The sequence below is a fragment of the Pseudooceanicola nanhaiensis genome, assembly GCF_020171315.1.
GTDB lineage: Bacteria > Pseudomonadota > Alphaproteobacteria > Rhodobacterales > Rhodobacteraceae > Pseudooceanicola > Pseudooceanicola nanhaiensis_A.
This window is the reverse complement of record NZ_JAIUZP010000004.1, coordinates 283,104-340,575: the sequence shown is the minus strand read 5'-3', so window position 1 is coordinate 340,575 and position 57,472 is coordinate 283,104. Positions and strand designations below refer to the sequence as shown.

The window sequence follows — 57,472 nt, the reverse complement described above, 5'->3', positions numbered from 1 at the left end:
GGCGGGGCTGTCGGCCGCGACAGCCGCGCCCGTGACCGCCCAGCAGGAGCCGCAGGCGCAGTGCCGCCAGGATGCGGTGCAGCTGCGCGGCGACTGGGGCACCGCGCGGTTCTCGGTCGAACTGGCGCAGTCGCCGGGGGAACGGGCCAAGGGCCTGATGAACCGGCCCTCCATGCGCATGAGCCACGGGATGCTCTTCGTCTACCCGATGCCCCAGCCGGACGTGGCCTTCTGGATGCGCAACACGCTGATCCCGCTGGATATCATCTACATGGATGCCACCGGCACGGTGCAGCGCATCGCGGCCGAGGCCAAGCCGCACGACGACACGCCGCTGCCCGGCGGCGCCGGGATCCAGTTCGTGCTGGAGATCAACGGCGGTCTGGCCGCCGCCATGGGGATCGTCCCGGGCAGCCAGCTGCGCCACCCGGCGATCCCGCAGGACAAGGCGGCCTGGCCCTGCTGACAGGGCCGGGGCGGCCCGTTCCCAACGGTCCATCCTGACAGACACCGATCCCCGGCCCAGAGGGGCGGGCGTTTGCTGCAATGCAGCTGCGCTATACTGCGCACTTGCAGCATGAGCGGCGCGGTTCTATCAAATTGTCATGTCTATCGAGCCCCGCATATACCTGACCGGCGCGGCCTGCTCCGGCGTGACGACACTCGGCCAGCACCTGGCGCGGGCCTGGACCGTGCCGCATCTCGATGTGGACGACTACTTCTGGCTCCCCACCGATCCCCCCTATACCCACCACCGCCCGGTTCTGGATCGCATCCGCATGATCGAGGCCGATCGCGGCGCGGCGGGCTGGGTGATGAGCGGCTCCTTCGACGGCTGGGGCGATCCCCTGATCGAGGAGGCCGACCTGATCGTGTTCCTCTGCACGGCCACCTCGGTCCGGCTGTCGCGCCTCGAGGCGCGCGAGCGGAGCCGCTTTGGCGACCGCATCGCGCCGGGCGGGGATATGCACGCGATCCACAGCGGCTTCCGGGACTGGGCGGCTCGATACGACGATCCCGGGTTCCACGGCCGCAGCCGACACCAGCACGAACTCTGGCTGATGCAGCAGGATTGCCCCGTCCTGCGCCTGAACGGCGGCCGCCCGCTGCCGCGGCTGGTTGCCCTCGTATCGCAGGCGCTCCGCCTGCGGGCGCCGGAAACCTTCGGGCAGGGCGCAGGGCAAATGTCGCTTTTCAAATCCTGACCGGCAGGATAGAGACCTCCCACGGTCCGGGGCGTAGCGCAGTCTGGTAGCGCACCTGTTTTGGGTACAGGGGGTCGTGAGTTCGAATCTCGCCGCCCCGACCACTTCTTCCTTCCACAAGATATGCACCAACGCCGCCGCCCCTGCGGGCGCGGATGAGTCGTCCACAGCCTGTGGGTAACCAGCCCTGCGGGCCGATCTGGTGCGGGCCCGCGGTTTATCCCCAGATATGGTGCCCGCAAAACGCCGCGATTTCGGGCAATTCAGCGCGGGGCAGCAGGCGCACAGGGCCGGGGCAGGGCGCGCGTCCACCCCTTGTCTTGCTACCGCATCGCGCCGGATTTTCCCGAAAAACATGGTTTCTCAAAGGCTTTCCCAGACCTCCCCGGAGGCGCAGAATCGCCTTTTGCAGGGCGTGGCTGGTCAAGAGCAAAGAATCTCAAAATTCGGTTGACCCTCTAGGTGTTATCACATCAAATTGTAGAGACCGGTCAGAAGAGCACCAGATTTAGTGTCGACCGGATGCGTTGGGACAGTCATCTCAGTTCAGTGTTTCCAGTACGAGGAAATGGCCCCGGGGCGTGCGCCGCGGCGGCATTCGTCCCCCCGTGTCCAAAGACCGGACAACCGGCCGTCAGAAAGCGGTTGAGGCAGACAACGGGATTCTAGGGGCACTTTTGCAATGCAGATCGAACGTAAGTTTACCAAGGCCGGGCAGGACGCTTACGCGGAGCTGGAGTTCATCACGACCGCTTCCGAAATCCGCAATCCGGACGGGACCATCGTCTTCCGTCTCGACGACGTCGAAATTCCCGCGGGCTGGAGCCAGGTCGCAAGCGACGTCATCGCCCAAAAATATTTCCGCAAGGCGGGCGTGCCCGCAGAGGTGAAGAAGGTCCGCGAGAAGGGCGTGCCCGAGTTCCTCTGGCGCTCTGTCCCTGCGAAGGCCGACACCGCGATCGGCGGCGAAACCTCGGCCAAACAGGTCTTTGACCGCCTCGCCGGCGCATGGACCTACTGGGGCTGGAAGGGCGGCTATTTCTCCACCGAGGAGGACGCCCGCGCCTATTACGACGAGATGCGCTTCATGCTGGCGACGCAGCGCGCGGCGCCCAACAGCCCGCAGTGGTTCAACACCGGCCTGCACTGGGCCTATGGCATCGACGGCCCCAGCCAGGGCCACTACTACGTCGATCACGTGTCGGGGAAACTGACCAAGTCGGCCTCGGCCTACGAACATCCCCAGCCCCACGCCTGTTTCATCCAGTCCGTTGCGGATGATCTCGTGGGCGATGGCGGCATCATGGATCTCTGGGTGCGCGAGGCGCGCCTGTTCAAATACGGCTCGGGAACGGGCACAAACTTCTCATCGCTCCGTGCGGAAGGTGAGAGACTGTCGGGTGGTGGCAAATCCTCCGGTCTGATGGGCTTCCTGAAGATCGGGGATCGTGCGGCGGGCGCAATCAAGTCGGGGGGGACAACCCGACGCGCCGCCAAGATGGTGATCGTCGATGCCGATCACCCGGATATTCAGGAATACATCAACTGGAAGGTGAAGGAGGAGCAGAAGGTTGCCTCCATCGTCGCCGGTTCCAAGATGCACGAGAAGCAGCTGAACCACATCTTCGCGGCGATCCGCGAGTGGGACGGCAGCGCCGAGGCCGCCTATGACCCGGCCGAGAACGCAGGGCTGAAGAAGGCGATCCGCGCGGCCAAGAGCTGCTCGATCCCCGAGACCTACATCAAGCGCGTGCTGGATTACGCCAAGCAGGGCTATGACAGCATCGAGTTCCCGACCTACGACACCGACTGGGACAGCGAGGCCTATGCCTCGGTCTCGGGGCAGAACTCCAACAACTCCGTCCGCGTCACCGATGCCTTCCTGAAGGCCGTCGAAGACGATGCCGACTGGGCGCTGATCAACCGCACCGACGGCAAGATCGCCAAGACCATCAAGGCGCGCGACCTCTGGGAAGACATCGGCCACGCGGCATGGGCCTGTGCCGATCCGGGCATCCAGTACCACGACACCGTCAACGCCTGGCACACCTGCCCGGAAGACGGGGAAATCCGCGGCTCCAACCCGTGCTCCGAGTACATGTTCCTCGACGACACGGCCTGCAACCTTGCCTCCATGAACCTGCTGACCTTCCTCAAGGACGGCGTGTTCCAGGTCGAGGACTACGAGCATGCCACCCGTCTGTGGACCGTGACGCTGGAAATCTCGGTGCTGATGGCGCAGTTCCCCTCCAAGGAAATCGCCCAGCTGTCCTATGACTTCCGCACCCTCGGGCTTGGCTATGCCAACATCGGCGGCCTGCTGATGAATATGGGCTTCGGCTATGACAGCGACGAGGGCCGGGCGCTCTGCGGCGCGCTGACCGCGATCATGACCGGCGTGGCCTATGCCACCTCGGCCGAGATGGCGGGCGAGCTGGGCACCTTCCCGGGCTACGAGCGCAACGCCTTCCACATGCTGCGGGTGATCCGCAACCACCGCACCGCCGCCCATGGCAAGTCCGAGGGCTACGAGAAGCTGGCGATCAAGCCGGTGGCGCTGGATCACGCCAACTGCCCAGATGCCCGCCTGATCGACCGCGCCACGGCGGCCTGGGACAACGCCCTGACGCTGGGCGAGAAGCATGGCTATCGCAATGCGCAGGTTTCGGTCATCGCGCCCACCGGCACGATCGGCCTCGTCATGGACTGCGACACCACCGGGATCGAGCCTGACTTCGCCCTGGTGAAGTTCAAGAAACTCGCCGGTGGCGGCTACTTCAAGATCATCAACCGCTCGGTCCCTGCCGCGCTGGAGAAGCTGGGCTATGGCTCGGCCCAGATCGAGGAGATCATCGGCTACGCGGTGGGGCACGGCACCCTGGGCAATGCGCCCCGGATCAACCACACCTCGCTCATCGGCCACGGCTTCGGCCCGGCAGAGCTGGAGAAGATCGAGGCCGCCCTCGGCACCGCCTTCGACATCCGCTTCGTCTTCAACCAGTGGACGCTGGGGGCGGAGTTCTGCACCGGCCCGCTGGGCATCCCGGCAGAGAAGCTGACCGATCCGACCTTCGACCTGCTGCGTCACCTCGGCTTCTCCAAGAAGGACATCGAGGCTGCGAACGACCACGTCTGCGGGACCATGACGCTGGAAGGCGCGCCCCACCTGCGCGAAGAGCATTACGCGATCTTCGATTGCGCCAATGCCTGCGGCAAGCGGGGCAAGCGCTTCCTCTCGGTCGACAGCCACATCACCATGATGGCGGCGGCACAGAGCTTCATCTCGGGCGCGATCTCCAAGACGATCAACATGCCCAACAACGCCACCATCGAGGACTGCCAGAAGGCTTACGAGCTGTCGTGGTCGCTGGGGATCAAGGCCAACGCGCTCTACCGCGACGGCTCGAAACTGTCCCAGCCGCTGGCCGCAGCCCTGGTGGAGGATGACGACGAGGCCGCCGAGATCCTCGAGACCGGCACCCCGCAGGAAAAGGCCGCCGTCCTCGCCGAGAAGATCGTCGAGAAGGTGGTCATCAAGGAAGTGGCCCGCGGCCGCGAGAAGATGCCCGACCGCCGCAAGGGCTATACCCAGAAGGCGATGGTGGGCGGTCACAAGGTCTACCTGCGCACCGGCGAATATTCCGACGGCTCCCTTGGCGAGATCTTCATCGACATGCACAAGGAAGGCGCGGGCTTCCGGGCGATGATGAACAACTTCGCCATCGCGGTCTCGGTCGGCCTGCAATACGGCGTGCCGCTGGAGGAATTCGTCGACGCCTTCACCTTCACCAAGTTCGAACCGGCGGGGATGGTGCAGGGCAACGACAGCATCAAGAACGCCACGTCGATCCTCGACTACATCTTCCGCGAACTGGCGGTCTCCTACCTCGACCGCACGGACCTCGCCCATGTGAAGCCGCAGGGCACCACCTTCGACGACCTGGGACAGGGCCATGCGAAAGAGGGTGTCTCCAACGTCAGCGAACTGCGCGAGGAAACCGCCAATGCCTCGCTGGAGATGCTGAAGCAGGTCAGCTCCACCGGCTATCTGCGCAAGCGTCTGCCGCAGGAACTGGTGGTGCTTCAGGGCGGCTATGCCGGGGCCACCGCCTTCTCGGGCGATGCGACGGCGGCGCTGCAGACCCTGGTACCCGAAACCCGTGCGGCCAGCACGGCGGCCACCGCCAGCGGCAGCACGGCGCTGGCCTCCGGCGCGGTCTCAATGGACGCGCGGGCCAAGGCCAAGATGCAGGGCTACGAGGGCGAGGCCTGCGGCGATTGCGGAAATTACACGCTGGTGCGCAACGGCACCTGCATGAAGTGCAACACCTGCGGCGCCACCTCGGGCTGCAGCTGAAGGCGCGCGCCCCCGGGACCCAAGACCCCGGGGGCGCGCAGAGATCAGGGGAGCGGTGCGCCGCGCCCCGCGCCGGCCAGGCTTACAGGCGAGCAACCGGGCGGTATTCAACTCTCTGGTCGGCAGGACTGACCCCCACCCGGACGGGTGGGGGTTTTTTCATGGCCGTAAAACACCCGCCCCGTCGTCTCTCCCGTCGCCCCCTTTTTTCGTTTCAAAAATATCCTCGGGGGGAGGGGCCGCAGGCCCCGTGGGGGGCAGACAGCCCCCTGCGCCACCTATGAAAAATCCCGCCCCGGAGACCGGGGCGGGATCGAATCTGTCACGGCCTCTTGGCCAATCTTCGCGGCTCAGCCGCGCGGCTTGGCGCCGGTCAGCTGGGTCACGTCGCGCACCGCGCCCTTGGCGGCGGAGGTGGTCAGCGCCGCGTAGGCCTGCAGCGCGGTCGACACCTTGCGCGTGCGTTTCTCGGCCGGCAGCCAGCCCTTGGCCTCCTGCGCGGCACGGCGTGCGGCCAGCGTGGCGTCGTCCACGGCGAGGTGGATGGTGCGGTTCGGGATGTCGATCTCGATCTTGTCGCCCTTTTCGACCAGCCCGATGGTGCCGCCCTCGGCCGCTTCCGGCGAGACATGCCCGATGGAGAGGCCCGAGGTCCCGCCCGAGAACCGCCCGTCGGTCAGCAGGGCACAGGCTTTGCCGAGGCCCTTCGACTTCAGGTAGCTCGTCGGATAGAGCATCTCCTGCATCCCCGGACCGCCGCGCGGGCCTTCGTAGCGGATCACCACCACGTCACCCTCTTTCACCTTGCCGGTGAGGATGTCGTTCACGGCGGTGTCCTGGCTTTCGCAGACATGGGCCGTGCCGGTGAACTTCAGGATCGAGGCATCCACGCCCGCGGTCTTCACGATGCAGCCGTCCTCGGCGATGTTGCCGAAGAGCACCGCAAGGCCGCCATCCTGGCTGAAGGCGTGCTCCCTGGAGCGGATCACGCCCTTCTCACGGTCGGTGTCGAGCTCCTTGAAGCGGTTCTCGGTCGAGAAGGCCTGCGTGGTGCGCACGCCGCCGGGGGCCGCGCGGAAGAGCTGCTCGGCCTCGGGGTTGTTGGCGACCTTGATGTCCCAATGGGCAATCGCCTCACCCATGGTGGTCGAATGGACCGTGGCGCAGTCGTTGTGCAGCAGCCCCGCGCGGGAGAGTTCGCCGAGGATCGAGAAGATGCCACCGGCGCGGTGGACGTCTTCCATGTGGACGTTCTCGATGTTGGGCGCGACCTTGCACAGGCAGGGCACCTTGCGCGACAGCTTGTCGATGTCGTCCATGGTGAAGTCCACGCCGCCCTCGTTGGCGATCGCCAGCAGGTGCAGCACGGTGTTGGTCGACCCGCCCATGGCGATGTCCAGCGACATGGCGTTCTGGAAGGCCTCGAAGGTCGCGATTTCGCGCGGCAGCAGCCCGTGCTCTTCCAGCTCGTAGTGGCGCCGCGTGATCTCGACGATCTTGCGGCCTGCCTCAAGGAAGAGGTGCTTGCGGTCGGCGTGGGTGGCCAGCGTCGAGCCGTTGCCCGGCAGGGCAAGGCCAAGCGCTTCGGCGAGGCAGTTCATCGAGTTGGCGGTGAACATGCCCGAGCAGGACCCGCAGGTCGGGCAGGCGTTTTCCTCGATGTGCTGCAGCTGCTCGTCCGTGTAGGCGTCCGAGGCGGCGGCGACCATGGCGTCGACAAGGTCGATCTTCTTCACGTCGAGCGAGGCGAGGTCGATCTTGCCCGCTTCCATCGGCCCGCCCGAGACGAAGATCGCGGGGATGTTGAGGCGCATGGCGGCCATCAGCATGCCGGGGGTGATCTTGTCGCAGTTGGAAATGCAGACCATGGCGTCGGCGCAGTGGGCGTTGACCATGTACTCGACGCTGTCGGCGATCACTTCGCGCGAGGGCAGGGAGTAGAGCATCCCGTCGTGGCCCATGGCGATGCCGTCATCCACCGCGATGGTGTTGAATTCCTTGGCGACGCCGCCGGCCTTCTCGACCTCGGCCGCGACCAGCTGGCCGAGGTCCTTGAGGTGGACGTGGCCCGGCACGAACTGGGTGAAGGAGTTCACGATGGCGATGATCGGCTTGCCGAAGTCGCCGTCCTTCATGCCGGTGGCGCGCCACAGGCCACGGGCGCCGGCCATGTTGCGGCCGTGGGTACTGGTTCTCGAACGATAGCGGGGCATCGAACCCTCCCTCTGAATCTGGTCGCGCGGACCCTACAGCCCTCGAAAGCGAGAGTGAAATATATTATTCTGCTCTGATTGGGTCGCTGTGGATATGAAAGGCGGATCATGGACCTGCGCCAGCTGCGCCATTTCCTCGCCGTGGCGGAGGAGCTGCACTTCGGCCGCGCCGCCGAGAAACTGGGCATGACCCAGCCGCCGCTCTCGCAGTCGATCCGCGCGCTGGAGACCGATCTGGGTGCGCCGCTCTTTGCCCGCACCCGGCGCTCTGTGGCGCTGACGCCTTTCGGTGCGGATTTCCTGCCCCATGTGCGCCGCGCGGTCGGTGGGGTCGATGCGCTGTCCGAAACGGCCGAGCAGCTGCGCGGGGGCGCGGCGGGGCGGTTGGAGCTCTCCTTCGTCTCGACCGCCGATTACTCCGTCCTGCCCGCACTGGTGCAGGGCTTCCGCGCGCGGTTTCCCGGGGTGGACCTGTCGCTGACCGAGATGACCAGCGACATGCAGATCGCGGCACTGGCGCAGGGGCGGGGGCAGGCGGGCATCCTGATCCCCCATGGCGACGATCCGCTGCCCGAGGTGCTGGCCTATCGCCGCCTGCTGGTGGAGCCGCTGGTGGCCGCCGTGCCAGAAAGCTGGTGCGCCTCGGGCCGGCTGCCGCCGGGCAGGGGCCCGCTGCCGCCGGAGGCGGTGGTGGACAAGCCGCTGATCGTCTTCCCGCGCCGGGCCGCGCCGCTTTTCCATGACCTCGTGACCGGGTTCTACACCGCGCAGGGCGTGCGCCCGCAGGTGGCGCAGCACGCGATCCAAATGCAGACGATCATCAGCCTCGTTTCTGCCGGGATGGGCATCGCGCTGGTGCCGCAGTCGCTGCGCAACCTCGCCCGCGCCGGGGTGGCCTATCGCGATCTGGCGGGGGAGGCGCCGCTTCTGGAAACCGGCATCGCCTGGCGGCGGGAGGATGCGGCGCCCACGCTGCGGAACTTCCTCGCGCTCGTGGCGGAGGGCGGGGCGGCGGTCTGATCCCGGGGCTCAGCCCCGGGCGAGGAAGGCGCGGGCCAACTGCAGGGTGCCCTCGGTATAGGCGGACAGCCCGGTCGCCTGCGCGGTCTCTGTCTCGCCATGGGAGGCGATCCAGGCGGTCAGCAGCAGGCGGCGGTAGAGGACCAGCACCGGCAGCATCTCGGCCGCCTCGGGGGGCAGGGGGGCGATGCTTTCGTAGCCCCGCAGCCAGGCTGCCTGCAGCGCGGGCACCAGCGGATGCGTCTCGTGGAAGGAGATCGCGGCCGCGAAATCGTAGAGGAACCACGAGAAGCCGCAGTCGTCGAAGTCGATGACGCCGATCCGGTCGCCCTCGACCAGCAGGTTGGCGAGGCGCAGGTCGGCATGGATCAGGCCAAAGCGATCCGGCGTCGTGCCATAGGCGGCGAGCCGCTCCCTCAGCGTGGTGCAAAGGTCTTCCAGCACGGCGCGGCCTTCGGCGGTGAGGCCCGGGGCCGCCCGCCAGTCGCCCCAGAGCGGACGCGGGCCAAAGGCGGCCTCGAAATCCCAGGTCTTGCGGGTGAGCCCTGCGGGCAGCGTCCAGCCCCGGACGTGGCGGTGCAACCGGGCGGAGAGCGCGCCCAGCTTCTCGAATCCCGGCACTAGGGCCGCGTCCGGATCAGGTTCGCGCCCCGAGAGGAAGCGGAAGCCGACCACCTGCCGCGTCTCTCCGGGCAGCGCCAGCTCGGCGATATGGCCGCCGTCGCGCAGCGGCAGGGGCGCGGGGGTGACGAGGATCTCCGCCGTGCGCAGGGCCTCGATCCAGGCCAGTTCGGCGGCGATCTCCTCCCGCCGGTGATAGTCCGGGCGATGGACGCGCAGCACGACCGGCGCCGTCCCGCCGGGCGGGCGGGCGAGGAAAGTCGCATTCTCGGAAAGGCTTAGCAGCGATACCTCGCTCTCCTCCGCGAGGCCCCATGCGGGCAGCAGCGCGGGCAGCCCCGCCGCAAGCGCCGCCACGTGATCGTCGTCGTAAAGTCCTGTCATGCGGTCCTCCCCCATGCCCCCTGCTAGAGCCGGCGGCGGCGGGGATCAAGCTGCGGGGGGAAGACGGCACCGGGGCCGCTCTCCGCCTGCCTTGCAACCATGCAAAGGCGGATAAGTGATAATGTTAGTCTTGAATGGATCATTTCGCCACAATCCTGCCCCAATTCGTTAACACACTTGCTCTCAAGGGCACGTCAAAAGTGTCCAGCGTGGTTGTCCGGCTCTTGTTGTTGTTTCCGGTCGGACGTGTTCGCCGCGTATGGTTATCGAGTGAGCAGGTTAAGCAATGCCCAGTGCAAACATCACTGTGGTCCCCTATGTCGGGACCCGTCTCCCCACGCATCTTCTGTCGCCTGACGCGACACTTGTCCTCAAGGACTTCGGCACCCCCATGGTGGGTGAAGTGGTCACCGTCGAGGACCGGTGGAGCAGCGCCGACGACGGGCTCTCGACCTTCTGCGGGCGGCCGGTGACCTATATCGGGACCGGCACGGCACGGGCCGGGATGGTGCAGGGGACGCGCATCACCGGCACCGGCGCCGAGGTCACGGTCGTCCTCTTCGCCGTCGGGGACCACATCTTTTTCTATTATCCGGATGGTGAACCAGCCAGCGAGGGGCAGATCGCGACGATCCTCAACGCTGAAGCGGTTCCCTACGACGGGATCACGCCTGTCTGCTTCACACTTGGCACGCTGATCTCGACGCCGGAGGGCGAGGTTCCGGTCGAAGACCTCGCCCCCGGCGACAGGGTTCTGGCCACGGATGGGACGGCCCATCCCCTGCGCTGCGTCTTTCGCCGCCACTTCGGGCTGACCAACCAGATGCCCCATGTCCGCCGCCGGTTGCTGCCGGTGCTTCTGCCGAAGGATGCGCTTGGCCGGGGCCTGCCGTATCGCGACCTGCGCCTGTCGCAGCAGCATCTCGTCTGCCTCGAACATGCGGCCGCGCAGCTCTACTTCTCCGAGCGCGAGGTCCTCGTGCCGGCGCGGGCGCTGGTGGGGGATCACATCCGGCTGGATCACGACATGGCCGCGGTGAGCTATTTCCAACTGCTCTGCGACAGCCATGTGGTCGTGCGGGCCAACGGGCTGCCGGCGGCCACGCTGCGCATCGGCGCCGCGGACCGGTCCCAGATGACTCCGGCGCAGCAGGCTGAACTGAACGAGGTTTTTCCAGGACTTGCGAAGACGGTGGCATGGATGCCCGCCGCGCTTCCCGTGTTGAGCACCGCCGAAGGCCGTGTGCTCCGTGCCGCTATGGTCTCCCGTCGAAGGCTCCACTGAGAGAGCCGCGCCGGAGATGGTTCGGGAGGGATCGTTTTTCGCCGGATGATCCCGGGCACGCGCCGGGCGGGAACTCCCCCCGCCCGGCGGCACGCATTTTATGAAGAGTGGCTCACCTCGCGGGCGTCATCAGCGCCGCGCGGATCCACAGCACCGCCAGCACCAGCGAGAAGAGCGCGTTCCAGCTGGCCATGGACAGCCCGAAGAGCGACCAGGCGACCTCGTCACAGCGGATGAGCGGGGCGTTCATGATCTGGTCGAAGAGATCGCCGGTGCTCTTGTCCGCGATGCTGCCGGAGGTGCAGCTGGTCGGGCCTTCCCACCAGCCGCGTTCGACGCCGGTGTGGAACACCCCGATGCCGGAGGTGGCCAATGCGGCAATCGCCCCAAACCACGCCAGAAGCTGGCCGAGCAGGCGTTCCCCCACCACGAGCGCGGCAAGGCCGATCACGATGGCAATGGCATGGGGATAGCGCTGCCAGTAGCACATCTTGCACGGCGGAATGCCCGCGATGTACTGGAAGCCGAGCGCGCCAAGCAGAAGCGCGGCAGAGCCGCCGGCGGCGAGAAGGACGGTCGTGCGATAATTCATAGGTACTTCACCAGCAGGAACCCTCCGACGAGGAGCACGAAAAACGCCGTGAAGACAAGACCGAGGCGCTTCTCGATGAAGTCACGAATAGGCGAGCCGAACCTCCACAGCAGCGCGGCGATCAGGAAGAAGCGGATGCCGCGCGCGATGATCGAGGTGACGATGAAGGTCGCCATCGGCATGCCGGTCCAGCCCGACATGATCGTGATCACCTTGTAGGGGAACGGCGTGATGCCCGCACCCAACACGGCCCAGAAGCCCATGTCGTTGAACTTCTCGTTGAAGGCGGCCATCTGGTCGCCCTTGCCGAGGGATTCGAGGATCGGCTGGCCGATGCTGTCGAAGGCAAAGGCCCCGATGGCATAGCCCAACAGACCGCCCAGCACCGAGGCCACCATGGCCACGAGGGCGATCAGCCACGCGCGCGAGGGCCGGGCAAGGATCATCGGGATCATCAGCAGGTCCGGCGGAATCGGGAAGACAGAGCTTTCGATGAAGGCCACGAGGGCAAGCGCCCAGAGGGCGCGCGGGTGATCCGAAAGGCGGATCGTCCAGTCGTAGAGAGGGCGCATCATCGGCGTCGGGGTCCTTCCTGCTGGCCTGCTGGCATGCGGGCGCGCCGGGCACCCGGCGGCGTTGGTTCATGGAACACGCCCGGCCCCGGGGGTCAATGCCGGGTGGGCGCAGGGGGGCTGTGCGGGCCCCGGTTTGGGCCCCGGTTTGGGCCGTGTGGCTTGGCATCTGCGGCCCCGCCGGGCGTCGGGCGGCCGCGCGGGGCCGGGGCCGGTGCCGGGGGTGGTTGGGCGCGGATCGGTGCTGCGATCCGGGGTAGGCGGGCAGGCTGCCGCGGCGACCTTGGGGGGCAAAGACGCCTTTGACTGGAAACCGCGGGCGCGGCTGGCTATCACGGGGGCGACCGAAGCGGTGCCGGGGGATGGTGCCGCAGCCGGCCTGACATCCCAAGGGCCAACGCGAAGGGGAGTTCGCATGTTCCGAAACGGCCCGATGACACGGCTGAAGCTGCGCCGCGCGGTGCCGCTCGCCATCGGACTGGCGCTTTTCGCTCTCGGCCTCTGGGCGCTCTACCACATGCTGGGAGAGGTGCGCCCCGGTGCCGTGCTGGCCGAGTTGCGTACGGTGCACCCGGCCCGCCTGGCAGGGGCCACGGCGGCGATGATCGTGGGCTACGTGGCGCTGATCGGCTACGACTGGTGCGCCCTGCGGCTGATCGACCGGCCCTTGCCGCCGCGGGCGGTGGCGCTCGGCTCCTTCCTTGGCTTTGCCATGGGCAATACCGTGGGCGTCAGCGTCGTCTCGGGGGGCGCGGTGCGCTACCGGATCTACGCGGCCCTCGGCCTCGATGCCTTCGAGGTCGCCTCGGTCTCCTCCTATATCGCCGCGGCCACCGGTGTGGGCCTGCTGCTCGCCGGGCTCGGCGCGCTCGCGATCCATCCCGGCGCCCTGACCGAGGTCGCGCTGCCCGAAACCACGATCCGGGTCGTCTCGGCGGCGATCCTCGTGACCACGCTGGTGCTGCTCTACGTCTTCTCGGCCCGCGGCGCGGTGGTGAAGGCCGGGCGGCTCAGCTTCCGCCTGCCGCGCCCCGGGGCGCTCTCCGGGCAGATCGTGATCTCGCTCATCGACATCGGGGCGGCGGCGCTCTGCCTCTGGCTGCTGCTGCCCGAGGGGCGGCCCGATTTCGTCACCTTCACCGCGATCTTTGCAGGTGCCATGGTGCTGGGGCTGATCAGCCACGTGCCCGGCGGCGTCGGCGTCTTCGAGACCGCCGTGCTGGCGGCCCTGCCGGGCGAGGCGCCGCTGGAACAGGCCGCCGCGGCGCTGGTGATGTTCCGGGTGATCTACTACCTGCTGCCCTTCGCCGTGGCCTTCCTCGTCGTCTCGCTGAACGAACTGCGCATGGCGGGCGGCTGGCTGTCGAAGGTGCTGGGCGAGATCCCGGCGACCCTGCGCCCCGGCTATGCCGCGCTTTCGGGCGTGGTGCCCGCGATGATGGCGGTGACGGCCTTCGGCATGGGCGTGCTCCTCGTCCTCGTGTCGCTGGTGCCCTCGCTGCAGGCCGATGCGCTGCAGGAGAACGAGATCCTCGCGGCCCTGCTGCTGGAGGGCGGCACGATGATGTCGGCGGTCAGCGGCGTGGCGCTGCTGATCCTGTCGCACGGGCTGCTGCGGCGGCTGGCGGCGGCCTACTGGCTGACGCTGGCGGCGATCGCCTTTGCCATCCTCGCGGCGCTGATGAACAACCTCGACCTCAAGAGCATGGCCGTCTTCGGCGCGGGCGGGCTGGCGATGCTGCCGTTCCGCCGGGTGTTCTACCGGCAGGCCAAGCTGACCGAGGGCGTCTTCTCGGCCCGCTGGTGGGCGCTCGTCTCGGCGGCGGTGCTGGCGGCGGTGGCCTTCTTCCTCTTCGCGCACCGGGCTACGCCCTTCTCCGCCGCGCTCTGGACCGAATTCGCGCCCGGCGCCAACACGCCGCGCTCGCTGCGGGCGGGGCTGGTGGCCTCCTCGGTGATGCTGTTTTTCCTGCTCGGGCTGGCGCTGCAACCCACGCGCCCGCGCCGCAAGGCCGAAACCGCGGCCGAGGCGCTGGACCATGCCGCCCGCATCCTCGAAACCGAGGAACGCCCGCAGGCCTGCCTTGCGCTGACCGGGGACAAGACGCTGATGTTCTCGGAAGGGGGCGATGCCTTCCTGATGTACAGCCGTCAACGCTCGGCCATGGTCGTGCTGGGCGATCCGGTGGGCCCGGAACACGCGGTGGAACAGCTGGCTTGGCGGCTCTGGGACGAGGCGCAGAAGGCCAACTGCCGCCCGGTCTTCTACGAGGTCAGCCACCGCACCCTGCCGGTCTGGATCGAGATGGGCCTCTCGCTGCACAAGGTGGGCGAGGAGGCGGTGGTGCACCTGCCTGCCTTCTCGCTGGCGGGCTCCAAGTTCAAGACCATGCGCGCCGCTTACAACAAGAAGAAGCGCGAGGGGCTGGAGCTGGAAATCCTGCAGGCCCCCCATGCGCCGGAGCTGCTGGACGAGATCGAGGTCGTCTCGCGCGCGTGGCTCGGCACCAAGGGGCGCGAGAAGGGCTTCTCCATCGGGCGTTTCGACCGCGGCTACCTGAACCGCTTCCCGCTGGCGGTGATCCGCCGCGAGGGGCGGGTGCTGGCCTTTGCCAACGTGCTGGCCCCGGGGGCGCAGCACCGCATCGCCATCGACCTGATGCGCTACCTGCCGGACGAGGCCTCGGGGATGATGGAGTTTCTCTTCGTCTCGCTGATGGAGCATTACCGCGATGCGGGTGCGCTGGAGTTCAGCCTTGGCGTGGCGCCGCTGGCGGGGCTCAGCGAGCGGCGCACGCCGCAGATGTGGAACCAGTTCGGACGGCTCATGTTCGAGCACGGCGGGGCGTTCTACAACTTTGAGGGGCTGCGCGGCTTCAAGCAGAAGTTCCAGCCGGAGTGGCGGCCGCGCTATATCGCGCTTGCGCCGGGCACCTCGCCGATGGTGGCCATGGCCGATATCGCCCTGCTGATCGCAGGCGGGGCGCGGGGTATTCTGAAACGCTGACGGGAAGCCGGGGCGCTGTGTCGCTCAAGTGCGGTGGGGCGGCCTCGGGTGACGGCTGTCCAATGCCGTGGCGGAGAGGCGCGCGGGCCCGGTCCGATCCCCGGGCGCGCGCTGTGTCAGGCCGTGGGCCGTGAGGGCCGGAGCAGGCTCAGCCGAAGATCGCGCCGGACTGTGCCTGCTGCACCGGGGTGCTGTCGGTATCCACTTCCACCTCGACCGAGAGGCCGGGGGCGAGGGCATCCGCCATGTCCTGATCCGGGTCGATGGAGATCCGCACCGGCAGGCGCTGCGCGATCTTGGTGAAGTTGCCGGTGGCGTTGGAGCTGGAGAGCAGGCTGAACTCCGATGCCGTGGCGGGCGAGAAGTTCTGCACATGGCCCCTGAACACCCGCCCGTCGAGCGCATCGACGCTGATCTTCACCTCCTGCCCGATCTGCACGCCGCGCAGGCCGGTCTCCTTGAAGTTGGCGATCACCCAGACATCGGTGCCCACGTGGGAGACCAGCGTGGTGCCCGCGCTGACATATTGCCCGACATGGGCCGAGACCTGCCCCAGACGCCCGTCGGCGGGCGCGCGCACCACGGTACGGTCCATGTCGATCTGGGCCAGTTCCACCGTGGCCTCGGCCCGGGTGATGGCGGTCTTCTTGGTGCTGATCGCCACCTCGGCACTGGCAATGGCCTGCTTGCGCACCTCGACGGTGGCCTCGGCCTCGGCCAGCGAGGCCTCTGCCTGATTGTAGGAGAGTTCCGCCTGATCGGCGGTGGATTGCGAGGAGATGCCCCGGTCACTCAGCGCGCGCACCCGGTCCCATTCCGACTTCGCCGTGGCGAGGGCGGATTGCGCCCCCTTGAGCGAGGCCTCGGAGGAGCGGCTGGCGGCCTTGGCGGAATTCAGGTCCTGCTTGGCCACTTCCAGCGCCGCCTTGGCGGAGGCAAGGTCCGCCTCGGCCTGGGCGAGGGCTTGGGTATAGGTGCGGTCGTCGATCCGGGCGATCACGTCCCCGGCGTGGACGGTCTGGAAATCGCTCACGTCGACCTCGGCGATATAGCCCGAGAGCTGCGGCGCAAGCGCGGTGACCTTGCCGCGGATATAGGCGTTCTCGGTTGTCGGCTGTGCAGGCGAGAAGGGCGGCAGGTGCCAGGCAAAGAGCACGAGCGCGAGGCCCGCCACGCCGATGGCAAGGGTTAGGAGGGTCGGGAGGAGATGGAACTTTTTCATGCGGGTACTTCGGTCTGAGGCTGGGACCGCGCCGCCATCCAGTCCCGCAGGACATGGAGGAGGAGCGCCGAGGCGGCGGCGGTCGCAATGAGGAAAATGGTGAAATAGGCGTCGTTGTAGGCCATCACATAGGCCTGCGAGGAGACGCTGGAGGAGAGCTGGTAGGCTGCCTGCGCCGCACGGGCGGCGGCGTCGGGCTGCTGGCTGAGCAGGGCGGCCACGTTGCGGGCGATCTCGGCCTGCGCCAGCGGATCGCTGGAGAGGATCTGGTCCTTCAGCTGCTGGAGGTGGGCGGCCTGCCGGTGGTTGATGATCGTGGTGAAGAGACCAGCCCCCGCGACCGAGCCGAGGCTCTGGGTCGAAAGGAAGACGATCACGAAGGACAGGATGTAGCTGGGCCCCTTGGCGAGCGCGGACATGAAGCCCGACATCATCGCCGGCGGCAGGCAGAGCATCCCGGCAAAGGCGATCAGCGCCTGGCTGATGTACATCTGTTCGGGCCGGGTCAGCATGGACGACTGGCTGTCCATCCACGCCCCCGCCGCGATCATCACGAGGCCCACGAACTGGAAGGCGGGCACCCGCTTGGGCGTCAGGTAGGCGACCGAGGCCAGCACGCTCACGAAGGTCGCCAGCACGATCACCGCGAAGAGCGGGGTCATCTGTTCGGGGGCCAGCCCCATGGTCTGGAACATCCGCGGCGCGCCGGAGGTCTGCTCCGACAGGACGAGGCGGAAGATCATCAGCGTGCCGGTCAGGTGCAGGATCGGCGGGCTGGCGATCCAGCGCAGGTCGAGCAGCGGGGTCTCGCGGTGCAGCTCGATCAGGGCCGCCGTGATCAGGCACACGACGCAGCCCGCCAGCAGCCAGCCGATCCAGACGGCATCGTCCCACCAGTGGATCGGGCCCATGACGAAGGCCACGGTCATGCCGCCGAAGCCCGTGGCGATCAGCCCGAAACTGACGAGGTCGAGCGGCTGGATCACCTTGGCATGGGGCACCGGGCGCAGCGGCAGCAGGTAGACCATGGCAAGCGAGAGCATCGCCAGCCCCAGCGTCACGAGGTGCACGTTCCAGATGAACCCGTCGCCGATCAGCGAGGGCGAGATCAGCCGCGCGATCGTCGTGCCCGAGAAGAGCAGCGCCAGCACCATGGGCAGGCCCAGCTTCAGTTTCCACTGCGGCGCCAGCGGTTCCAGCATGTAGAGGAAGGCCAGCGTCGCCAGCGGGGCGGCGGCCACGCCCGAGAGGAACTGCATGATGACGGCCGAGCGCAGATCGGTGATCCAGAGCGCGCCGAAGGCCACGATGACGTAGGCCGCGATCCCGATCTCGGCAAAGCGGCGCAGGCCGAACTGGGTGCGGATCTTGATCAGCATCAGCGGCAGCGAGGCGCGCGGGATCATGTAGGCCGCCAGCAGCCATGTGCCCTGCGTGGTGGTCACGCCGAGGTCGCCCGAGAACTGCGGGATGTTCACGGTGACGAACCCCTGTCCCAGCCCCTGGCTGATCGCCAGCAGGACGGAGGCGAACATGTAGGGCAGGGCCTGCAGCGGCGACATTGCCGGGGCGGGGGCCGGTTGAGAGGGCGCCGGTTGAGCGGGGGCGTCGGACTGCGGGGCAGCGTCCGGCTCCGCGCCGGCGCCCTGCGTGGCGGGGGCCTCCGCCCGGTCTTGCTCGGCCTGCGCGGCCTCGCCCCGGTCAGGGGATGTGTCGTCTGTGTCCGCTGCGGTGCGCGATGTGGGTGTCGCGGCTTCGCCTGCGGGGGTGGTCTGGTTTGACACCCGCTCCTCTCCGGGAGCTTCTGTCGGTCTGTCGGTCATTCGATTTTGTAGTCCGCGATATTCTCGGTGATCTGCTCCAGCACCCTGCGGGCCGTCGCCAGCTCGTCGGGGGAGATGCCTTCAAGAGCCTGCGCCCGGATCCGGGTGCTGAACTGGCTGATTTCCTGCTGCTTGGCCCGGTCCGTCAGGTAGAGCGCGCGCTTGCGTGCATCGCCGTCCAGCCCGCGCCTCTCAAGGAAGCCGTCCCGTTCGAGGGCGTCAATCTGGCGCTTGGCCGAGGGGGCTTCGATCCCCAGTTCCACGGCCAGTTCCGCCTGCGTCGCGCCTTCGATCTGGGTCAGCGTCCGGATCAGCCGGGCCCGCGACAGGGTCAGGCCGATCTCGCGCGCGTTCGTGTCGAACTGGCGCCGGAAGGCGCGGACGACGCTTTGCAGCGCGTCGAAGAACTGTGTCCCGTCGGCAGGCATCTGAGGCTCCGGTAAGTTGGTTAGCTAGGCAAGTTGTTAGGCAGTTAATTGCGCGCGCGGACTAGGTCAAGTCCACTGACCTGTGCGGGAGAGCAGGGGCGGTTGTGCAGGCGTTGATTGCGTCAGAAGGCTGCTTTTTGAGCGATGTCCGCCATGCGATCCCTCTGGACGTGCCTTGCGCACTAGGCTAGCAACGCCAGCAGGGCCCAAGTGGCGGAATGGTAGACGCAGGGGATTCAAAATCCCCCGCCGCGAGGCGTACCGGTTCGAGTCCGGTCTTGGGTACCAGCCCTGTTAAGAGCGCTTTCGGATCAATTCCAGAGCGCTCATTCCTTCAAGATAAATGGATTTTCCGGGTGCAGCTGGCCGCGTAAGTGGCCTTGCATGGAGGAGTTCGCCCTGCGCCATGTTCCTTAGGAGGACCAGGACACCGCTCTTCGGACACGCATCGCATGCCTTTTGCCCGTTCGCGTGGTTTGAACGTGACTTGGCGGGGCCGCCGCGTGACTGGCGTTTTGGGGAAGCGGAGTTGGGAAGCGCCCTCTGCGGGCCGCAGTGCGCGCCGCAGAGGCGAGCGGGGGGCCACTGGCGCGGAGCTTTCCCCGCGCCAGTGATATGATCGTCAGAGCAGCAGGTTCGGCAGAACGTGCACGATGCCCGGGAAGACTGCCAACATCATCACAAAGCCCACCATGATCAGCAGGTAGGGCAGCACCATGCGCGCGATCCGGCCGAGGGGTTCCTGCGTGATGTTCTGGATCACGAAGAGGTTGAAGCCCACCGGCGGCGTGATCTGCGCCAGCTCCACCGCGATCACCACGTAGATGCCGAACCACAGCTTGTCGAAGCCCGCGGCCTCCACCAGCGGCAGCACCATGGGCAGCGTCAGCACGATCAGCGAGAAGCCGTCGAGGAAGCAGCCCAGCAGCAGGTAGACCAGCGTCAGGATGAAGATCAGCATCAGCTGGGACATCTCGTAGCTGCTGACCGCCTCGGTGATGTAGCGCGGAATGCCCAGGAAGGCCGCCGCGTTGCCAAGGATCGAGGCGCCCAGCAGGATCATCGCCATCATGCCCGTGGTCTTGACCGTGCCGATCGCCACGAGCCGCAGGGTGGTGCGCGTCAGCTCGCCCTGCACGGCAGTCACGATGACCGCGCCCACGACGCCGACGGCCGCCGCCTCGGACGGGGTGGCGAGGCCGGAATACATCGAGCCGAGCACGCAGAGGATCAGGAACAGGGTCGGCCCCAGCTCCTTCAGCGCGGCGAGGCGCTGGCCCATCGTCATGTTCGCCTCGTCATCCGATTTCTCGGGCAGGAGGGACTTGTCGAGGGTGGTCTCGATCATGATCCAGGCCATAAACGAGCCCGCCAGCAGCAGGCCCGGCAGCAGGCCGGCCGTGAACAGCGACAGCACGGATTCCTCGGCCAGCACGCCGTAGATGATCATGATCGAGGAGGGCGGGATCAGGAAGCCCAGCGTGCCCGCACCGGCCAGCGATCCGATGGCGATACGGCGGGAATAGCCGCGCTTTTCCAGCTCGCTCAGCGAGATCCGCCCGACCACCTGCGTGGTGGCCGCGGAGGAGCCCGAGATGGCCGCAAACAGGGTACAGCCGGCGATGTTCACGTGCAGCAGGCGACCGGGCAGCAGCGCGGCCAGCGGCGACAGGCCGTTAAACAGCGACTGCGACAGGCGCGTGCGGAACAGGAATTCGCCCATCAGGATGAACAGTGGCAGTGCCAGCAGTTCCGGCGTGGTCAGGATCGTGATCGAATACTGCGCGATCAGCTTGTCCATGGGGATGTTGCGAAAGACCCAGAGCAGCACGATCGAGGTGACCACCAGCGTGATCCCGACCCAGGCCCCGAGAGAGAGCAGGCCGAAGAGGACCGCGATCATGGTTCCGACAACAGCAGTCATATGCGTGTCCTTTTCAGTGGTGTGCGACGGGCACGCCGTCACTGTCTTCGGGCGCGGGGTCTTCCATGAACATGCGGTCGTCACCCGGACGGCCGGTCAGCAGGCGCAGCAGGCGGGCGCAGAACTGCACCGCGACCATGAAGGCGCCGAAGGTGAGCATGGCATTGGGGATCCACAGCGGCGTCAGGGTGCCGGCGGATTTCTGGCCGCGCGAAATGGCGGTCATCGTGGCCCCGAGAAGCGCATCGAAGAGGAAGATGGCAAAGGCGACGGCCACCAGCGTGGCAAGGATCTCGCAGGCCAGCAGGGCGGGGCCCTTGAGGCGCCCGACGAGGATCGACACCCGCACGTGGCCTGCGGCGGGCACGGCGGCTGCGGCCGAGAGCAGGAAGCAGGCGCCCATCATGTAGGCCGACCATTCCCAGTTGGCGCTCAGGTCCACGCTGACATTCGGGAAGTAGCGCACGACCTGTCCCATCACGGTGCCATAGAGGATCAGCACGATCGGACCGAGGATGAAGAGGATGGCCAGTACGGCGCTGACCATCGCCAGCCCATCCGTCACCTGAAGGAGCCGGGCGACCAGCCCGGTCTCCTTCTTGGCGGAGGCGGCGCCGGATGCCCCGGCGCCGGTTTCCGAAGTTTCGGACATGCTCAAGACCGACCGGTCTCGGCCAGGAACTCCTTGATCAGGGGTTCGGACTCCGGCACGCGGGTTTCGAATTCCTTGATGAACTCGGCCGCACGCGAGCGCATCTCGGTCATCATCTCGGCCGGAACGTCCACGACCTGCATGCCGTTCTCTTCCAGAGTCGCGGTGCTCTTGGCGTCATCGGCGGCGGCGACTTCCCAGTATTCGGCCTGCTTTTCGGCGGCCAGCTTCAAGATCGCTTCCTGATCGGCCGCGTCGATGCCGTTCCACGCGTCGAGCGAGATGGCGATGGCCTCGACCGACAGGGTGTGCGCGGTGCGGTAGGAGATCTTCATGAACTCCCAGAAGCGCCCGTCGACGGCCGAGGAGGCCGAGGTCAGAACGCCTTCGAGACGGCCCGAGGCGAGGGCGGGGACGACTTCACCCCAGGGCATCACGACGCCCGAAGCCCCCAGCGAGTTGGCGAGGTCGGCCGCGCCCTTCTCGGCGGCGCGGATCCGCTGGCCTTTCAGGGCGTCGAGCGACTCGATCGGGTCCTTCAGGTGCATGTACTGGGTCGGCCACGGCACGAAGTAGAGGAACTTGACGCCATTGCGTTCCGCGATCTCGTCGTACTTCGGCATGGCGATCTTCTGCATGGTCGCCAGGTCATCGAAGGACGACAGCAGGAAGGGCACGGTGTTGATGCCCATCAGGGGCTCTTCGCCGATCTGCTGGAAGGTGGGGACGTCGGCCATCGGCACGAGGCCGTCACGCAGCGCGGCCAGCAGTTCCGGACCCTTGAAACCCATCGAACCACCCGAGTGGATGGTGATGTTCACGCGGCCTTCGGTGGCGGCGCTGACGGCCTCGGCGAAGTCGGTGACGGTGGTGGTGTGGAAGTTGCCATCGGGCCAGGGCGTGGACAGGTCCAGCGTGGTGGCGGCGCTGGCGGCGGTGCCGGTCAGGGCCAGGGCGGTCAGGGTCATGGCAGTCGAAGCCATGAAGGAACGGCGGGTAAGAGACATGATGTGGTCCTCTGTTGAGACTTTTATGTTTGTTCCGGCTCGTGCCGGTTCGGGTTGATGCCGACAAGGCTGTCGGCGGGAACGTGACCGGGGAGGGCCGGTCACGCTGTTCGCTTGGTCTGCAGCTACTCTGCAGCGATCCCCTTGGCGGTGATCAGCCCGGCAGAGATATCGGCATCGCGGGCGGCCTGCGGACGGTCCGCGGGATCGCCAAGGCCCGCGCCGCCCGGCGTGGACAGGATCAGGGTTTCCCCGGCGCGGATGACCTGCGTGCCCTTGGTGGCCAACGGCCGGCCCGAGGACAGGCCCACGACACCGGCGGCGCCATCCTTGCCGCCCAGCTGGCCGCGCGGTGCGAAAGCCACGCGGTCAAAGGCGGCCAACAGTTCGAAATCGCTGTCCTCGGTGTTGATCAGCTCCATGTCCTGGCCAAAGCCGCCGCGGCTGGCACCGTCACCCGCGCTGTCGGGGCGCAGTTCCTTGCGGCGGAACATGAGCGGCGAGAGGATTTCCGCCACCTCGACCGGGGTGCCATGCACACCCGAGGGGAAGGCCGTGGCCGACAGCCCGTCAAGGCCCGGACGCCCGCCAGTGCCCCCGTTGGTGGTGATGGCAAGCGCATAGTTGCGCCCCTTGTCCGGCCCGCTGGTGCGGCGGCCGCGCACGGTGATGTTCCAGATGCAGGACGTCCCTTCGGCGGGCACGAGGTCCGGCACCGCCTGACGCAGGCAGCCATAAACCACGTCGGGCAGCATCTGGCCGAGGATGTGGCGGCTGGCGACCGGCGCGGGCTTCAGCGCATTCAGGATGCAGTTCTCCGGCGCCGAGACGGTCAGCGGCGCCAGCGAGCCCGCGTTGTTCGGAATGTCCGAGGCGACCACGCAGCCAAGGCCGAAGACCGTATAGGCGGTGGTATAGGCCAGCGGCACGTTGATCCCGCGCCCCGAGAGGGGGGAGGTGCCGGTGTAATCCATGTGGATGCCGCTGTCGGAAATGGTCAGCGTGCCGGTCAGCTCGATCGGGCTTTCGAACCCGTCGGTCATCATGGAATAGCTCCAGCTGCCCTGCGGCAACTTGGCGACGTTCTCCATCACGGCGGTCTGCGAGCGTTCGATGATGTAATCGGACAGCGCCGTCAGGTCGTCGATGCCGAACTCTTCCATCATCTGGACAAGGGCCTTGGCCCCGACCTCGTTACAGGCGGCCAGCGAATAGGTGTCGCCCTCGGTGTCGATGGGCAGGCGCGTGTTGGCGCGGATCATCGCCATCAGCGTTTCGTTGACCTTGCCCTGATCGAAGAGCTTCAGCATCGGGATGTAGAGGCCTTCCATGAAGACATCCGTCGCCTCAGGGCCGCTGCCAAGGCCGCCGATGTCCATCAGGTGGCTGGTGCAGGAGAAGAGCGCCACAACCTTGCCCTTGTAGAAGGCGGGGGTGGTGATGACGAAATCGTTCAGGTGCCCGGTGCCCATCCAGGGATCGTTGGTGATGAAGGCATCGCCTTCCTTCATGTCCTCCAGCGGGAAGTGGCGCAGGAAATGCCCGACGGAGACCGCCATAGAGTTCACGTGCCCCGGCGTACCGGTGACGGCCTGTGCGATCATCCGCCCCTCAAGGTCGAAGATCCCGGCCGAGATATCCTCGCATTCGCGCACGATGGCGGAGAAGGCGGTGCGGATCAGGGTCTGGGCCTGTTCGCCGACCACGGCGACAAGGCGGTTCCACATGATCTGCATGTCGATGACATCAGGTTGGGTTGCCATGGGTCAGACCTCCTTCTTCTTCTCGAGCACGATACAGCCCGCACCGTCCACATGAGCGGTGAAGGCGGAGGAGACGAAGGTCGTCGTCTCGATCTCGGTGATGACGGCGGGGCCGCTGATGGTGCCGCCCGCCGAAAGCGCCGTGCGGTCATAGGCGGGCAGGTCGACGAAGGACTTGGACCGGCCATCGTAGAACTTGCGCGTTTCCACCGGTGCGGGGGCCGCGCCGGTGCCGGCAGGGCCGGCGGGGGCGGGGCGCTTGGGATAGGTCGAGACGAGGACGGACCATGTGATCGCCTCGATCCCCGCATTGGGCAGGGCGCGGGCGAACTGGCGCTCGTATTCCGTCTCGAAGGCGGCGCGCACCGCGCGCAGGACCTCGGCGTCCAGACCCTCGGCGGGCATTTCCACCGCGATTTCATGGCCCTGTCCCTGATACCGCATGTAGCCGACAAGACGCTCGAACAGCGGCGCACCCTGTGCGCCCGGCTCCACCAGCGCCCGGGCCTGCGCGCGCATTTCGCTGAACATCTCGGTCAGCGCGGGCGCGTCGAAGGTCTCGTCCAGCCGCATGGGGCGCGAGCGGGTGATCTCATAGGCGACGGGCGCGGTCAGGAAGCCCACGGCAGAGCCGACACCGGCATTGGCCGGGATCAGGATGCGCGTCACCTGCGTTTTCTCGGCAAGGCGGGCGGCATGCAGCGGTGCGGCGCCGCCAAAGGCGATCATCGTCGCGCCGTCCAGCGCCACGCCGCATTCCGCGGCGTGCATCCGCGCGGCGGAGGCCATGTTTTCGCAGACCATTTCATAGATCGCGTGCGCCGCGTGTTCCGGCGTCAGGCCGAGCGCATCGCCCACGTCGCGCGACAGCGCGGCGCGCGACAGGTCCGGGCGCAGGGTCATGGTGCCGTTGGCAAAGCCTTCGGGCGAAATCAGCCCCAGCACCACGTCGCTGTCCGTCACCGTCGGGCGGTCGCCGCCCCGGTCATAGGCCGCCGGGCCCGGCACGGAGGAGGCGCTTTCCGGCCCCACGGCGATCTGGCCCATCGAGTCCAGGTGCGCGATGGAACCACCCCCGGCGCCGATCTCGACCATCTCGATCACCGGGATGCGCAGCGGCAGGCCCGAGCCCTTCATGAAGCGCGCGGTGCGGTCGACCTCGAACACCCGCGAGGTGGCCGGTTCGCCGTTCTCGATCAGGCAGATCTTGGCGGTGGTGCCGCCCATGTCGAAGCTGACGACATTGCCGGCCTCGGCCTGCATGGCCACCTGCGCGGCAAAGATCGCGCCGCCTGCGGGGCCGGATTCCACCAGCCGCACCGGGTATTGCTGCGCCGTTTCCAGCGAAGTCAGACCGCCGCCCGAGGTGACGAGGTAGGTCGCGCCACGGAACTGGCGGCTGCGCAGCTGGTCGGCCATCCGGCCGAGATAGCCACTCATCAGCGGCTGGACGTAGGCGTTGGCCACGGCGGTCGAGGCGCGTTCGTATTCGCGCACCTCGGGGCAGACTTCGTGGCTGAGGGTGATGGAAACACCCGGCAGGGCGGCGCGCAGGATCTCCCCGGCGCGGATCTCATGCTCCGGGTTGCGATAGGCGTGGAGGAAGCAGATCGCCACCGCCTCGATCCCGTCATCGGCCAGCTTCTGTGCCAGCGCGTGCACGGCTGCCTCGTCCAGCGGCAGCTGCACCTTGCCGGTGGCGTCGATCCGTTCGGGCAGGGAATAGCGGCGTTCGCGCGGGGCCAGCGGCGAGGGTTTGACGATCATCAGGTCGTACTGGCTGAACCGGCTTTCGGTCCCGATGTCGAGGATGTCGCGGAAGCCTTCGGTGCCCACGAGGGCCGTCACCGCGCCGCGGCGTTCGATGATGGCATTGGTGGCCAGCGTCGTGCCGTGCACGATGGTCGCCACGTCCGAGAACATCAGCCCCGCGTCCTGCAGGGCCAGTTCCATGCCGTAGAGCATCCCGTCTTCGGGCGCGGCCGGGGTCGTCAGGACCTTGCGGGAGCTGCGCGTGCCATCCACGTCCAGCACCACGTCGGTGAAGGTCCCGCCGATGTCGGCGGCCAGTCGGATATGAGGGGCTGTGAGCATGGTGGTCCTTTATGTCGCGATGCGGGCGGTCGTCCTGTCAGGCCCGTTCGGGGCCGATGCAGGGTCTCTGGCCGGGCCAGACATCCCGCGGATCAGGGGAGCTTTGCATCCGGCGGTCGTGAAGAAAAACGAAATAAATTCATTTGCCCCATCGCTTTCCGGAAACTCTCATTCTGCCGCGATTTCATAGGTTTCCCCGATGGTTGGCAGGGAGAAGAGCTGCTTGGCGACGGTCGCGACCAGCATCAGGTCCTGCGAACGGCGGTCTTCCGGGCGGGTGGCGGCAACATAGGTGATCGGCAGCATCGGCCAGAGCGTCTCGATCCGCTGGAGGTAGCCATCGGCGATCTCGGAAGCGAGCATCGCCTCGGGGCCATAGACCACGAGGTCGATCTTGCGGGCCATGTAGAACATCGTGGAAAACGCGTTGCAGATCACCGCCGGATGCAGCGGCCCGTCCACCAGCGAATGGCGCAGGGCATGGAAGCCCGCGGTGGTTTCCGGGGGCGAGGCGATGGGCAGCGCGCCTAGCGCCTCGGGCCCCAGCGGGCGAGTTGCAGGCAGGTCGATCCCGGCGGTTGCGGCCCAGATGAACTCCCGCTGGCCGACGGCGCGGGTGTGGAGGCCCTGCGACACCACTGTCGAGGGCACGATGATCATGTCGAGCGCGCCCGCTTCAAGCTGCGCCTGCAGGTCCGAGGCGGGCAGGGTGATCTGCGGGATGATCCGCAGGTCGGGGCGCATCCGGCGCACCGCGTCGCCAAGGGCGGGGGTCAGTTCGAAGCCTGCGACCTCGCTCAGCCCGATGCGCAGGATGCGCTCGCGGCTCTTGCGGCCTTCGGCCTCCTGAAGCGAGGAACTGCGCAGTTTCACCTCGTCCTGAAGCGCCAGCATCTGGGCAAAGAGCGGCTCCAGCGTTTCGCCGCGCGGCGTCAGCGTGACCCGCGCGCCGGTCCGGCAGAGCAGGGGTCCGCCCAGTTCTTCCTCGATCTCGCGCACGCGTTTCGAGATGGTGGACTGGGTCGCGTTCAGCCGCCGCGACGCGGCGAGGAAGCTGCCGGTCTGGACGATCCAATGTACGGCTTCGATTTGCTTGAGAGTGGGCATGCCGTTCTTCCTTGCCCTCCCGTAACGACCTTCTTTCGTCGAGTTTGACGGCCCACGGGGGGCGGCTCAAGTTTTCATCACCAATGGAGGGGGGGCGGGTCGCTGACGGTGAAATCTTCAGCGAATGCCCCCCGGTGTCGTCCAATTTGCCCAAGTCGCGGGCGGTTCCTGCGCGCGATTTAGGCGGCTGCGCGATCAGGCCGGAATCGGCGTCTCCAGCGGGCGGCCTTCGAAATGGGCCCGCAGGTTGGCGATCAGCAGCCGGTTGGCGCTGAGGGTCGCCTCGGGGCTGAGCCCGCCGATATGGGGGGTGAGCACCACGTTGCGCATTGCCTTCAGGCGGGCGGGCAGATTGGGCTCGCTCTCGACCACGTCGAGACCCGCGCCGAGGATCGTGCCGCTGTCGAGCGCGTCCATCAGCGCCTCGGTATCGACGGTGACGCCGCGCCCGACGTTGACGAGGATGCCCTGCGGGCCAAGCGCGGCCAGCACCCCGGCGTTCACGATGTGTCGGGTGGCGGCGCCGCCCGGCAGCACGTCGATCAGCACGTCGACCTCTGCCGCCAGTTGCTCGACGCTGGGCACGTAACGATAGGGCGTGCCGGGCTTCTCGCGCCGGTTGTGATAGGCGATGTCCATGTCGAACCCGGCACAGCGTTTCGCGATCCGGCTGCCGATGTCGCCCATGCCGAGGATGCCTACCTTCTTGCCGGTCGCCATCGGGTGCAGCACGCGGAAATCGCGCCAGCGGCCCTCGCGGACAAGCGCATCGTTGTTGGGGATCTCTCGCAGCACCGCCAGCATCAGGGCAAGCGCGTGGTCCGCCACCGTGTCGGCATTGGTGCCCGGCCCGTGGCTCAGCGCGAGGTTGCGGGCCCGGGCGGCGGGCAGGTCGATGCCCTCGTATCCCACGCCCTGCGCCGAGATGATCGAGAGGTTGGGCAGCAGGTCGATCAGGCTGCTGGGGATCGCGATGTTGCCGTTCATCACGATGCCGTCGATCTCGGCCCCGCGGCTGCGGGCGATGGCGAAGCGCTCGTCCTCGGTCCGGGCCGAGAGGCAGGTGAAATGCTCCTCCAGCCGGGCGTAGTTGGCGGGCGTCATGTCGGCGGCGATGAGGAGAACGGGGCGGGTGTCAGCGAGGGGCATGGGCGTGGGGTCGTCCGTGGTTGGGGAGGTGGCGCGCGCGTCCTCCCCGCCGCGCGCGCCCTGTCGGGTCAGTGTCTTGGTGTGTCAGCAGAGCTCGGTGAAGGGCACGACTTCGCCGCCACCGCTCTCGATCGCGTCGCGCACGGCCTGCGCGATTTCCACCGCGCCGGTCGTGTCGGAATGCACGAGGATCGAGCGGGCGCCCTTGAAGGTGACCTTGCCGCCGGTGATCGTGGTGAAGCTCTCATCGTCGAGGAACTGGACGATGCGGCGCTGCACCTCGTCGAGATCGTGGATGACCGAGTTCGGGATCTTGCGGTTCACGAGGTTGCCCTCGTCGTCATAGGCGCGGTCGGCAAAGACCTTGCCGACGGTGGCGAGGCCATGCTTCTGGGCCATCTTCTCGGAGATGGAGCCGGCGACGACGCTGGTCTTCAGCTCGGGATTGTACTTGGCCATGAGCTCGAAGAAGAAATCGTCGTAGTCCGGGTTGCGGCGGCCCATCTCGCCCATGGCGCCATGGGTCGAGCAATGGCTGACCGGGTAGCCGCCAACCTTGGCGATCGCCTCCAGCGCGCCGTGCTGGTAGAGGAAATGCTTGGACAGGAGGCGCGGGTCGATGTCCATGGGCACGCGGCCGAAGCCCAGCAGGTCCGGCAGGCCGCAGTGCGAGCCGAGCGCCACGCCATGTTCCTTGGCCAGTTCGACGCAGCGGGTCATCGTCAGGGCGTCGCCGCCGTGGTAGCCGCAGGCCACGTTGGCCGACGAGATGACCTTCATCATCCCTTCGTCATCGCCCAGCGTCCAGCGACCGTAGCTTTCGCCGAGGTCCGAGTTGATATCGACTTTCATGGTGCTTTCTCCTGTCGTGCTGTCCGCTCAGGACATCGTGTTTGGGCCGGTCGGGCCAGATTTGGGGGCATCGTCGGGGACGAGGGTGAAGACCGGCGATCCGTATCCCAGCAGTGCGCCGTCCTCGGCCTGCGCGTCGCCCAGTGTCCCGGCGGCGGGCGCGGTGACGGGGCTGATCAGGCTTTCGACCGCCAGCCAGGCGACGATGTCGCCGGGGGCGACCCGGTCGCCGGGACGGGCGGCGGGTTGGGTACGGGCGGGATGGGTGAACATCAGGCGGCCCGGGCCCGGTGCGGGGATCGTCCGGGCAGCGTCAGGCCGGGCCGGAGGCGTCGCGCGCGCCGGGGCCGGGGCAGGGCGCGCCGGGGCGGCGGCCGCCAGGCGGATGCGCTCGCCGCCGGGCAGGCGCAGGTCCAGTTCTGTGACGCCATGGGCGCGCATCTGCGCGGCCAGGCCCGACAGCTGGGCGGGGGAGAGGGCGGATTTGGTCATGCCACCTCCGGCGTCATCAGGGAGAGGGCAGACAGGCGGCGCAGCCCGGCGAGGTAGCTGTCCTGCTCCAGCGCCGCGGCGCGCGCCTGCGCCAGATCGCAGCGCTGGAAGCGCAGCAGGCTGCGCGGCGGCAGCTGGGCGAGGCGCCAGAGGTCCGGGTCGATGACCACGCCCATCTTGGGATAGCCCCCGGCGGTGTTGCCGTCGTTCAGCTGGATGATCGGGTGGCCACCCGGTGGCACCTGCACCACGCCGCAGACGATGCCGTGGCTGCGCATTTCCTGCACCACTTCGCGTTTCAGGGGCGTTGTGCCCTCCAGCCGCATGCCCATCCGGTCGCTCTGGATCGTGACCCGCCAGGGGTCGGACCAGAACGCCTCGTGGGAGGCCTCGGTGAAATCGTCATAATCCGAGGCAGGGATGACGCGCACCGTCGTGGCCTGCGGATCCTCCCCCAGCGGCAGGGCCGTTGCGGGCGGCAGGGCGCCGAAACCGGCGGGATCGCGGAAGGCGGGCGCCTGTGCCGCGCCGGCTGCCAGCACGTCGCCCGGGCGCAGCGCGCGCCCCTCCAGCCCACCGAAGGCACAGCGCACATGGGTCGCGCGGGAGCCCAGAACCTCGGGCACGTCGATGCCGCCCGCGACGCTCAGACAGGCGCGCAGGGCAGGGGCTGCCAGATCGCGCCGGGTGGCCCCGGGGGGCGACAGCTCCAGCACCTGACCCGCGCGGACGGGCAGGGCCCACCACGGTGGCACCGGCCGCCCGTCGAGGCGGGCGTCGCAATCCGCCCCGGTCAGGGCAATGGCCCCGTCGCGCAGGACGCGGAGGCGGACCGGGAACAGCTGAAGCTCCAGCCCGGCGGCACCGGGCGCATTGCCCAGCAGGGCATTGCCCACCTGCAGGGCAAGGCCATCGACCATGCCGGTCGGCCCGATGCCCCAGCGGCGCTGGCCCGGGCGGCCAAGGTCCTGAACGGAATTCAGCGGCGGGGTCGCCAGCACTTCGAGAAAGGGCACGCTCATTCCAGCACCTCGTCGAGGATGAAGCGGATGCGGTCGCCCGGCTCCACCAGCCCCGGCGGGTCGCGGGTCAGGTCGAAGGGGGCGGGCGCGTCGATCAGCTGGCCCAGCGAGTACCAGCCCGTCGGGCCGGCCTGCGGGCCGCCCGGCACCGGCGGGCCCGAGACATTGCATTGCAGCCCGGCGATAAAGACGTTCAGCAGCAGCGGGCGGTTCACCGGCGCATCCCGGCGCGGCAGGAAGAGCGGTTCCGGCAGGCCGAAGAGATAGCCGAAGCCGGGGATCACGCCGGGGGCAAAAACGGTGTATTCCGCGCTGGAATGCATCTCGGCCACCTGCCGGGGTGTCATGGACTTGCGCTGCGCCACGTCCAGCAGGTCCTCGCCGCCGTCCCCGCCATAGCGCACGGCCAGTTCGATCAGCTTGCCCGGTGCGGGCGTGTCCGGCGTGGCGATCCAGAGCGCGAGCAGCTGCGCCTGCAGGGCCTCGGGCTCGGTCGCCAGCGGATCGTAGAGCACCAGAAGGTTGTTCATGCCCGGCTGGGTGTCGGTGACACCCTTGAGGTCGCCCGCCGCCTGGCCCACGGCCCAGATGCGCCGCTGGGTCGGCAGGCACATGGGGCCTTCGCTCTCCAGCAGGAAGGCCGCGCTGCCCATGGGTGTCACGCGCGGCGCAGCCAGTTCAAAGGCGTTGTGTGCGGCCATGGTCAGGCGGCCCCACCGTGCGTGGCATCGGGCTTGATCCAGACGAGAGCCTCGCCCGCGGCGATCTCCTCGCCGTTGCTCGGGCCGATCTCGACCACGGTGCCCGCCACGGGGGCGGGGATCGTGCTGAAGGTCTTCATGGCCTCCACAAGGCAGACCGCCTCGCCCTCGGCGACGCTCTGCCCGACGGTGACCAGAGGCGGCAGGCCCGGCTCTGCCGCGGCATAGAAGACGCCGTAGACCGGCGAGGTGACGGCGATCGGCGCCTCGCCAGAGGGGGCCGGTGCCGCGATGGCGGGGGCCGGAGCCGGTGCCTCGACTGAAGCGGGGGCGGAGGCGTCGACGGGCGCTGCGGTGGCGGGCACCGCAGCGGAGGGGGCCGTCGCCGTGCCGCGCTTCAGGGTCAGGCGATACTCGCCCATCCGCCACTCTGCCTCGCTCAGGTCGTTCTCGCCCATGGTGGCGATCAGCGTGCGGGTCAGCTCCAGCAGCTTCTTGGTGTCGCTCATGCCGGGTCCTTCAGGGAGGCGACGGCCGTGGCGATCCGGCCGCAGGCCTCTTCCAGCACCGGCATGGCCGAGGCGATCGAGATCCGGAAGTAGGGCGACAGCCCATAGGCCGCGCCGGTCACCGTGGCCACAAGCGCCTCTTCCTGCAGCCAGTCGACCACATCGCTGTCGGTTTCCAGAACCTTGCCCTTGGCGCTCACCTTGCCAAGGATCCCGCCGCAATCGACGTAGAGGTAGAAGGCGCCCTGCGGCTTCTGTGCGCTGATCCCCGGCACCGGCTCCAGCAGCTCCAGCACCCGGTCGCGGCGCGCCTGATAGGCGGCGGCGCGCTCGGCGATGTAGTCCTGCGGGCCCTCCAGCGCGGCGACGGTGGCCGCCTGACTGGTGGTGCAGGACGAGCCGACCATCTGCCCCATGACCTTGCCCATGGCCTTGATCAGCCCGCTGGGGCCACCGGCAAAGCCGATCCGCCAGCCGGTCATGGCGAAGCCCTTGGACGCGCCGTTCAGCGTCAGGGTGCGGTCCTTCATCCCGGGGCAGGCCTCGACGAAGGAGACGAATTTCACCCCGTCGAAGAGGAGGTATTCATAGATCTCGTCGGTCAGGACCATGACGTGCGGGTGCTTCTCCAGCACCTTGCCGAGCGCTTCGAGCTCTTCGCGCGAATAGACCGCGCCGGTGGGGTTGCCGGGGGAGTTCAGGAACAGCCAGCGGGTCTTGTCGGTGATCGCCTCTTCCAGCGTTTCCGGGTCCAGCTTGAGGCCGAACTGGCGCTTGGTCTCCACCACCACGGGCACGCCGTCGGCCAGCTTGGTCAGGTCCACGTAGGAGACCCATGCGGGCGCGGGGATGATCACCTCGTCGCCCGGGTTGACGCTGGCCGTCAGGGCGGTGGCGATCAGGTTCTTGGCACCGGGGCCGACGATGATGTCATCCGCCGAATAGTCGAGCCCGTTGTCGCGCTTGAACTTGGCGGCGGCAGCGGCGCGCAGCGCCTTGGTGCCGCGCACGTCGGTGTATTTCGTGTCGCCCGCGTGGATCGAGGCAATGGCCGCCGCGACCACGTGGGGCGGGGTCGGGAAGTCCGGCTCGCCGGCCGCCAGCGAGATCACGTCGAGGCCCTGCGCCTTGAGGTCCGTGGCTTTCTGGGCCGCCTCGACCGAGGCCGAGGGGGCAATACGTCCGAGCTTCTCGCTGCTGTAGATAAGGTCCATGTCTGATCCGGGCTTCACTGGTTTCATGCGGGGACCCGGTGGCGTGGACAGCCCCCGGGCAGGAAAGGGCTCTTCCCCGCCAGACCGCCCCGTCCCGGCCGGTGGCACGGGAGGGAGGCGTTAGGGGACAGGCGCGGGAAGACCCGCAGCCTTACGCGCAGACGGTGCCAAGGCTTTGCGGAAAGGGCCAGATCGCGCGCGCCCTGACGGCGTAAAATTCGCGTGGCTGCTGCTTCCTGAGGCGTTCGCCCGGAGTTATCCACAGCCCCTCCGCTCGCGGGTGCGGGGCGGGGCCTGTCCGCAGGGCCTTGCGCCCGCGCGCCAAGGGTTTCCGGTGCCCGGGCAGCCACATAGGCCAGCCCCTTGTCCGCATCGGGGCCTGCCGCATGCGGGCGCTTTGCCGCGCGCCCCTGCCGCATCCGGCGCCGTGATCCGCCCAGGCCGGGCACGGGGGCAGCGGCGTGGGCGGACCGGGTCATTCGACCGCTTCGGAGCGGCGCAGGGTGGTGATCATGGAGCTTTCCATGAGGTGCGCCTTGAGCCGGACGGGATCGGCCGCGATGGCCTGAAGGTCCTTCAGCAGGTCGAGCCGCTTGCTGGGGTCCTTCTCGCGCATCCGGGCGCGCGCCTTGTCCGCCTGCACGATGATCTCGTCCCGGGCGATGGGGCGGCGGCGGCGGTCATAGCGCGCCAGCAGCGGCCCGTGGTCGGCACCGTCCAGCGCAGGCGCAAGGGCGCGCATCAGCTCGCGGGCATCATGCAGCCCGCCGTTCAGGCCCATGCCGCCCACCGGGCTGTTCAGATGCGCGGAATCCCCGGCCAGCACGACGCGGCCCGCGACGTAGCTGTCGGCCATACGCATGTGGACGCGGTAGGGGCGCGGTTCCATTCCCAGCTCGAAATCGCCGGGAATGTCGAGGATGCGGTGCAGTGTCTTCTGCACCGCCTCGGGGCGCAGCTGCTCCTCGGGGGGGATGCCGTCGACCATGTAGATCGACACCCGCCATGTGTCGGCCATCCGCAGGAGCGAGAAGTTCCCGCCATCCTGCCACCAGCAATAGGCCACGCTGGAGAGGCCTTCGATATGGTCCTGGAACGGGAATTGCGTGGTGGTGAGATAGGTCGTCTCGGGATAGGTCTCACCCTCGAAACCGAAGCCGAGCGCATGGCGCACGGCGCTGCGGGCCCCGTCACAGCCGATCAGGAAGCGCCCGCGCAGCAGGCCCGGCCCCTCGGGGCCCTCGATGTGGACGGTCACGCCGTCGTCGTCCTGCTCGAACCCGGTGACGGAGGTGCCCATCACCTCGGTGCAGCGCCCGGTCAGCTTCTGGCGCAGGATGTCCTGCAGCTCCCATTGTTCGCATTGCAGGCGGTAGGGGTGGGCGGTTTCGCCCTCTATCGCGGCCATGTCGAAAAGCGCCCGGTCCCCGGTGGGATGCAGGCGCACCTCCCAGTCGCGGCAGATCCGGCCGCGCGCGATCAGCGGCGCGCCGACGCCCACTTCGTCCAGCATGTCGAGCGTGGGCGCATGGAAGGTCGAGGCGCGGAAGTCGATCACCGGCTCTGTCCCGGCCTCGACGAGGGTCACGTCATAGCCCGCCTCGACCAGTTGCAGCGCCATGTACTGGCCGACCGGGCCTGCGCCCGCGATGATCACGTCTGTCTGGGTCATGTCGCTGCCTCTCCGCGCAGGGTCCGTGTTGCGGCGTCGTCCACATCGCCCCCGGGGGTGAGGACGACGCGGTAGTCTCTCTGGGCGCTCTCGGCGCTGATCCGTCCGTCCGCCACGTCGCGGGCGACGGCGGCAGGCTCGCGGCTCTCGGGCGTGCCGAGGCCCGCGCCGCCGGGCAGGGACAGGCACAGGCGATCCCCGGCGGGCACCTCCTGCTGGCCGAGGCCCGCAAGGGGCTGGCCGGATTTCAGCCATGCCGCCCCGGCGGCCCCGTCCGTGCCGCCCTCGCGGCCCCGGGCGGCGTGGTCGATCCGGTCATAGAGCGCGAAGACGGTGAAGGGGGAGCCGTCCCGCGTGCCGACCTCGACCACCTGTCCCAGCCCGCCGCGCATCCGACCCGGGCCGCCGCTGTCCATGGCCAGATCCTTGCGCCAGATGACGATGGGGGCGATGGCCTCGACCACCTCGCTGGCGGTGGCACGGATGCCGCTGGGAAAGCCGGTGGCATCCAGCCCGTCGAGCGCATGGCGCGCGCCCATGCCGCCCGCGTTGAAGAAGACCGCATCGAAGGGCTGGCCCTCGACCTGTCCGCGCAGCTGCGCCGTCCAGACGCAGGAGGCGCCATCGGCGGGCACCACGCCGGGCATGGCCTTGGCCAGGCAGTTCATCACCAGCTCCGGCAGGAACTGCCCGATGATGTGCCGTGCGGCGACAGGCGCGGGGCGTTCGACGTTGAGGACCGAGCCGATGGGCGCGCTGACCCGGATCGGCGCAAGGGCACCCGCGTTGTTGGGCAGCTCCGGCGAGACGACGCACTTGATGCCATAGGCGGCATAGGCGGCGGTGTAGTTCAGTACGAGGTTCACACCGCGCGGCAGGGCCGGGGCGCTGCCCTCGAAATCGGCGTGGATGCTGTCGCCCGCGATGGTCAGGCGGCAGTTGAGCGTGATCGGCGCGCCGAACCCGTCCAGCGTCAGGCTGTCGGACCACGTGCCATCGGGGCATTTGGCGATCGCGGCGCGGGTCGCCGCCTCGGTCCGCGCGAGGATGCCGGCGGAGAGCGCGTCGATATCCGTCAGGCCGAATTCCGTCATCAGCGCGCAGAGCCCCGCCGCGGCGGTTTCCCCCGCCGTGATCATCGACAGCACGTCGCCTTCGACCTGATCGGGGTGGCGGACATTCTCGCGCAGGATCAGGCGGATATCCTCGTGCAGCTGGCCGTCGGTGCAGATCCGCATGATCGGCAGGGCAAAGCCTTCCTCGAAGACCGAGGTGCCGTCTGCCGTCTGTCCGCGCCCGCCGATATCGACCTGATGGCAGGTCGAGGCGATCAGCGCCACGGCGCGGCCCGCGTGGAACACCGGGCTGACCAGCGTCAGGTCATGCCGGTGACCCGAGGCGAGCCATGGGTCGTTGGTCATGAAGTGATCGCCGGGTTTCATCGTCTCCAGCGGGAACCGATCGAGGAAATGCACCACCGTCGCGGCCATGGCGTTCACGTGGCCGGGGGTGCCGGTGGCGGCCTGCGCCACCATGGCGCCCGCCCGGTCAAAGAGGCCGAAGGAGAGGTCCTCGGCCTCGCGCACGGTGGAGCAGAAGGCGGTGCGGACGAGGACGCGGGCCTGTTCCTCGACGAGGCTCAGCAGGCGGTCCCAGAGGATCTGGAAGGTGAGGGGATCATGGGTCATACCGGGGCCTCCGTAGGGATCTCTGTGGGGGTCGCCGTGGATGTCGCCATTTCGGAACGCGTCTGGGGCAGGCGGAGCAGGTGCAGCGTGCCGTCGCCCAGCACGCGCACCTCCCAGCCGGGGGGAACGGCCGTGCTGGTGGCCGCCTCGCGGACCAGGCAGGGGCCCGTCAGAACGTGGCCGGGGCGCAGCGCCGCCCGGGTATAGAGCGCATGGGGCAGGGCGGCGTGACGGGCGCCGCCGACCTCTGCATGGCCGTCAGCCGCTGGGGCCGTGGCCTCCTGCGGCGCGGGCACTGCCTGCGCCGGGCGGGGCGGCGGGGCGATCCGGCAGGTCCAGCTGATGATTTCCACGCCGATCCGCTCCAGCCTGCGCCCATAGAGACGGTGGTAGGCCGCCTCGAAGGCCGCGCGCAGCTCCTCGGGCGGGGCCAGCGGATCGGGCAGCGCCACCGCGACCTCGTGGCCTTGCCCGACATAGCGCATGGCGGCGGACCACTCGGCCCGCAGGCCCGGCGCGTCCCCGGTGATGGCGCGGCCCTCTGCCTCCATCGCCGTGGTCAGTTCCATGACGTCTGCCGTTTCCAGCGTCGTGAGGGCCATGGGCGCGCTGCGGGTGATCTCGAAGGCGGCATCCGCCGTCAGGAACCCGATGGCCGAGCCGACGCCCGCATCGGGGGGCACCATGACGGAGGCGATGCCGATGGCCTCGGCCAGCGAGGCCGCGTGCAGCGGGCCGCCGCCGCCGAAGGCCACCAGCGTGCGCGGGCCAAGGGCGGCGCCCATTTCGACCGCGTGGAGGCGTGCGGCAAGGGCCATCGCCTCGTCCACCGCGGCGAGGATCGCGGTGGCGGTCGCCGTGGGTGCGGCGGGGCCACCGCCCATGTCGAGCGTGTCGAGCGCGCGCTGGGCGCGCGCCGGGTCCAGCGTCACCGCGCCCCCGGCGAAGCTTTCGGGCGAGAGCCGCCCGAGCAGAAGGTTCGCATCGGTGACCGTGGGCAGGGTGCCGCCGCGGCCATAGCAGGCAGGCCCGGGGGTGGAGCCGGTGCCCTCGGGGCCCACGCGCAAGCGACCCAGCTGGTCGAGCCAGGCGACCGAGCCGCCCCCGGCGCCGATCTCCAGCAGATCGACGGAGGGCACCTTGAGGGGCAGCCCGCTGCCCTTGACGAATTTCTCCAGCCGGGCGGCTTCGAAATCATTGGTGCGATGCGGCCTGCCGTGGTCGATCAGCGTCAGCTTGGCGGTGGTCCCGCCAAGGTCGAAGGCCATGGCCTCGGCGACCTCGTGCCGGGCCGCGATCCGGGCCGCGAAGAGCGCGCCCCCGGCCGGGCCGCTTTCGATCAGCCGCACGGGGAAGCGGCGCCCGGTCTCGAAATCGCACAGCGAGCCGCTCGACAGCATGAGGTGGCGCGGACAGGTGAGCCCCGCCGCGGTGAGCCGCGCGTCGAGCCGCGAGAGGTAACGGTCGATCAGCGGCTGCACATAGGCATTGGCCGCCGCCGTGCTGAAGCGTTCGAATTCGCGCACCACGGGGGCCACCTCGGAGGAGATCGAGAGGCTGAGATGCGGGCAGAGCCGGGCCAGATGATCGCGCGCCGCTTCCTCGTGCGCCGGGTTCACGTAGCTGTTGAGGAAGCAGATCGCGGCGCTTTCCACCTCCTCCAGCTGCGGCACCAGCGCCTTCAGCGCGGCAAGGTCGAGCGGCAGCAGCACCGTGCCGTCGGCGGCGATGCGTTCCTCCACCACCAGCCTGCGGGACCGGGGCACCAGCGGCGCGGGCTTGCGCAGGTTCAGGTCATATTGCGCGTAGCGGTCCTCGCGCCCCATTTCCAGCACGTCGCGGAAGCCCTGCGTCGTGATCAGGGCGGCCCGTGCGCCGCGCCGTTCGATCACCGCGTTGGTGGCCAGCGTGGTGCCGTGGACGATGCCGCCGATCTGGTCGGGCGTCAGGCCCGCGCGGGCGATGAGGTCCGTCACGGCGCCGGCGATGGCCTCTTCCGGGGTGGCCAGAGTGGTCAGTCGCTTGTCCGAGAGGCCGTTCCCGTCGCCTAGGTCGAGGTATGTGTCGGTGAAGGTGCCCCCGACGTCGATGCCGATCCGTGCCTGTGCCATCGTCTTCCGTTCTTGATCTCTGACGCGCAGAAGACCCGGCGGACGGGCTGGGGTAAAGATCAATAAGGTGGAGGCAAAGTTCTATAAATTAGAATACATCAGGGGAGGGGCGTCGCCTGCACCAGATCGGGCAGGGCGTCGGCCAGTTGGTTGAAACAGGCCCGCACTGCCGGCGAGGGCACGCGCCGGGCATCCATGCAGAGCGCCAGCGTGCCCCGTTCGATCCGCGGATCGTGGATCGGGACGAAATGCAGCCCCGGGCGGCGCGGATCGCGGCCCGGCGCCGGGCGCACCTGTATCCCGTGCCCCAGACCCGCGGCGACCAGATCGGCCATCGTCTCGAAGGAATTCGACGTCATCACCCGGCGTGGATGGATGCCGTTGCGCTCCATCAGCTTGTCGAAGGTGCGGCGTAGGGCGAGCGTCGGCTCGGGCAGGATCAGCACCTGATCGGCCAGATCCGCCAGCGGGATCGCCGCGCGCCCGGCCCAGTCGTGGCCTGCGGGCACCATGAGGTGCAGCTCGGTCTCGAAGGTCGGGCCGCGCCGGATGTCAGGCCGGTCGGGGACGCTGTAGGCGATCAGGATGTCGATCTCGCCGGCCAGCAACTGCTCGGTCAGGCCGGGGGTGTTGCCAATCACCGTATTGACGGCGATCCCGGGATGCGCGGCCATGAAGCCCTGCACCAGCTGCACGCCGAAATCCCGCCCGATGGAATCGTTGAAGCCCAGCGTCACCTCGCCGCTCTCCAGCCCGCGCAGGGCCTGTATCTCGGCATGGGCCGTGGAGAGTTCCCGCATGGCCTGTTTCAGCCGGGCCTGCAGCACCTCTCCCGCCGCGGTCAGCGTCACCCCGTCGCGCCCCGGCCCCCGGTCGAAGAGCGCGACGCCAAGGTCGTCCTCCAGCAGGCGGATCTGTCGGCTGATGGCCGAGGTGGCGATGTGGACGGCGTCCGAAGCGGCCCGGAACGAGCCATGCTCGGCCACTTCGTAGAAGTAGCGCAGGGCGGCCGAGTTGCGGATTTCGGGGATGATGCCAAGGCTCATGGGCGGGGACTGTCGGTAATTCCTGTCGCGCCAACCTACGGGCTCCGGCGGAGGTTGGCCAGCGGCGGGAGGCGCTGAAGGGGCAGCTTTCATGCTGACACAAAACACGTCATTGTCCGCTTTGTGTGCGGCCTGTATACAGGGGGTGTAGCGGATACACCCGAACCGTTCCGCTGCCTCTCTGTCGGTTCTTGCCCCCAACACGCAGGTGCCGGCACTGTGTTCTGGCCCGCCCGTTTCTACGTGGCGGGCAATTTTTTTGCCGGGGCTCTCCACCGTCTCATCTTCGCGCGGTGCGAAACGCGCTGTGCGGGGCGGCCCCGGTAACCCCAGGCCGATGTCATAGAGACCTGCAAGGATCTGAACCGGGATCCGGGGCAGGCACGGGGATAAACGAAAGGGGCCGCATGTGCGGCCCCTTACCGTGTTCCGTCTTGCCTTCCGCGGGGATCAGAGCCCGAAGACAGGCCCCGCCAGCAGGTACATCGCGCCGTAGACCACGGCGATGGACAGGATGTTGAGCAGGAAGCCCGCCTTCACCATGTCCGCCAGGTGCAGCCCCTCGTAGGAGAAGACGATGGCGTTGGGCGGCGTCGCCACCGGCATCATGAAGGCCATCGACGCGCCAAGCGCCACGGGCACCATCAGGTATTCGACCGGCACGCCCAGACCCACGGCCACCGCGCCGAGGATCGGCAGGAAGGTGGCGGTGGAGGCGGTGTTCGACGTGATCTCGGTCAGGTAGACGATCGCCGTGGTCACCACGAGGATCAGCACCCAGAGGTTCACGCCCTGCAGCCCGCCGACCATGTCGCCGATCCACTGCGCGAGGCCCGTCGCCTCGAAGGCGCCGGCAAGCGCGAGGCCGCCCCCGAAGAGCATCAGCACGCCCCAGGGCAGGGTGCGGGTGACGGTCCAGTCCAGCACGTAGCCCTCCCGGCGCGACACCGGGATCGCGAAGAGCAGCAGGGCCGCCGCCATGGCGATGCCCGCGTCGTTCAGCGGCAGGCCGAGGAAGCTGCGGGTGATCCAGAAGAAGGCCGCCGCGCCAAAGACGATGGCCACGATGATCTCGCCCCGGTCCATCTTGCCGAGCTTCTGGTACTCCGCGTCGATGATCGCGCGGACCTCGCCCAGTTCCAGCCCCTTGGTGGGGAAGATGACCTTGGTCAGCAGGATATAGGTCGCGGGCAGCATCACCACCACCACGGGCACGCCGATGTACATCCACTGCAGGAAGCCGACCTGAATGCCGTAGCTGTCGGACAGCAGCCCCGCCAGCAGCGCGTTCGGCGGCGTGCCGATCAGCGTGCCGACCCCGCCGATGGAGGCCGAGAAGGCGATCGAGAGCAGCAGCGACACGGCGAAGTTGCGGGCCATCTTCTTGTCCGCGACCTTGCTGTCCACGAACTCGATGACCGAGATGCCCACGGCATACATCATAACCGCCGTGGCGGTGTTCGAGATCCACATGGACAGGAAGCCCGTCGCCAGCATGAAGCCCGCGATGATCCCGCCCGGCGAGGTGCCGATCTTCTGCACGATGAAGAGCGCGATGCGCCGGTGCAGGCCCCAGCGCTGCATCCCGGCGGCCAGGATGAAACCGCCGAGGAAGAGGAAGATCAGGTGGTTGCCATAGCGCACCGTGACCTCGGCCACCTGCTGGATGCCGAGGATCGGCAGCATCGGGATCGGCAGCAGGGCGGTGGCGGGCAGGGGGACGGCCTCGGCCAGCCACCAGATCACCATCCAGACCGTCAGGGCCACCAGCCGCCAGGCCTCGGGGTTGAGGCCCGCGGGCGCGGGCAGCATCAGCACGATGCCCGCCAGCACCGGACCGGCGATCAGCGCGGCAAGCCGCACCGGCTTGATCGGCTCGGCGGCCTCGTCATGGGGCGGGTGGTTCGGGTCGGCCTGGGCCTGAAGCTCCTGTTCGGTCGGATTTGTGCGCATACTGTCCTTCCTTCTGTTCGCGGTGGATAGAGAGGACAGGGTGGGGGGCCGACAAGGGCATTCCGGGCCGATCACGACGCGCTGACGGAAATTTTGGCTGCCGCGGGACGGCCTTTCCGCTGGCCCTCGCACGCTGTGCGGGGAGTCGCACAGATTCGGGCATTCGCGGCAGGGGAGCCATGCGTCCTGCGCAAACCGAGGCCCGCGCAGGGGCGGCGATGTGCGACTCGGGCGCCGCCGCTCACGGCAATGCTAGGCGACGTGATGGGGCAATCCCGCCGATCGGGTCCAGATTGGTGCTGAACGCTCTCGCGCCTTTGCCCCCGTCCGCCTTGCCCCTGTTCCCGGAGATGCCCGCGTTTGCTGATGGCCTTCGGGGAACTCTATCGGCGCGGCGGTCGAGGGGCTGCCTGAGGTCGTGACGGACTAGCGCCGTGGCAGGGCAGACTGGGCTGGGGCGCAAGCCGCGCAAGGGGGGCTAGGCGTGGCCAGAACGGCCCGAGCTGAAACGGTCGGGGGGGTTGCAGGAGGTCAGCCCCTGTCGGGCGCGACTGCCTTGCAGAAGGCCGCCACCGCAAGCGGCCGCCGCTTTTCCAGCTTGGCCACGCGTTCCTCGTGGGGGACATCGCAGCGCAACAGCACCTCGAGGACGTTGGGATAGGCCATGTCGCGCAGCATTTCCGCGGCAAGCTCGGTGTCGGGGATCTCTGCCTCGCCACGGTCCACGGCGCGGTCAAGTTCGGTCTTGATCTGCGCAGCAAGCGCCAGCAGGCCGGAGCGGAGCACCGATGCGGCCAGTTCCGGCTGGCTGGGGGCCTCTGCGATGACGGAGCGCAGCAGTTCCACCTTCCGCCCTGCGGCGGTGGCCTCGAGGTTCAACGTCAGCAGAAGGTCGAGCCGCTGCGCCAGCGGCAGATCCTGCGCCGCCGCCGACAGGGGGCGGACGATGGCCTCGTGCATCCGTTCGATACAGGCGCAGATCAGCTCCTCGCGGGTCGCGAAATGGGCATAGACCGTGCGCTTGGACATGCCGGCCTCGCGGGCGACGGCGGCCATGGTGATCCGGGCAACGCCCTCCTCGGCCAGCACGTTTTCGGCGGCATCGACAATCAGCCTCGCCCGCAGATCCGGGTCGATCTGCACAGGACGCCCACGCTTGCGTTCGCCGCAGCAGCACCCTGACAGGGCGCCGGGTTTCTTGTCTGGCGTGATGTCCAACTCTCCTCCAAGATGCAAAGGCAGGTTCATCCGGATCGGCGAACTTGCGCTTTACAAAACTACGTCGTTTCCTTAATCCCGGTCAAGAGCGCGTGCAGACGGGACCAGTGCGTCCTGCTCAGCAAGACCCCAGCAATTCAGGACGACCCACCAATGACAATTCGTTCTACGATTATTCGTTCCCTTTCCGTCGCCGCTTTTTCCGGTGTCGTCGCCTTTCCGGTCGCTGCGCAGCAGGGCGGGGGGCAGCAGGCCGTTCCGGTGACCGTGGTCACGCTGGAAGGCAAGGACGTGACCCTGACCTCGGTGCTGCCGGGCCGCGTGGCGGCCTCTGCCTCGGCCGAGGTGCGGCCGCAGGTCAACGGCATCGTGCTTGAACGCCTCTTCGAGGAAGGTGCCGACGTCTCGGTGGGCGATCCGCTCTACCGCATCGACGACGCCAGCTACGAGGCCAGCGTGGAGAGCGCCAATGCCTCCCTCGCGCAGGCACAGGCCACCCTGAAATCGACCGAGACCGAGCTGACCCGGCAGGAAGAGCTGCTGCGCCGCAACGTCTCGACCCAGCAGAACTTCGACGCGGCGCAGGCGGAACGCGATGTCGCCGCCGCCGCCGTGAAAGTGGCCGAGGCGCAGCTGATGTCGGCCCGTATCGACCTGGACCGCACCACGATCCGGGCGCAGCTCTCGGGCGTGATCGGCCTCAGCTCCACCACGCAGGGCTCGCTCGTGACCTCGGGCCAGTCCACCGCGCTGACCACGATCCGCGCCATCGACCCGGTGAACGTGGACGTGACCCAATCCGCCGCCGAACTGATCCAGTGGCGCCGCCAGAATGCCCGCGTCGAGGCCGGCGAGGCCGAAGAATCCTCGGCCATGGTCACGCTCAAGCTGGCCGATGGCACCGATTACGACCAGACCGGCAAGCTCTCGGCCGCCGAGCCCTACGTGAACGAGCAGACCGGCGTGGTCGTGCTGCGCCTCAGCTTCCCCAACCCCGACGGGCTGCTGCTGCCGGGCATGTACGTGCAGGTGGACATGCCCCTCGGCACCGCCCATGACGTCGTGCTGGTCCCGCAGGAAGGCGTTGCCCGCAACCGTCGCGGCCAGGCCGTGGCCATGGTCGTGACCGCCGACAACAAGGTCGAAGAGCGCACGCTGAACGTGCTGCGTGACCAGGGCGCCTTCTGGGTCGTGGATCAGGGCGTCTCTGCCGGTGACAAGGTGATCGTCGAGGGCCTGCAAAAGATCGGCGTGGGCGCGACCGTCGCCCCCCAGGAACGCGCGGCAGCCCCCGCCAACTGATCTGACCGGCACCAACAGAAAGCTCCCCAATGGCACGTTTCTTCATCGACAGGCCGGTCTTTGCCTGGGTGATCTCGATCATCATCATGGGCATCGGCTACCTGGCCGTCACGACGCTTCCCGTCGCGCAATATCCGCAGATCGCACCGCCCTCGGTGCGGATCACCGCCTCCTATCCCGGCGCCTCGGCGCAGACCGTGGCCAATACCGTCACCCAGCTCATCGAACAGCAGATGACCGGGCTCGACGGGTTGCGCTACATGAACTCCAGCTCGACCTCGGCGGGCTCTGCGACGATCACCCTGACCTTCGAAACCGGGACCGACCCGGACATCGCGCAGGTGCAGGTGCAGAACAAGCTCTCCACCGCCACGGCGCTGCTGCCCGACGCGGTGCAGCGCAACGGGGTCCGGGTGGCCAAGGCCTCGCAGGGCTTCCTGATGGTGATCGGCCTGATCTCGGACGATCCGACCTTCACCCAGGTTGACCTCTCCGACTACCTGAACTCCAACCTCGTCGATACGTTCAGCCGGATCGAAGGCGTGGGCGGCGTGCAGGTCTTTGGCGCGCAATACGCCATGCGGATCTGGCTCGACCCGTCCAAGCTGGCGGCCTACGAACTGACGCCCTCCGACGTGGTCAGCGCCGTTTCGGCACAGAACGCCCAGATCTCGGCCGGCGCCTTCGGGACGCTGCCCGCCATCGAAGGCCAGCAGCTGAACGCGACGATCACGGCGCAGTCGCTGCTGAACACCCCCGAGGAGTTCGAGCAGATCGTGCTGCGCGCGGAAACCGACGGCGGCCTCGTGCTGCTGAAGGACGTCTCGCGCATCGAGATCGGCGCACAGGACTATCAGGCGATCGCGACCTACAACGGCAGCCCGGCCTCGGGCATGGCGATCCAGCTGGCCTCGGGCGCGAACGCGCTGGAGACTTCCGAACGGGTCCGCCATCAGATCGAGGAAATGGCCGCCTACTTCCCCGACGGGGTGCACTACGTCATTCCCTATGACACCACGCCCTTCGTCGAGATCTCGATCCACGAGGTGCAGAAGACCCTCGTCGAGGCGATCATCCTCGTCTTCCTCGTGATGCTGCTCTTCCTGCAGAACATCCGGGCGACGCTGATCCCGACGCTGGCCGTGCCGGTCGTCATCCTCGGCACCTTCGGCATCCTCGCGGCCTTCGGCTTCACCATCAACACGCTGACCATGCTGGCCATGGTGCTGGCCATCGGCCTGCTGGTGGATGACGCCATCGTCGTGGTGGAAAACGTCGAGCGGATCATGGAAGAGGAGGGGCTGCCCCCGCGCGAGGCGACCCGGAAGTCCATGGGCCAGATCACCGGCGCCCTGATCGGGATCGCGCTGGTCCTCTCGGCGGTCTTCGTGCCGATGGCCTTCTTCGGTGGCTCCACCGGGGTGATCTACCAGCAGTTCTCGATCACCATCGTCTCGGCCATGGCGCTGTCGGTGCTGGTGGCGCTGACCCTGACGCCGGCACTCTGTGCCACGCTGCTGAAGGAAAAGGCCGTGCACCACACCCGCAAGGGGCCGGGCGCATGGTTCAACAAGGGCTTCAACGGGCTGACTGGCGGCTATGGCGGGACGGTCGGCTTCATGATCCGCCGTCCGCTGCGCATCCTCGTGATCTATCTGGCACTGGGTGCCGGGGCAGGTTGGATGTTCACCAACACCCCGACCGGCTTCCTCCCGGACGAGGATCAGGGCGTGCTGATGACCATCGTTCAGGCCCCCACCGGTGCCACCGCCGCGCGGACCCAGAAGGTCATCGACACGGTTGTGTCCCACTATCGCGAGAACGAGGCCGAGAACGTCGAGGCCGTCTTCGGCGTCGTGGGCTTCAGCTTCGGCGGGTCGGGCCAGAACATGGGCCTCTCCTTCGTGCGGCTGAAGGACTGGAGCGAGCGCCCGCGCCTCGACCAGTCGGTGCAGGCCATCGCAGGGCGGGCCTTCGGTCCCTTCTCGCAGATCAAGGACGCCATGGTCTTCCCGATCGTGCCGCCTGCCGTGACCGAACTGGGCAACGTCTCGGGCTTTGACTTCTACCTGCAGGCGCAGGCCGGTCAGACCCACGAACAGCTGCTTGCCGCGCGCAACCAGCTGCTCGGGATGGCCTCGCAGAGCCCGCTGATCGCCTCCGTCCGGCCCTCGGGGCTGGAGGACGCGGCGCAGTTCAACCTCGACATCGACTGGCAGGCCGCCGGCGCGATGGGGCTGACCCCGGCAGAGGTGGGCGATACGCTCTCCATCGCCTGGGCCGGGTCCTACGTGAACGACTTCATCGACCGGGGCCGGATCAAGCGGGTCTACGTGCAGGGGGAACCGGAAAGCCGGGCCACGCCCTCTGACCTGGCCAAGTGGCGGGTCCGCAATGCCTCAGGTGGGCTGGTGCCCTTTGCCAACTTCACCACCGCGGACTGGAAGTACGGTCCGCAGGGCCTGATCCGCTACAACGGGATCCCCTCGATGCAGATCCAGGGCTCTCCGGCGGCCGGTGTCGCCACCGGCGACGCCATGGCCGAGATCGAGCGCATCGCCTCCCAGCTCCCGCCGGGCTTCAACATCGCCTGGACCGGCCTCTCGCTGGAGGAACAGGAAAGCGGCGGCCAGGCGGGCCTGCTCTATGCGCTCTCGCTGGCGGCGGTCTTCCTCTGCCTTGCGGCGCTCTATGAGAGCTGGTCGATCCCCTTCGCGGTGATGCTGGCCATGCCGCTGGGTGTGCTGGGCGCGCTTGGCGGGGCCTGGGTCGGTGGCTTCGTCAACGGGGTCTTCTTCCAGGTGGGCCTGCTGACCGTCATCGGCCTGACCGGCAAGAACGCCATCCTGATCGTGGAATTCGCCCGCGAGAGGATGGAGGCCGGCGAGGAACTGCTGGAGGCCACCAAGCACGCGGCCAAGATGCGCTTCCGTCCGATCGTCATGACCTCCATGGCCTTCGGCCTGGGCGTGCTGCCGCTGGTGCTGTCCTCCGGGGCAGGGGCGGGGGGCCGTCAGGCGATTGGCTACGGTGTCCTTGGCGGGACCATCGCGGCCACCGTGCTGGGCGTGCTCTTCGTGCCGCTCTTCTACGTTGTGGTGATCAAGGTCACCGGCATGTTCCGGCGCAAGAAGGCCGCCTGAGCCGGACATGAGGCCCAAAAACCGAACGGGAAGGCCCGGTGGAGCGATCCGCCGGGCCTTCTGCCATTTGGGGCAGATCAAGGCAGCGGGGGTGCTCTGGGGCAATGATGCCGTGTTCTTGCCTCTTTTCGCCCTTCCGGGTTCCGATTCGGGGACGATTCGAAGGGCGAATTGTGGCAAGCCTCGGCTATTCGGAACCAATGCACTTTGCTCCGCTGGATTGGTTCTCAAGGTTGAACGGGCGCAACGTCAACTTCTTCCCAATTGTGGAAAAAAGTTGCCGATATCGGCCGTGAGGCACCGTTTCCACAGGGCTTACAATGGCACCGTCTGCGTTCGCGCATAGGCAGTGTATATGCTCAAGTATTAACGAAAATCCCTGATTTCCCCGCGTCGGTCGTTCGCTAAAACGGAAACAAGCACACCTATGAGTTGTGTTTTTTCGTCCAATTCTGCCCGCTGGACGCCGTCTCGCTGCCGCATTTCGGACGAATTTCGCTTTGTTTGAGGCAAATGCGTCGTTATCAAGGTCTTGCCCGACTGGGGGGCACAAGACTGCTGGCCATGGGGCGGCCACCGTTACACCACAGGCATCCGTAGGATGTGCTGCCAGTTCCGAAACTGGTCAACCGATACGGGGGTATCGGGACGATCGGTTGCTGCCTGCCCGAACCTGCTGCGGTTCGGCCCCGGATCGGATCACAAGCACTCCTCAAACGCCAGGTGAAGCGGGATTAACAGGTCCGGCAAGTTTGCGCCGGGGTCGCTGCAAACGGACCAACTGCCGGTCCGCATGGCCTTTGAGGGTGAAAAGAAATGACGATCTATACTTCCAATTGCGGCTGCATTACGCCGACTGACTCCGACACCACTGGCTCGAAAACCGGGGACGGCATCGTCTCGGGCAACAACGAAGCCAACCGTATCGACCTCGCCTATACCGGTGATCCCGAAGGCGACATGATCGACAACGATGACGCGATCCTCCCCGGTGAGGAAGGCGACGACGACATCGTCGTGGCCGGCGGCGGCAACGACACGATCTACACCGGCGAAGGCAACGACGAGGTGTACGGCGGCGGTGGCGATGATTTCATCAACGTCGGCTACGGCGACAACCTGGTCTACGCGGATTCGAACTACGATCCCGAGACCGGCGAGCCCGTCGATGCCCGCGAAGTCTTCCAGTGGAGCCTGACGCCGGACACCACCGGCGACGGCGAGCTGTCCCAGTACGAAGACACGCCCACGACCTTCACCCAGAACACCGGTTCGGTGAACGTCACCTTCACCATTTCCAGCTCCAACCTCACCCCGATCACCCAGTTCGACGGCAACGAACAGCTGACCGACGGCATCGAGGATGACGGTTCGGACGTGGACAGCCATTCCTCGCTGGCCTCCTGGGTCCAGGAGAACGGTGAATCCGCGACCTACGAGTGGGACTTCGACGAGGAAGTCACCGACGTGTCGTTCCGGATCAACGACATCGACTACGACTCGAACGTCGTGATCTGCGCCTACGACGCGGACGGCAACTTCATCGACGTGACCCTCGATGCGGGCGACTCGACCATCGTCAACGGCTCCTCGGTCTCGGCTGACGACTCGATCACCGATCCCACCGACGTCAGCACCTCCGTGCTGGTCTCGATCGAGGGCCCGGTTTCGAAGATCGTCATCTGCCACACGCAGGACGGCGATCACTCCTCCGAGGTCAACGTCACCGACATCTACTTCGACGTGCCCGATGGGAACGACACGCTGCTCGGCGGCACCGGCAATGACACGCTCTACGGCGAAGGCGGCGACGACGTCTTCTACTCGAGCGACGGCAACGACGAGATGTACGGCGGCGACAACGACCGCGACGTCTTCAAGGGCGCAACCGCGGGCGATTTCATCGACGGCGGTTCGGGCGACGAGGTCGACTACGACACGCTCGACCTGCGCGGCTCGGCCCCCGATGGCGGCAGCCTGAAGGTCATCTACTCGGACACCAACCCCGAGGACGGCACCGTCGAATTCTACGACGCTGACGATGAGCTGACCGGCACCGCGACCTTCGAGGACATCGAGAACGTCATCCCCTGCTTCACCCCCGGCACCCTGATCGCCACGCCCAAGGGCGAGCGTCTGGTCGAGGAACTGCGCGCAGGCGACCGGATCATCACCCGCGACAACGGCATCCAGGAAATTCGCTGGACCGGTGCCCGCCAGATGTCCGCACAGGAACTCGCCCGTGCATCGCACCTGCGTCCGGTCCTGATCCAGAAGGGCTCGCTCGGCTACGGCCTGCCCGAGCGTGACATGCTGGTCTCGCCGAACCACCGCGTTCTGGTGAACAACGACAAGACCGCGCTCTACTTCGAAGAGCGTGAGGTCCTCGTTGCCGCCAAGCACCTTGTGGGTCTCAAGGGCATCGACACCGTCGATACCATGGGCACCACCTACATCCACTTCATGTTCGACCGCCACGAAGTTGTGCTCTCGGACGGGTCGTGGACCGAAAGCTTCCAGCCCGGTCACCAGACCCTGGACGGCCTCGGCAACGCACAGCGCAACGAGATCTTCGAACTCTTCCCCGAACTGAAGGAAGAGGAAGGCGTCTCGAACTACGCGGCAGCCCGCCGCACGCTGAAGCGCCACGAAGCCGCCCTGCTGGCCAAGTAAGCCATTCCCAGACAAAGGCCCTCCGACGCGTCCCCCGGCGCGTCGGTGCGCCACGGAATATGCAGCTCATTCGCGGACGCTTCACCCTGTCTGCGGATGGTCAGGGAAAGGGAGGGCAACCTCCCTTTCCCAGGCTTACCCCCACGATGCGCCGCCCGACCGGGCCGGCGTTTTTTTCGTTTCAGGGGGGCGCGTCGGTTCAGGCGGCGTGGCTGACGCTGGCGGCGAAACAGCCCGCCCCGGCGAAATGCAGGTGGGCATAGCGCACCTCCGGCTCGGCCATGCCGCGGGTCAGCGCCCTTGCGAGGCGCGATCCCTCGACCACCTCGGCGCCGCACATCAGGTCATCCTCGTCGAAATACCGGACCGAGATCAGCCGCCGCAGCAGCACCTCCGGCACCTCGCCCGGTTCGGGATGGGCCTGTGTCGCGCCCTCGCGGACATAGATCGCGTGGCGGGACTGGTAGGGGCTGTCGACGGGCAGGTGGGTGTAGTTGAGCAGCAGCACGGTTTCACCGGGCGCGGCATCGGCCAGGCTCACACGGCAGGGGGCGCCGGGCTGGGCCGTCACGATGCGGCGCAGGGCGTTGCGCCCGGCCAGTTCGTCCTCCGACAGGGCAAAGAGCGGCGCGAAGGGTTCCGGGGACAGGGCATGGATGCGGAAGGTCATGGGAGGCTCCTCTGTTGGACCGCCCCCAGCATGGCCTGCGGGCCCGTGCCCTGCCGACCCGGTTCCTGCGCATTCGGTTCCGGCGGACGGCGCGCGTGTCAGTCGGACTCGAGGATGCGGATGATCCGGTCCCGGCGCAGCCGGAAGAGCGCGGAGCCCGCCCGGTCCCGCCCGCGGCCTGCGCCGCGCGGACCCGTGGCAGGTGCCATGGGGGCGGCGTCGGGAACTGTCGCGCGGCGCAGGCGCAGCGCGGTGGTGTCGCCGACGGTAATGGCCTGTGTCACGCACAACGGATGATGCGGGAAACCCGGTGCGGCCGCTCGGGCGAGGCTTTCGAACTCGTCCCGGTTCACCGCCTCGGCGGTGATCTCTCCGTCGCGGATGGCCTGGTAGAGCGCATCCTGCGCCAGCTGGGTCAGCATGCCGTCAACGTCTCCTGCGTTGTAGGCTTCTATGTAGGCCGCGACGGGGGCTGGAAGGCGGGGCATGGCGTCTCCTCTCGCGTCTGCTCTGCGGGAGCATAGGGGCGGGATGTGACGCTGATGTGAGACGGATCATGCGCCCCCGGCGGCGCGCCAGTCGGCCCAGGCCTCGGGCGTGTCGAGGTCGGTCAGCGCATGGGCGCCGGGCAGGGGGATCAGCCGGGGCGGATGGGCCTTGAGCACCGCGCGCCCGCCCTGATCGCCGGTAAGGCGCAGCAGGTCGGGGAAAAGGGCGCGGGGGAAGAGCACCGGATGCCCGGGCCTCTCGCCGGAAGCGCCGCGCGCCGTCTCGCCCGGGGCCGCGGCATGGGCCGCGAGGAGCGTGGCGAAATCCGCCTGCGTCAGCTCTGGCATGTCGCCGGGGGTGACAAGGACGGCGGGCGTCTCATCGGGCAGGGCGAGGAGACCGGCGCGGAGCGAGGCGGCCATGCCCTCGGCAGCATCGGGCACCGGGACAAGCGTCACGGGCGTGGTCGCAAGCGCCTGCGCGCGGGGATGCGCCAGCCCGGGCAGGGCGACGAAGACCGGCGCGCCGGTGGCCGCGGCCCGGGCCGCCAGCGTCGCGATCAGCGGTCCGCCCGCGACCTCCTGCATCAGCTTGTCCGCGCCCCGCATCCGGGACGAGGATCCGGCGGCGAGGATCAGGATGGCGGGCAGGGGCTGTGTCATGGGCGAAGATAACCACGGCCCCGCGACGCTGACCAGATGTCCCGCACGGCAGGACTTTCTATCAGGGCCAGCTTGAGGGGCTTTCACCCGCGGCCGGGGTCTCGCCGCCGGGCCGGGACGCGCTAGATATGGCGCAGACGAATGCGCCCGGTCCAACCGGGCCGGAAGACGGAACGGAGACGACCCCGCATGATCCCAACGCTGCTGCGCCGCCTGCGCGATACTTCGCGGCTCCTCTATGTGCGTGTCCTGCTGATCGCCCTGCTGGCCATCGTGGCGATCGGGCTGGCCAAGATATTCGGCCGGCTGATCCCGCCGGGGCTGGAGGGGCTGGTGGGGGCCGACACGGTGGACCAGCTGCTGCGCATCATCGCGGACAGCATGCTGGCGGTGACGACATTCTCCCTCGGCGTCATGGCGGCCACCCACCGGGCCGTCAGCAGCACATGGACCCCGCGCGCGCATCAGATCCTGTTGCAGGACACGACCACGCACACGGTGCTGGCCACCTTCGTCGGGGCCTATCTCTACGCGCTGCTCGCGATCATCCTGCGCGACACGGAAGTGTTCCGCGCGCAGGAACTCGTCGTGCTCTTCGGGGTGACCTGCTTCGTGCTGCTGCTGATCATCGTGGCGATCATCCGCTGGATTTCCCATCTTGAAGTCCTCGGCAGCCTGATCGAGACCGCCTCGCGGGTCGAGGACCAGACCGCCATCGCCTTCGACATGCGCTGCGAACATGCGGCGCTTGGCTGTCATCCCCTGCGGGAGGCCCCGCCCGAAGACACCCATGCGGTGCGCGCCCGCGACACCGGTTTCGTCCAGCAGATCTTTCAGGACGTGCTGCAGGACGCGGCCGAGACCGCCGATGCCAAGGTCTGGCTGCTGATCCCCGTGGGCCGCTTCGTGCACCGGGGCGAGGTGCTGGCCCGCATCTCGCGCGCGGACGAGACGCTGGAGGAGGCGGTGCATCGCAACATCTCCATCGGGAGCCTGCGCAACTTCACGCAGGATCCGCATTTCGGCCTGCTCTGCCTGTCCGAGATCGGGCAGCGCGCCCTGTCGCCCGGGGTGAATGACCCGGGCACCGCCATCGACATCACCGGGCGGATCGCCCGCATCCTGATGCGTCAGGACCGCCCGATGGACCCCGGCGAGGTGCTGCATGACCGGCTCTGGGTGCCGCCCCTGGACCGCGCCGCGCTGATCACCGACACGCTGGAGCCGCTGGCGCGCGACGGGGCGGGGCAGGTGGAGGTGGGCCTTGCCCTGCGCCGCAGCCTGACGGCGCTGCGATCCCATCCCGACCCGGTGATCGCCGAGACCGCGGCCGCCGTCGCCATCCGCGCGCTGGACCGCGCGAAGGCGGCCATGACCCATCCCCACGATCTGGAGCGTCTGACGGCGCTCTGACAGGGCCGCGGCGCTGCCCGTTTTCTGCGAAGAAAACGGGCCGGAAAATGCGCATGTTCCGGGGCAGCCACCGGGCCGGTCCGCAAGAGAAAACCGCGCCCCTTCCGGGACGCGGCAAGAGTGATGCGGCAAAATTCTTCGAAGAATTTTGACAAGAATTTTCGAAAATTCTTGCCCGCCCTGCTCGGGCGTTATTGGTAGTCGGAGAGGTCCTTGGCCACCGCCTGCAACATGTCGGTCATCAGGTCGGGATCGGCGGAATGGACGCGGTTCCACGTCGGGATGAAGGGTGTCTCCGCCGGGTTTTCGAGGAAGGTGTGACCGGCCTCGATGATGTTCTCTGCGAACATCTCGATCGCGGCCTCTTCCTGGTGCCGGTCGACGTAGAGCCCGTTGGTCTTGGCATCGTTGTAGTAGCTGTCGAGCAGGTCCAGCGCCGAGCGGTAGTAGGTCGCCTTGAGCGTGCGGAAGACCTCCTCGGTGAAGACCGTGCCATCGGCGGCCAGCTTGCGGAACACCGCCTTGCAGATGTCGATGGACATGCGGCTGAGGCCCTGGGTCTTGTCCTCCGGGCTCAGCTCCTGGTGCTTGTGGTCATAGGCGTCCGAGATCTCGACCTGGCAGACCGACTTGGGCGCGAGGTTGCGCCAGGCCTCCGACAGCACGCCGATCTCCAGCCCCCAGTCCGAGGGGATGCGCAGGTCCGGCAGCACCGTGGTGCGCATCGCCATCTCGCCGGAGAGCGGATAGCGGAAGGCGCGCAGGTAATCGAGGTAATCCCGGTCGCCCACCACGCGCTTGAGCGCGATGAGCAGGGGCGAGACCAGCATCCGGCTGACCCGGCCATTGATCTTGCCGCTGCCGATACGGGGATAATAGCCCTTGGCCAGCTGGTAGGGGAAATTCGGGTTCGCCACCGGGTAGACGAGACGCGCCAGCATCTCCTTGTCGTAGGTGACGATGTCGCAATCGTGGATCGCCACCACCGCGCTGTCGGCGCAGGCGATGAGGAAGCCGAGGCAGGACCAGACGTTCTTGCCCTTGCCGGGCTCTGCCGGCGCCAGGCCGAGGCCCTCCAGCCGGGCCTGGATTTCCAGCATCCGCGGGCTGTCGTTCCAGATCACCACGTGGTTCTGCGGCAGGACCGAGAAGAATTCCCGCGCGTGGCGGTATTGCGCCTCATCCGCCCGGTCGAGGCCGATGACGATCCGGTGGAGGTAGGGCACCTCGGCCAGTTCCTTGAGGATGTTGGGCAGCGCCTCGCCCTCAAGCTCGGAATAGAGCGAGGGCAGGATGAGGCTGATCTTGCGCGTGGCGGCGAAGGTTTCCAGCTCCCGCGTCATATCCGCGGTGGAGCGTGTCCGAAGGTTGTGAATCGTTGCGATATTGCCGTTCTGGTGAAAGTCCGCCACCCGAGTTCCCCTGTCATTCTGGCCGCGGTGCCGGCCGTGTTCTTGTTATCCCACCTCAGAAACTAGCTTCAGGATCATCTCGTTCCAACCCGCGGGGCCGATTTTTGTGCTGCGGCGGATCCGCCCCTCGGCCTCGCCCTCGAGGGCGGGCAGGGGTTTGGCGTGATCGTTCGCAATGACAATGCCGATATCAGCCGTCTGCAACATTTCCACGTCATTGGGCGCATCGCCAAGCGCCACGGTCCGGCATCCGGGCCAGGCGGCGGCGGCCTCGGCCATCCGGTCGGCCTTGGTGCCGCCAAGCGACAGCGTCAGGAACCGTCCGCCGCGCCGGGAGGCCACGCCGAGCGCCTCCAGCGCCGCGACGAAGGCCGCTTCCTCGGCCTCGGTCCCGTCAAAGACGCCGGGCTCGGAAAAGGCGCGGATACGGGCGAGGCGGGCGTTCTCGGCCGGAAGGCCGGTCACCTGGGCCACCTCGGCGTCGGTCCAATCCCCGAAACCGGTGAACCGGGCCCGCATCTCGGGCGCCAGCTGATCGAGCCGCGCGCGCAATTCGCGGTAGACCGGCCCCGGTTCCTGCGGATCGGCGCCCGGTGCCAGCAACCCCGCGCCGTTTTCCGCGATGGCAGGGCACCAGGCGCGCCCGAGTTCGGCCCGCAGCGGCGCGATTTCCGCGGCGGTCTTGGATGAGGCGAGGATCACCGGCACCCCGAGCGCTTCGAGGGCGTCGAGTGCAGGCCGGGCGGCCTCCCAGGAATAGCTCTCGTGGTCCAGAAGCGTGCCGTCGAGGTCGGTGAAGACGATGAAGGGGGGCAGGGTCATTTCGGCTCTTGCCTCTCCCACCCGGCGTTGCTACATCGGCGGTCCCGGGTGATTAGCTCAGTTGGTAGAGCGCTTCGTTTACACCGAAGATGTCGGGAGTTCGAGTCTCTCATCACCCACCATTCCCCCTGACAATCCACGTACCATCCTGCCATCGCTCGCGCTTGCAGGCGCGCGCGATTACGCCAGCGAGACGAGCGCCTCCGCGACCTTCACGGGATCGTACTTGGGCGCGGCCTCCTGGCGCAGGTCGATGCGGTGACAGGGCAGGCCGTGGCGCGCTTCGACCTCGGCGCAGCTGTCCTGCGCGACGGAGCTGTCGCAGAGCACATGGGTCAGGAGCCGCCGCGCACCTGTGCCCGGACCACAGTCCGCCTGCAGCGGGGCCAGCAGCGCCCCCACCTGATCGGCCAGCGAATGGCCGAGCGCCTCGGGATCGGTGCCGAGGCTGGGCAGGTAGACCTTCGGCACCCGCCGCGCGGCGATGGTCCGACCGACACCCGCCGGAAGCAGGTTGGCCACGACGCTGGAATAGAGGCTGCCGGGCGGGTAGCAGATGACGTCCGCCTGGGTGATGAACCGGCGGTTCCGCTTTGGCAGGGTGATCTGCCCCGGGGCGATCTCGGCCTCTCCGTCGCTGAGGAAGCAGCGCGTGACGGGGCTGTCGAGCGCCGGGCCCTCCTTGCCGCTGATCAGACGCTGGCCGATGATCCGGCGTCCGTCCTGCAGCGTGACCCCCAGTTGCAGCGTGTCGTCCACGACGGCACGCACGGTCCCGCGCACATCCACCATCTTGGACATCAGGAAGAGCACCGGCTCCAGCTTGCGCCCGTTGCTGAGATAGCCGCCCGCGAGGATCAGGTTGCCGATGCTGGCGTTGCGATAGTCGAACCCCTCGGGCGCGGCGGCGAGGAGGTGGCGCAACTGGGTCCGGATCAGCGACCGCATCGGCTGTGCCACGGCGGCGATCAGCGGGTGCTGGCCCGTGGCGATCCGCTCCACCTCGGCGCGCAGCGCCTCCGGCGCGCCCTCCCGGGGCAGGCGATAGCTGAAGAGCGCGTAGATGTCCGGCTGTCCCAGCACGGTTTCATCGGCAAGCGCCATCAGCCGGCTGCGCAGGTCGCCCACGGCGGGCATGTCGAAGGCCTGACGCAGGACCTGCGAACTGCCGCCGCTGTCGAAGGGCGTGATCAGGTGCACGGAGTTGAACGTATAGGTCTTCAGCTGCCGCGAGATGCCGTTCAGCGCGCTGCCGCCGCTGAAGAACAGGATCCGCGGACCCAGATGGGGCGCACTGCGCGCCCGCGCCACCCTCAGGTCGTCGGGAAGGGTGATCTGCCGCTCGATCCGGATTTCTGTCATGTCCCGCTTCTTGGCTTGCGTCCTGCGGGCGTTCTGCCACCCGCGAGACTGTCGGTCTCGAAGTGTCCGTGCCTGCGGGGGCAAGTCAAGCGCAGACGGGGCGGCGGCGGGGCCTGGCGGGGCCCAGCGAGGGACGTGTCCGCAGGACACCACAGTCCGGCCCCCCAGAACTGGGCGGTTGACACATGCGGCAGCGATCGGCCAGATCACCGTCCGGGCAGGTTTTTGAACCTGTTAACTTTTTTGTTTGCGTGAACGTTTTTCAAGCCCGATCGGGCACAAGGAAATAGAGGGGGGGGAGCTGATGGCGAGCTTCAACGGAAACCAGTTTGCGAATCTGATCAACGGAACCGCATTCGATGACGAGATCTGGGGCAACGGCGGCGCCGACACCCTGAACGGCAACGCCGGCAACGACACGATCTACGGCGGCGACGGGAATGACCTGATCTCGGGCGGAAGCGGGGACGATGTCCTCTACGGCGAGGACGGCCTGGATACGCTGAATGGCGGCGCAGGCGACGATCTCTTCTATGTCAGCACCTTCGGTTCGCGGGATGTCTACATCGGCGGCGACGGGCAGGACACGCTTCAGAGCAACGGCTACGATTTCCAGGAACT

At 67.8% G+C, this 57,472-nt stretch carries 43 protein-coding genes and 3 tRNA genes (2 of these 46 only partly in view); 14 read left to right on the top strand and 32 right to left on the bottom strand.

Annotation, left to right across the window (positions count from 1 at the left end):
• The 4 genes from LCM32_RS06485 to LCM32_RS06470 all read left to right on the top strand — a co-directional run.
• Window positions 1-466 carry the 3' portion of a DUF192 domain-containing protein gene (locus LCM32_RS06485; protein ID WP_263618108.1) on the top strand. 44 nt of this gene lie to the left of the window's left edge, so the window shows 466 of its 510 coding nt (coding positions 45-510); its start codon lies off the left edge, out of view; it ends in the stop codon at window positions 464-466.
• Window positions 467-605: 139 nt separating this feature from the next.
• Window positions 606-1,205: an adenylate kinase gene (locus LCM32_RS06480; RefSeq protein WP_224820237.1), complete on the top strand. Its 600-nt coding sequence runs from the start codon at window positions 606-608 to the stop codon at window positions 1,203-1,205.
• A gap of 27 nt (window positions 1,206-1,232) precedes the next feature.
• Window positions 1,233-1,309, top strand: a tRNA-Pro gene (locus tag LCM32_RS06475).
• A 578-nt stretch (window positions 1,310-1,887) separates the two neighbouring features.
• Window positions 1,888-5,562: a vitamin B12-dependent ribonucleotide reductase gene (locus tag LCM32_RS06470; RefSeq protein WP_224820236.1), complete on the top strand. Its 3,675-nt coding sequence runs from the start codon at window positions 1,888-1,890 to the stop codon at window positions 5,560-5,562.
• A gap of 350 nt (window positions 5,563-5,912) precedes the next feature.
• On the opposite strand, the gene ilvD is transcribed toward LCM32_RS06470, so the two are convergent.
• The gene (gene ilvD / locus LCM32_RS06465; RefSeq protein WP_224820235.1) at window positions 5,913-7,775 is read right to left on the bottom strand and encodes a dihydroxy-acid dehydratase; all 1,863 of its coding nucleotides are present in this window, start codon (window positions 7,773-7,775) and stop codon (window positions 5,913-5,915) included.
• A gap of 108 nt (window positions 7,776-7,883) precedes the next feature.
• Here ilvD and LCM32_RS06460 point away from each other — a divergent pair, with 108 nt between their 5' ends.
• Window positions 7,884-8,795 (top strand): LysR family transcriptional regulator, encoded by a 912-nt coding sequence (locus LCM32_RS06460; RefSeq protein WP_224820234.1) that lies wholly within the window; start codon window positions 7,884-7,886, stop codon window positions 8,793-8,795.
• Window positions 8,796-8,804: 9 nt separating this feature from the next.
• Here the strand turns inward: LCM32_RS06460 and LCM32_RS06455 are convergent, their stop codons facing one another.
• On the bottom strand, window positions 8,805-9,800 hold the full coding sequence (locus LCM32_RS06455) for a phosphotransferase enzyme family protein (RefSeq protein WP_224820233.1): 996 nt from the start codon (window positions 9,798-9,800) through the stop codon (window positions 8,805-8,807).
• Window positions 9,801-10,086: 286 nt separating this feature from the next.
• Here LCM32_RS06455 and LCM32_RS06450 point away from each other — a divergent pair, with 286 nt between their 5' ends.
• On the top strand, window positions 10,087-11,085 hold the full coding sequence (locus tag LCM32_RS06450; RefSeq protein ID WP_224820232.1) for a Hint domain-containing protein: 999 nt from the start codon (window positions 10,087-10,089) through the stop codon (window positions 11,083-11,085).
• 112 nt (window positions 11,086-11,197) lie between these two features.
• Here LCM32_RS06450 and LCM32_RS06445 read toward each other — a convergent pair whose 3' ends face one another.
• Both LCM32_RS06445 and LCM32_RS06440 read right to left on the bottom strand, forming a co-directional pair.
• On the bottom strand, window positions 11,198-11,677 hold the full coding sequence (locus tag LCM32_RS06445; RefSeq protein WP_224820231.1) for a disulfide bond formation protein B: 480 nt from the start codon (window positions 11,675-11,677) through the stop codon (window positions 11,198-11,200).
• Window positions 11,674-12,252, bottom strand: coding sequence for a YqaA family protein (locus LCM32_RS06440; RefSeq protein ID WP_224820230.1), 579 nt, complete (start codon window positions 12,250-12,252; stop codon window positions 11,674-11,676). Before LCM32_RS06440 ends, LCM32_RS06445 begins: the two co-directional genes overlap by 4 nt.
• A gap of 412 nt (window positions 12,253-12,664) precedes the next feature.
• Between LCM32_RS06440 and mprF the strand changes: the two genes are divergently transcribed.
• Complete coding sequence (gene mprF / locus LCM32_RS06435; protein ID WP_224820229.1) at window positions 12,665-15,256, top strand: bifunctional lysylphosphatidylglycerol flippase/synthetase MprF; 2,592 nt, start codon at window positions 12,665-12,667, stop codon at window positions 15,254-15,256.
• A 148-nt stretch (window positions 15,257-15,404) separates the two neighbouring features.
• Here mprF and LCM32_RS06430 read toward each other — a convergent pair whose 3' ends face one another.
• The 3 genes from LCM32_RS06430 to LCM32_RS06420 all read right to left on the bottom strand — a co-directional run bounded on the left by LCM32_RS06430 (window position 15,405) and on the right by LCM32_RS06420 (window position 18,729).
• Window positions 15,405-16,478, bottom strand: coding sequence for an HlyD family secretion protein (locus tag LCM32_RS06430; RefSeq protein WP_224820228.1), 1,074 nt, complete (start codon window positions 16,476-16,478; stop codon window positions 15,405-15,407).
• Window positions 16,475-18,040: an MFS transporter gene (locus LCM32_RS06425; RefSeq protein WP_224820227.1), complete on the bottom strand. Its 1,566-nt coding sequence runs from the start codon at window positions 18,038-18,040 to the stop codon at window positions 16,475-16,477. Before LCM32_RS06425 ends, LCM32_RS06430 begins: the two co-directional genes overlap by 4 nt.
• Before the next feature lie 257 nt (window positions 18,041-18,297).
• Window positions 18,298-18,729 carry a MarR family winged helix-turn-helix transcriptional regulator gene (locus tag LCM32_RS06420; protein ID WP_224820226.1) on the bottom strand — a complete coding sequence of 144 codons (432 nt, stop codon included), beginning with the start codon at window positions 18,727-18,729 and terminating at the stop codon, window positions 18,298-18,300.
• Between the two features lie 204 nt (window positions 18,730-18,933).
• Here LCM32_RS06420 and LCM32_RS06415 point away from each other — a divergent pair.
• Window positions 18,934-19,017 (top strand) — tRNA-Leu (locus LCM32_RS06415).
• 334 nt (window positions 19,018-19,351) lie between these two features.
• Here LCM32_RS06415 and LCM32_RS06410 read toward each other — a convergent pair.
• The 19 genes from LCM32_RS06410 to LCM32_RS06315 form a co-directional block, all read right to left on the bottom strand.
• Entirely contained in the window at window positions 19,352-20,653 is a 1,302-nt protein-coding gene (locus tag LCM32_RS06410) for a TRAP transporter large permease (protein ID WP_224820225.1), read from the bottom strand.
• A 13-nt stretch (window positions 20,654-20,666) separates the two neighbouring features.
• Window positions 20,667-21,305: a TRAP transporter small permease gene (locus LCM32_RS06405; protein WP_224820473.1), complete on the bottom strand. Its 639-nt coding sequence runs from the start codon at window positions 21,303-21,305 to the stop codon at window positions 20,667-20,669.
• A gap of 2 nt (window positions 21,306-21,307) precedes the next feature.
• Window positions 21,308-22,288 (bottom strand): TRAP transporter substrate-binding protein, encoded by a 981-nt coding sequence (locus LCM32_RS06400; RefSeq protein WP_263618107.1) that lies wholly within the window; start codon window positions 22,286-22,288, stop codon window positions 21,308-21,310.
• A gap of 149 nt (window positions 22,289-22,437) precedes the next feature.
• Window positions 22,438-24,075 (bottom strand): hydantoinase B/oxoprolinase family protein, encoded by a 1,638-nt coding sequence (locus tag LCM32_RS06390; RefSeq protein WP_224820224.1) that lies wholly within the window; start codon window positions 24,073-24,075, stop codon window positions 22,438-22,440.
• Window positions 24,076-24,078: 3 nt separating this feature from the next.
• Window positions 24,079-26,169 carry a hydantoinase/oxoprolinase family protein gene (locus LCM32_RS06385; RefSeq protein ID WP_224820223.1) on the bottom strand — a complete coding sequence of 697 codons (2,091 nt, stop codon included), beginning with the start codon at window positions 26,167-26,169 and terminating at the stop codon, window positions 24,079-24,081.
• Window positions 26,170-26,337: 168 nt separating this feature from the next.
• Window positions 26,338-27,276, bottom strand: a complete 939-nt coding sequence (locus LCM32_RS06380) for a LysR family transcriptional regulator (protein ID WP_224820222.1) — start codon at window positions 27,274-27,276, stop codon at window positions 26,338-26,340.
• A gap of 195 nt (window positions 27,277-27,471) precedes the next feature.
• The gene (locus tag LCM32_RS06375; RefSeq protein WP_224820221.1) at window positions 27,472-28,425 is read right to left on the bottom strand and encodes a 2-hydroxyacid dehydrogenase; all 954 of its coding nucleotides are present in this window, start codon (window positions 28,423-28,425) and stop codon (window positions 27,472-27,474) included.
• Window positions 28,426-28,509: 84 nt separating this feature from the next.
• Window positions 28,510-29,277 (bottom strand): LamB/YcsF family protein, encoded by a 768-nt coding sequence (locus LCM32_RS06370; protein WP_224820220.1) that lies wholly within the window; start codon window positions 29,275-29,277, stop codon window positions 28,510-28,512.
• Between the two features lie 27 nt (window positions 29,278-29,304).
• Window positions 29,305-29,769 (bottom strand): biotin/lipoyl-containing protein, encoded by a 465-nt coding sequence (locus tag LCM32_RS06365; RefSeq protein WP_224820219.1) that lies wholly within the window; start codon window positions 29,767-29,769, stop codon window positions 29,305-29,307.
• The gene (locus tag LCM32_RS06360; protein ID WP_224820218.1) at window positions 29,766-30,791 is read right to left on the bottom strand and encodes a biotin-dependent carboxyltransferase family protein; all 1,026 of its coding nucleotides are present in this window, start codon (window positions 30,789-30,791) and stop codon (window positions 29,766-29,768) included. Before LCM32_RS06360 ends, LCM32_RS06365 begins: the two co-directional genes overlap by 4 nt.
• Entirely contained in the window at window positions 30,788-31,492 is a 705-nt protein-coding gene (locus LCM32_RS06355) for a 5-oxoprolinase subunit B family protein (protein ID WP_224820217.1), read from the bottom strand. The genes LCM32_RS06360 and LCM32_RS06355 overlap by 4 nt, the downstream gene beginning before the upstream one ends.
• Window positions 31,493-31,494: 2 nt before the next feature.
• Window positions 31,495-32,001 carry an acetyl-CoA carboxylase biotin carboxyl carrier protein gene (locus LCM32_RS06350; protein ID WP_224820216.1) on the bottom strand — a complete coding sequence of 169 codons (507 nt, stop codon included), beginning with the start codon at window positions 31,999-32,001 and terminating at the stop codon, window positions 31,495-31,497.
• Entirely contained in the window at window positions 31,998-33,215 is a 1,218-nt protein-coding gene (locus tag LCM32_RS06345; protein WP_224820215.1) for a pyridoxal phosphate-dependent aminotransferase, read from the bottom strand. The genes LCM32_RS06350 and LCM32_RS06345 overlap by 4 nt, the downstream gene beginning before the upstream one ends.
• Window positions 33,216-33,690: 475 nt before the next feature.
• Complete coding sequence (locus tag LCM32_RS06340; RefSeq protein WP_224820214.1) at window positions 33,691-34,887, bottom strand: FAD-dependent oxidoreductase; 1,197 nt, start codon at window positions 34,885-34,887, stop codon at window positions 33,691-33,693.
• Window positions 34,884-36,575, bottom strand: a complete 1,692-nt coding sequence (locus LCM32_RS06335) for a hydantoinase B/oxoprolinase family protein (protein WP_224820213.1) — start codon at window positions 36,573-36,575, stop codon at window positions 34,884-34,886. The genes LCM32_RS06340 and LCM32_RS06335 overlap by 4 nt, the downstream gene beginning before the upstream one ends.
• Complete coding sequence (locus LCM32_RS06330; protein WP_224820212.1) at window positions 36,572-38,686, bottom strand: hydantoinase/oxoprolinase family protein; 2,115 nt, start codon at window positions 38,684-38,686, stop codon at window positions 36,572-36,574. The genes LCM32_RS06335 and LCM32_RS06330 overlap by 4 nt, the downstream gene beginning before the upstream one ends.
• A 98-nt stretch (window positions 38,687-38,784) precedes the next feature.
• The gene (locus tag LCM32_RS06325; protein ID WP_224820211.1) at window positions 38,785-39,732 is read right to left on the bottom strand and encodes a LysR family transcriptional regulator; all 948 of its coding nucleotides are present in this window, start codon (window positions 39,730-39,732) and stop codon (window positions 38,785-38,787) included.
• A gap of 450 nt (window positions 39,733-40,182) precedes the next feature.
• The gene (locus tag LCM32_RS06320) at window positions 40,183-41,685 is read right to left on the bottom strand and encodes an SLC13 family permease (RefSeq protein WP_224820210.1); all 1,503 of its coding nucleotides are present in this window, start codon (window positions 41,683-41,685) and stop codon (window positions 40,183-40,185) included.
• Window positions 41,686-42,216: 531 nt separating this feature from the next.
• Window positions 42,217-42,903: a TetR/AcrR family transcriptional regulator gene (locus LCM32_RS06315; protein WP_224820209.1), complete on the bottom strand. Its 687-nt coding sequence runs from the start codon at window positions 42,901-42,903 to the stop codon at window positions 42,217-42,219.
• A gap of 153 nt (window positions 42,904-43,056) precedes the next feature.
• On the opposite strand from LCM32_RS06315, the gene LCM32_RS06310 reads away from it, so the two are divergent.
• The 3 genes from LCM32_RS06310 (at window position 43,057) to LCM32_RS21950 (ending at window position 50,021) form a co-directional block, all read left to right on the top strand.
• Complete coding sequence (locus tag LCM32_RS06310) at window positions 43,057-44,205, top strand: efflux RND transporter periplasmic adaptor subunit (RefSeq protein WP_224820208.1); 1,149 nt, start codon at window positions 43,057-43,059, stop codon at window positions 44,203-44,205.
• A 29-nt stretch (window positions 44,206-44,234) separates the two neighbouring features.
• Complete coding sequence (locus LCM32_RS06305; RefSeq protein WP_224820207.1) at window positions 44,235-47,348, top strand: efflux RND transporter permease subunit; 3,114 nt, start codon at window positions 44,235-44,237, stop codon at window positions 47,346-47,348.
• A gap of 816 nt (window positions 47,349-48,164) precedes the next feature.
• Window positions 48,165-50,021: a Hint domain-containing protein gene (locus LCM32_RS21950; protein ID WP_263618106.1), complete on the top strand. Its 1,857-nt coding sequence runs from the start codon at window positions 48,165-48,167 to the stop codon at window positions 50,019-50,021.
• A 199-nt stretch (window positions 50,022-50,220) separates the two neighbouring features.
• On the opposite strand, the gene LCM32_RS06285 is transcribed toward LCM32_RS21950, so the two are convergent.
• The 3 genes from LCM32_RS06285 to LCM32_RS06275 all read right to left on the bottom strand — a co-directional run bounded on the left by LCM32_RS06285 (window position 50,221) and on the right by LCM32_RS06275 (window position 51,842).
• Window positions 50,221-50,691: a DUF1203 domain-containing protein gene (locus tag LCM32_RS06285; RefSeq protein ID WP_224820206.1), complete on the bottom strand. Its 471-nt coding sequence runs from the start codon at window positions 50,689-50,691 to the stop codon at window positions 50,221-50,223.
• Between the two features lie 98 nt (window positions 50,692-50,789).
• Complete coding sequence (locus LCM32_RS06280; protein WP_224820205.1) at window positions 50,790-51,179, bottom strand: nuclear transport factor 2 family protein; 390 nt, start codon at window positions 51,177-51,179, stop codon at window positions 50,790-50,792.
• Between the two features lie 66 nt (window positions 51,180-51,245).
• Entirely contained in the window at window positions 51,246-51,842 is a 597-nt protein-coding gene (locus tag LCM32_RS06275; protein WP_224820204.1) for an NTP transferase domain-containing protein, read from the bottom strand.
• Window positions 51,843-52,031: 189 nt separating this feature from the next.
• Between LCM32_RS06275 and LCM32_RS06270 the strand changes: the two genes are divergently transcribed.
• Window positions 52,032-53,255 (top strand): DUF2254 domain-containing protein, encoded by a 1,224-nt coding sequence (locus tag LCM32_RS06270; protein WP_224820203.1) that lies wholly within the window; start codon window positions 52,032-52,034, stop codon window positions 53,253-53,255.
• Between the two features lie 191 nt (window positions 53,256-53,446).
• Here the strand turns inward: LCM32_RS06270 and LCM32_RS06265 are convergent, their stop codons facing one another.
• The gene (locus LCM32_RS06265) at window positions 53,447-54,667 is read right to left on the bottom strand and encodes a glycosyl transferase (protein WP_224820202.1); all 1,221 of its coding nucleotides are present in this window, start codon (window positions 54,665-54,667) and stop codon (window positions 53,447-53,449) included.
• 45 nt (window positions 54,668-54,712) lie between these two features.
• Entirely contained in the window at window positions 54,713-55,489 is a 777-nt protein-coding gene (locus LCM32_RS06260) for an HAD-IIB family hydrolase (protein WP_224820201.1), read from the bottom strand.
• A gap of 46 nt (window positions 55,490-55,535) precedes the next feature.
• On the opposite strand from LCM32_RS06260, the gene LCM32_RS06255 reads away from it, so the two are divergent.
• Window positions 55,536-55,611, top strand: a tRNA-Val gene (locus LCM32_RS06255).
• A gap of 58 nt (window positions 55,612-55,669) precedes the next feature.
• Here the strand turns inward: LCM32_RS06255 and LCM32_RS06250 are convergent.
• Window positions 55,670-56,851 carry a GAK system CofD-like protein gene (locus tag LCM32_RS06250; protein WP_224820200.1) on the bottom strand — a complete coding sequence of 394 codons (1,182 nt, stop codon included), beginning with the start codon at window positions 56,849-56,851 and terminating at the stop codon, window positions 55,670-55,672.
• Window positions 56,852-57,155: 304 nt separating this feature from the next.
• Here LCM32_RS06250 and LCM32_RS06245 point away from each other — a divergent pair, with 304 nt between their 5' ends.
• On the top strand, window positions 57,156-57,472 hold the 5' end (the start) of the coding sequence (locus LCM32_RS06245) for a calcium-binding protein (RefSeq protein ID WP_224820199.1). The gene runs 2,437 nt beyond the window's last position; only the first 317 of its 2,754 coding nucleotides appear in the window; its start codon is at window positions 57,156-57,158; the stop codon falls past the right edge of the window.

Excerpts from the sequence above, each read along its gene's own strand:
- LCM32_RS06440 (WP_224820230.1), bottom strand. The coding sequence starts at position 12,252 with ATGATGCGCCCTCTCTACGACTGGACGATCCGCCTTTCGGATCACCCG.
- LCM32_RS06345 (WP_224820215.1), bottom strand. The coding sequence starts at position 33,215 with ATGGACCTTATCTACAGCAGCGAGAAGCTCGGACGTATTGCCCCCTCG.
- LCM32_RS06335 (WP_224820213.1), bottom strand. The coding sequence starts at position 36,575 with ATGACCCATGATCCCCTCACCTTCCAGATCCTCTGGGACCGCCTGCTG.
- LCM32_RS06250 (WP_224820200.1), bottom strand. The coding sequence starts at position 56,851 with ATGACAGAAATCCGGATCGAGCGGCAGATCACCCTTCCCGACGACCTG.
- LCM32_RS06355 (WP_224820217.1), bottom strand. The coding sequence starts at position 31,492 with ATGGCCGCACACAACGCCTTTGAACTGGCTGCGCCGCGCGTGACACCC.
- LCM32_RS06380 (WP_224820222.1), bottom strand. The coding sequence starts at position 27,276 with ATGCCCACTCTCAAGCAAATCGAAGCCGTACATTGGATCGTCCAGACC.
- LCM32_RS06270 (WP_224820203.1), top strand. The coding sequence starts at position 52,032 with ATGATCCCAACGCTGCTGCGCCGCCTGCGCGATACTTCGCGGCTCCTC.
- LCM32_RS06470 (WP_224820236.1), top strand. The coding sequence starts at position 1,888 with ATGCAGATCGAACGTAAGTTTACCAAGGCCGGGCAGGACGCTTACGCG.
- LCM32_RS06275 (WP_224820204.1), bottom strand. The coding sequence starts at position 51,842 with ATGACACAGCCCCTGCCCGCCATCCTGATCCTCGCCGCCGGATCCTCG.
- LCM32_RS06455 (WP_224820233.1), bottom strand. The coding sequence starts at position 9,800 with ATGACAGGACTTTACGACGACGATCACGTGGCGGCGCTTGCGGCGGGG.
- ilvD (WP_224820235.1), bottom strand. The coding sequence starts at position 7,775 with ATGCCCCGCTATCGTTCGAGAACCAGTACCCACGGCCGCAACATGGCC.
- LCM32_RS06340 (WP_224820214.1), bottom strand. The coding sequence starts at position 34,887 with ATGACCCAGACAGACGTGATCATCGCGGGCGCAGGCCCGGTCGGCCAG.
- LCM32_RS06330 (WP_224820212.1), bottom strand. The coding sequence starts at position 38,686 with ATGGCACAGGCACGGATCGGCATCGACGTCGGGGGCACCTTCACCGAC.
- mprF (WP_224820229.1), top strand. The coding sequence starts at position 12,665 with ATGTTCCGAAACGGCCCGATGACACGGCTGAAGCTGCGCCGCGCGGTG.
- LCM32_RS06480 (WP_224820237.1), top strand. The coding sequence starts at position 606 with ATGTCTATCGAGCCCCGCATATACCTGACCGGCGCGGCCTGCTCCGGC.
- LCM32_RS06350 (WP_224820216.1), bottom strand. The coding sequence starts at position 32,001 with ATGAGCGACACCAAGAAGCTGCTGGAGCTGACCCGCACGCTGATCGCC.
- LCM32_RS06305 (WP_224820207.1), top strand. The coding sequence starts at position 44,235 with ATGGCACGTTTCTTCATCGACAGGCCGGTCTTTGCCTGGGTGATCTCG.
- LCM32_RS21950 (WP_263618106.1), top strand. The coding sequence starts at position 48,165 with ATGACGATCTATACTTCCAATTGCGGCTGCATTACGCCGACTGACTCC.
- LCM32_RS06400 (WP_263618107.1), bottom strand. The coding sequence starts at position 22,288 with ATGGCTTCGACTGCCATGACCCTGACCGCCCTGGCCCTGACCGGCACC.
- LCM32_RS06370 (WP_224820220.1), bottom strand. The coding sequence starts at position 29,277 with ATGAAAGTCGATATCAACTCGGACCTCGGCGAAAGCTACGGTCGCTGG.
- LCM32_RS06285 (WP_224820206.1), bottom strand. The coding sequence starts at position 50,691 with ATGACCTTCCGCATCCATGCCCTGTCCCCGGAACCCTTCGCGCCGCTC.
- LCM32_RS06385 (WP_224820223.1), bottom strand. The coding sequence starts at position 26,169 with ATGCTCACAGCCCCTCATATCCGACTGGCCGCCGACATCGGCGGGACC.
- LCM32_RS06365 (WP_224820219.1), bottom strand. The coding sequence starts at position 29,769 with ATGACCAAATCCGCCCTCTCCCCCGCCCAGCTGTCGGGCCTGGCCGCG.
- LCM32_RS06405 (WP_224820473.1), bottom strand. The coding sequence starts at position 21,305 with ATGTCCGAAACTTCGGAAACCGGCGCCGGGGCATCCGGCGCCGCCTCC.
- LCM32_RS06420 (WP_224820226.1), bottom strand. The coding sequence starts at position 18,729 with ATGCCTGCCGACGGGACACAGTTCTTCGACGCGCTGCAAAGCGTCGTC.
- LCM32_RS06320 (WP_224820210.1), bottom strand. The coding sequence starts at position 41,685 with ATGCGCACAAATCCGACCGAACAGGAGCTTCAGGCCCAGGCCGACCCG.
- LCM32_RS06425 (WP_224820227.1), bottom strand. The coding sequence starts at position 18,040 with ATGTCGCCGCTGCAGGCCCTGCCCTACATGTTCGCCTCCGTCCTGCTG.
- LCM32_RS06325 (WP_224820211.1), bottom strand. The coding sequence starts at position 39,732 with ATGAGCCTTGGCATCATCCCCGAAATCCGCAACTCGGCCGCCCTGCGC.
- LCM32_RS06375 (WP_224820221.1), bottom strand. The coding sequence starts at position 28,425 with ATGCCCCTCGCTGACACCCGCCCCGTTCTCCTCATCGCCGCCGACATG.
- LCM32_RS06445 (WP_224820231.1), bottom strand. The coding sequence starts at position 11,677 with ATGAATTATCGCACGACCGTCCTTCTCGCCGCCGGCGGCTCTGCCGCG.
- LCM32_RS06260 (WP_224820201.1), bottom strand. The coding sequence starts at position 55,489 with ATGACCCTGCCCCCCTTCATCGTCTTCACCGACCTCGACGGCACGCTT.
- LCM32_RS06430 (WP_224820228.1), bottom strand. The coding sequence starts at position 16,478 with ATGAAAAAGTTCCATCTCCTCCCGACCCTCCTAACCCTTGCCATCGGC.
- LCM32_RS06450 (WP_224820232.1), top strand. The coding sequence starts at position 10,087 with ATGCCCAGTGCAAACATCACTGTGGTCCCCTATGTCGGGACCCGTCTC.
- LCM32_RS06460 (WP_224820234.1), top strand. The coding sequence starts at position 7,884 with ATGGACCTGCGCCAGCTGCGCCATTTCCTCGCCGTGGCGGAGGAGCTG.
- LCM32_RS06310 (WP_224820208.1), top strand. The coding sequence starts at position 43,057 with ATGACAATTCGTTCTACGATTATTCGTTCCCTTTCCGTCGCCGCTTTT.
- LCM32_RS06390 (WP_224820224.1), bottom strand. The coding sequence starts at position 24,075 with ATGGCAACCCAACCTGATGTCATCGACATGCAGATCATGTGGAACCGC.
- LCM32_RS06410 (WP_224820225.1), bottom strand. The coding sequence starts at position 20,653 with ATGACTGCTGTTGTCGGAACCATGATCGCGGTCCTCTTCGGCCTGCTC.
- LCM32_RS06280 (WP_224820205.1), bottom strand. The coding sequence starts at position 51,179 with ATGCCCCGCCTTCCAGCCCCCGTCGCGGCCTACATAGAAGCCTACAAC.
- LCM32_RS06360 (WP_224820218.1), bottom strand. The coding sequence starts at position 30,791 with ATGAGCGTGCCCTTTCTCGAAGTGCTGGCGACCCCGCCGCTGAATTCC.